This window comes from Candidatus Omnitrophota bacterium, assembly GCA_040755155.1.
GTDB lineage: Bacteria > Hinthialibacterota > Hinthialibacteria > Hinthialibacterales > Hinthialibacteraceae > JBFMBP01.
Window position 1 is genome coordinate 34,733 of sequence record JBFMBP010000143.1, and the last position, 57,671, is coordinate 92,403.

General features: G+C 50.3%; 46 protein-coding genes (1 of these 46 cut by a window edge). 23 read left to right on the forward strand and 23 right to left on the reverse strand.

Annotated elements, in window-relative coordinates:
- Positions 1 to 293: 293 nt before the first annotated feature.
- Positions 294 to 1,250, reverse strand: coding sequence for a hypothetical protein (locus tag AB1656_21655; GenBank protein ID MEW6238003.1), 957 nt, complete (start codon positions 1,248 to 1,250; stop codon positions 294 to 296).
- 36 nt (positions 1,251 to 1,286) lie between these two features.
- Complete coding sequence (locus tag AB1656_21660) at positions 1,287 to 1,553, reverse strand: Smr/MutS family protein (protein ID MEW6238004.1); 267 nt, start codon at positions 1,551 to 1,553, stop codon at positions 1,287 to 1,289.
- A gap of 476 nt (positions 1,554 to 2,029) precedes the next feature.
- Here AB1656_21660 and AB1656_21665 point away from each other — a divergent pair, with 476 nt between their 5' ends.
- The 9 genes from AB1656_21665 (at position 2,030) to AB1656_21705 (ending at position 15,451) form a co-directional block, all read left to right on the forward strand.
- On the forward strand, positions 2,030 to 3,031 hold the full coding sequence (locus AB1656_21665) for an aldo/keto reductase (protein ID MEW6238005.1): 1,002 nt from the start codon (positions 2,030 to 2,032) through the stop codon (positions 3,029 to 3,031).
- Between the two features lie 185 nt (positions 3,032 to 3,216).
- Positions 3,217 to 4,098 (forward strand): tetratricopeptide repeat protein, encoded by an 882-nt coding sequence (locus AB1656_21670; GenBank protein MEW6238006.1) that lies wholly within the window; start codon positions 3,217 to 3,219, stop codon positions 4,096 to 4,098.
- A gap of 366 nt (positions 4,099 to 4,464) precedes the next feature.
- Positions 4,465 to 5,712: a Glu/Leu/Phe/Val dehydrogenase gene (locus AB1656_21675; protein MEW6238007.1), complete on the forward strand. Its 1,248-nt coding sequence runs from the start codon at positions 4,465 to 4,467 to the stop codon at positions 5,710 to 5,712.
- Positions 5,713 to 5,749: 37 nt separating this feature from the next.
- On the forward strand, positions 5,750 to 8,365 hold the full coding sequence (locus tag AB1656_21680; GenBank protein MEW6238008.1) for a PEP/pyruvate-binding domain-containing protein: 2,616 nt from the start codon (positions 5,750 to 5,752) through the stop codon (positions 8,363 to 8,365).
- A 376-nt stretch (positions 8,366 to 8,741) separates the two neighbouring features.
- On the forward strand, positions 8,742 to 9,428 hold the full coding sequence (locus AB1656_21685; protein MEW6238009.1) for a protein-L-isoaspartate(D-aspartate) O-methyltransferase: 687 nt from the start codon (positions 8,742 to 8,744) through the stop codon (positions 9,426 to 9,428).
- A complete protein-coding gene (locus AB1656_21690) occupies positions 9,425 to 10,594 on the forward strand; it encodes an SAM-dependent methyltransferase (protein ID MEW6238010.1) in 1,170 nt (389 codons plus the stop codon). The genes AB1656_21685 and AB1656_21690 overlap by 4 nt, the downstream gene beginning before the upstream one ends.
- Positions 10,591 to 11,916: a DUF92 domain-containing protein gene (locus AB1656_21695; GenBank protein MEW6238011.1), complete on the forward strand. Its 1,326-nt coding sequence runs from the start codon at positions 10,591 to 10,593 to the stop codon at positions 11,914 to 11,916. Before AB1656_21690 ends, AB1656_21695 begins: the two co-directional genes overlap by 4 nt.
- A gap of 367 nt (positions 11,917 to 12,283) precedes the next feature.
- A complete protein-coding gene (locus tag AB1656_21700; GenBank protein MEW6238012.1) occupies positions 12,284 to 13,027 on the forward strand; it encodes an NAD-dependent deacylase in 744 nt (247 codons plus the stop codon).
- A gap of 9 nt (positions 13,028 to 13,036) precedes the next feature.
- On the forward strand, positions 13,037 to 15,451 hold the full coding sequence (locus tag AB1656_21705; GenBank protein MEW6238013.1) for an alkaline phosphatase family protein: 2,415 nt from the start codon (positions 13,037 to 13,039) through the stop codon (positions 15,449 to 15,451).
- A 112-nt stretch (positions 15,452 to 15,563) separates the two neighbouring features.
- Here the strand turns inward: AB1656_21705 and AB1656_21710 are convergent, their stop codons facing one another.
- Both AB1656_21710 and AB1656_21715 read right to left on the reverse strand, forming a co-directional pair.
- Complete coding sequence (locus tag AB1656_21710; protein MEW6238014.1) at positions 15,564 to 15,968, reverse strand: type II toxin-antitoxin system VapC family toxin; 405 nt, start codon at positions 15,966 to 15,968, stop codon at positions 15,564 to 15,566.
- Positions 15,965 to 16,210 carry a type II toxin-antitoxin system prevent-host-death family antitoxin gene (locus AB1656_21715; protein ID MEW6238015.1) on the reverse strand — a complete coding sequence of 82 codons (246 nt, stop codon included), beginning with the start codon at positions 16,208 to 16,210 and terminating at the stop codon, positions 15,965 to 15,967. Before AB1656_21715 ends, AB1656_21710 begins: the two co-directional genes overlap by 4 nt.
- Positions 16,211 to 16,755: 545 nt before the next feature.
- On the opposite strand from AB1656_21715, the gene AB1656_21720 reads away from it, so the two are divergent.
- Together AB1656_21720 and AB1656_21725 are read left to right on the forward strand one after the other, a co-directional pair.
- Positions 16,756 to 18,222 carry a hypothetical protein gene (locus tag AB1656_21720; GenBank protein ID MEW6238016.1) on the forward strand — a complete coding sequence of 489 codons (1,467 nt, stop codon included), beginning with the start codon at positions 16,756 to 16,758 and terminating at the stop codon, positions 18,220 to 18,222.
- Positions 18,223 to 18,468: 246 nt separating this feature from the next.
- On the forward strand, positions 18,469 to 21,771 hold the full coding sequence (locus AB1656_21725; GenBank protein ID MEW6238017.1) for a right-handed parallel beta-helix repeat-containing protein: 3,303 nt from the start codon (positions 18,469 to 18,471) through the stop codon (positions 21,769 to 21,771).
- A gap of 152 nt (positions 21,772 to 21,923) precedes the next feature.
- On the opposite strand, the gene AB1656_21730 is transcribed toward AB1656_21725, so the two are convergent.
- Positions 21,924 to 22,535, reverse strand: coding sequence for a prepilin-type N-terminal cleavage/methylation domain-containing protein (locus AB1656_21730; protein MEW6238018.1), 612 nt, complete (start codon positions 22,533 to 22,535; stop codon positions 21,924 to 21,926).
- 44 nt (positions 22,536 to 22,579) lie between these two features.
- On the reverse strand, positions 22,580 to 23,974 hold the full coding sequence (locus AB1656_21735; protein MEW6238019.1) for a sugar-binding protein: 1,395 nt from the start codon (positions 23,972 to 23,974) through the stop codon (positions 22,580 to 22,582).
- 315 nt (positions 23,975 to 24,289) lie between these two features.
- On the opposite strand from AB1656_21735, the gene AB1656_21740 reads away from it, so the two are divergent.
- From AB1656_21740 to AB1656_21755, 4 genes are all read left to right on the forward strand, one after another.
- On the forward strand, positions 24,290 to 24,832 hold the full coding sequence (locus tag AB1656_21740; protein ID MEW6238020.1) for a hypothetical protein: 543 nt from the start codon (positions 24,290 to 24,292) through the stop codon (positions 24,830 to 24,832).
- A 66-nt stretch (positions 24,833 to 24,898) separates the two neighbouring features.
- The gene (locus AB1656_21745; protein MEW6238021.1) at positions 24,899 to 25,429 is read left to right on the forward strand and encodes a sigma-70 family RNA polymerase sigma factor; all 531 of its coding nucleotides are present in this window, start codon (positions 24,899 to 24,901) and stop codon (positions 25,427 to 25,429) included.
- Positions 25,429 to 26,298, forward strand: coding sequence for a hypothetical protein (locus tag AB1656_21750; GenBank protein ID MEW6238022.1), 870 nt, complete (start codon positions 25,429 to 25,431; stop codon positions 26,296 to 26,298). The genes AB1656_21745 and AB1656_21750 overlap by 1 nt, the downstream gene beginning before the upstream one ends.
- Positions 26,299 to 26,502: 204 nt before the next feature.
- Entirely contained in the window at positions 26,503 to 30,555 is a 4,053-nt protein-coding gene (locus AB1656_21755; protein ID MEW6238023.1) for a WD40 repeat domain-containing protein, read from the forward strand.
- 48 nt (positions 30,556 to 30,603) lie between these two features.
- On the opposite strand, the gene AB1656_21760 is transcribed toward AB1656_21755, so the two are convergent.
- The 5 genes from AB1656_21760 to AB1656_21780 all read right to left on the reverse strand — a co-directional run bounded on the left by AB1656_21760 (position 30,604) and on the right by AB1656_21780 (position 35,537).
- A complete protein-coding gene (locus tag AB1656_21760; GenBank protein ID MEW6238024.1) occupies positions 30,604 to 31,230 on the reverse strand; it encodes a hypothetical protein in 627 nt (208 codons plus the stop codon).
- A gap of 182 nt (positions 31,231 to 31,412) precedes the next feature.
- On the reverse strand, positions 31,413 to 31,970 hold the full coding sequence (locus tag AB1656_21765; protein ID MEW6238025.1) for an isoprenylcysteine carboxylmethyltransferase family protein: 558 nt from the start codon (positions 31,968 to 31,970) through the stop codon (positions 31,413 to 31,415).
- 29 nt (positions 31,971 to 31,999) lie between these two features.
- Entirely contained in the window at positions 32,000 to 33,154 is a 1,155-nt protein-coding gene (locus AB1656_21770; GenBank protein ID MEW6238026.1) for a slipin family protein, read from the reverse strand.
- Positions 33,151 to 33,528, reverse strand: a complete 378-nt coding sequence (locus AB1656_21775; protein ID MEW6238027.1) for a GntR family transcriptional regulator — start codon at positions 33,526 to 33,528, stop codon at positions 33,151 to 33,153. The genes AB1656_21770 and AB1656_21775 overlap by 4 nt, the downstream gene beginning before the upstream one ends.
- A 236-nt stretch (positions 33,529 to 33,764) precedes the next feature.
- Positions 33,765 to 35,537, reverse strand: a complete 1,773-nt coding sequence (locus tag AB1656_21780) for a hypothetical protein (protein ID MEW6238028.1) — start codon at positions 35,535 to 35,537, stop codon at positions 33,765 to 33,767.
- A 339-nt stretch (positions 35,538 to 35,876) separates the two neighbouring features.
- Here AB1656_21780 and AB1656_21785 point away from each other — a divergent pair, with 339 nt between their 5' ends.
- Positions 35,877 to 36,506 (forward strand): hypothetical protein, encoded by a 630-nt coding sequence (locus AB1656_21785; protein ID MEW6238029.1) that lies wholly within the window; start codon positions 35,877 to 35,879, stop codon positions 36,504 to 36,506.
- On the opposite strand, the gene AB1656_21790 is transcribed toward AB1656_21785, so the two are convergent.
- The 11 genes from AB1656_21790 to trxB all read right to left on the reverse strand — a co-directional run bounded on the left by AB1656_21790 (position 36,493) and on the right by trxB (position 47,508).
- Complete coding sequence (locus AB1656_21790) at positions 36,493 to 36,843, reverse strand: helix-hairpin-helix domain-containing protein (protein ID MEW6238030.1); 351 nt, start codon at positions 36,841 to 36,843, stop codon at positions 36,493 to 36,495. The genes AB1656_21785 and AB1656_21790 overlap by 14 nt on opposite strands.
- Complete coding sequence (locus tag AB1656_21795; protein MEW6238031.1) at positions 36,785 to 37,807, reverse strand: hypothetical protein; 1,023 nt, start codon at positions 37,805 to 37,807, stop codon at positions 36,785 to 36,787. Before AB1656_21795 ends, AB1656_21790 begins: the two co-directional genes overlap by 59 nt.
- A gap of 108 nt (positions 37,808 to 37,915) precedes the next feature.
- On the reverse strand, positions 37,916 to 38,929 hold the full coding sequence (locus AB1656_21800; protein ID MEW6238032.1) for a DHH family phosphoesterase: 1,014 nt from the start codon (positions 38,927 to 38,929) through the stop codon (positions 37,916 to 37,918).
- A gap of 51 nt (positions 38,930 to 38,980) precedes the next feature.
- Positions 38,981 to 39,631 (reverse strand): methyltransferase domain-containing protein, encoded by a 651-nt coding sequence (locus tag AB1656_21805; protein MEW6238033.1) that lies wholly within the window; start codon positions 39,629 to 39,631, stop codon positions 38,981 to 38,983.
- Positions 39,632 to 39,740: 109 nt separating this feature from the next.
- Entirely contained in the window at positions 39,741 to 40,691 is a 951-nt protein-coding gene (locus AB1656_21810) for a glycosyltransferase family 2 protein (GenBank protein ID MEW6238034.1), read from the reverse strand.
- Between the two features lie 145 nt (positions 40,692 to 40,836).
- A complete protein-coding gene (locus AB1656_21815; protein ID MEW6238035.1) occupies positions 40,837 to 41,886 on the reverse strand; it encodes a PIN domain-containing protein in 1,050 nt (349 codons plus the stop codon).
- Positions 41,887 to 41,917: 31 nt separating this feature from the next.
- Positions 41,918 to 43,297, reverse strand: a complete 1,380-nt coding sequence (radA, locus tag AB1656_21820) for a DNA repair protein RadA (GenBank protein MEW6238036.1) — start codon at positions 43,295 to 43,297, stop codon at positions 41,918 to 41,920.
- A 15-nt stretch (positions 43,298 to 43,312) separates the two neighbouring features.
- Complete coding sequence (locus AB1656_21825) at positions 43,313 to 44,857, reverse strand: MlaD family protein (protein MEW6238037.1); 1,545 nt, start codon at positions 44,855 to 44,857, stop codon at positions 43,313 to 43,315.
- A gap of 12 nt (positions 44,858 to 44,869) precedes the next feature.
- The gene (locus AB1656_21830; protein MEW6238038.1) at positions 44,870 to 45,676 is read right to left on the reverse strand and encodes an ATP-binding cassette domain-containing protein; all 807 of its coding nucleotides are present in this window, start codon (positions 45,674 to 45,676) and stop codon (positions 44,870 to 44,872) included.
- Positions 45,673 to 46,488: an ABC transporter permease gene (locus AB1656_21835; GenBank protein MEW6238039.1), complete on the reverse strand. Its 816-nt coding sequence runs from the start codon at positions 46,486 to 46,488 to the stop codon at positions 45,673 to 45,675. Before AB1656_21835 ends, AB1656_21830 begins: the two co-directional genes overlap by 4 nt.
- An 81-nt stretch (positions 46,489 to 46,569) precedes the next feature.
- On the reverse strand, positions 46,570 to 47,508 hold the full coding sequence (gene trxB / locus AB1656_21840) for a thioredoxin-disulfide reductase (GenBank protein ID MEW6238040.1): 939 nt from the start codon (positions 47,506 to 47,508) through the stop codon (positions 46,570 to 46,572).
- A 214-nt stretch (positions 47,509 to 47,722) separates the two neighbouring features.
- Between trxB and AB1656_21845 the strand changes: the two genes are divergently transcribed.
- The 4 genes from AB1656_21845 (at position 47,723) to AB1656_21860 (ending at position 52,838) form a co-directional block, all read left to right on the forward strand.
- Entirely contained in the window at positions 47,723 to 49,321 is a 1,599-nt protein-coding gene (locus tag AB1656_21845) for a hypothetical protein (protein MEW6238041.1), read from the forward strand.
- Between the two features lie 253 nt (positions 49,322 to 49,574).
- Positions 49,575 to 50,561 carry a tetratricopeptide repeat protein gene (locus AB1656_21850; GenBank protein MEW6238042.1) on the forward strand — a complete coding sequence of 329 codons (987 nt, stop codon included), beginning with the start codon at positions 49,575 to 49,577 and terminating at the stop codon, positions 50,559 to 50,561.
- The gene (locus tag AB1656_21855) at positions 50,548 to 51,678 is read left to right on the forward strand and encodes a type II and III secretion system protein (GenBank protein ID MEW6238043.1); all 1,131 of its coding nucleotides are present in this window, start codon (positions 50,548 to 50,550) and stop codon (positions 51,676 to 51,678) included. The genes AB1656_21850 and AB1656_21855 overlap by 14 nt, the downstream gene beginning before the upstream one ends.
- Complete coding sequence (locus AB1656_21860; GenBank protein MEW6238044.1) at positions 51,678 to 52,838, forward strand: type II and III secretion system protein; 1,161 nt, start codon at positions 51,678 to 51,680, stop codon at positions 52,836 to 52,838. Before AB1656_21855 ends, AB1656_21860 begins: the two co-directional genes overlap by 1 nt.
- On the opposite strand, the gene AB1656_21865 is transcribed toward AB1656_21860, so the two are convergent.
- Positions 52,835 to 54,109, reverse strand: coding sequence for an O-antigen ligase family protein (locus AB1656_21865; GenBank protein MEW6238045.1), 1,275 nt, complete (start codon positions 54,107 to 54,109; stop codon positions 52,835 to 52,837). The genes AB1656_21860 and AB1656_21865 overlap by 4 nt on opposite strands.
- Before the next feature lie 309 nt (positions 54,110 to 54,418).
- Here AB1656_21865 and groES point away from each other — a divergent pair, with 309 nt between their 5' ends.
- The 3 genes from groES to AB1656_21880 all read left to right on the forward strand — a co-directional run.
- Positions 54,419 to 54,706: a co-chaperone GroES gene (gene groES, locus AB1656_21870; GenBank protein ID MEW6238046.1), complete on the forward strand. Its 288-nt coding sequence runs from the start codon at positions 54,419 to 54,421 to the stop codon at positions 54,704 to 54,706.
- A 108-nt stretch (positions 54,707 to 54,814) separates the two neighbouring features.
- On the forward strand, positions 54,815 to 56,452 hold the full coding sequence (groL, locus tag AB1656_21875) for a chaperonin GroEL (GenBank protein ID MEW6238047.1): 1,638 nt from the start codon (positions 54,815 to 54,817) through the stop codon (positions 56,450 to 56,452).
- A gap of 257 nt (positions 56,453 to 56,709) precedes the next feature.
- A protein-coding gene (locus tag AB1656_21880) for a formate--tetrahydrofolate ligase (protein MEW6238048.1) crosses the window boundary here: on the forward strand, positions 56,710 to 57,671 show its 5' portion. Its footprint extends 709 nt past the window's final position; only the first 962 of its 1,671 coding nucleotides appear in the window; its start codon is at positions 56,710 to 56,712; its stop codon lies beyond the right edge, outside the window.

Consider the following 57,671-nt stretch of genomic DNA (forward strand, 5'->3'; position numbering starts at 1 on the left):
GGTCGAAACAGCCGTAAGTGGGAGAATCCTTGTCGCGATCCCCCAATCCTAATAGACGGCAAGCCTGAGAAAGGGCGATGCGTCCATATAATTCGCCGAATTGTATTTCTTCCATCCATGATTCTCCGATAAAAATCCCGTTGTTCATCCATGTTGTATACAAAATCAAAGCGTAGGATGGGTTTCGCCGTTTGACCCATCAATTACTCTTCAATTTAATAATGATGGGTCAAAAAACGCGACCCATCCTACTTTTCTTATTGCCGTCATTTCGGTTCTGAATTTATCATTCATCATTCATCATTATTCTGCTTCCATCCAAACCAATAACCGAATCCGAGCGGAATCAGGATCGGCGCCAGAGGGAGAAAAAGCCGTACTTCATTTACTTTGGCGACGAAAAAATGCAACAAAACGAAAATGGGAACGATAAGCAAAATGCGGCGCAGAAACTTCGGCGCCGACGCGAATCCGAGCAACGCCCATAACCAGAAAGGCCCATACAATACCGCTAGCAACAGGGTTCCCGGCGTGCGGAAATTATAGGATAGGTGGAAGGCGGCGGAATGAACATATGGCTGAGGACCGAAATACCAGCGCAATCCCGCCGCCGCGCCTATTCCGATTAAGACGTAAAGAGCGAAAAACAGCCAGAAACGGCCGGTTCGCTTGTCGGCGCAAAGAAAATACATAGATATTAGAAAAAACGCCGCTTCGAAGCGTTCCAGCGAAGCGACGGCGATGCAAAGAATCAGCCAGATCCATTGATCGTAATAGATCGAAAGCATTCCTACTATATAGATTGCTAGAATCAAAGAACTGCTAGGTTGAAAGTGATAATTGAAAAAACTCAGGGGATGGATGGCGGCTAGGAATGTCATGCCGAACAATGCAGAGGCATCGGGAAACCAAATTTTGAGATAACGATAAAAGAGCAGCAAAGACGCCGCCGTCGTGGAAAAAACAACTCCAACTTGAAAAAACAAAAAAGACTTCTCGTAAGCGAGAAAGGAAGACGACGCCCTCAGAAACGCTTCGCAGGCCAGATGAAGAAACACGCGATATTGATAAGGATAAAGCGCTTTCCCGGCGAGAAATGTCCGGTGTTGTTCGATTTTATCGCTCAACGTTGGTTCGTCGATGTATTTAAGATGAACATAAGCCAAAATCGCCGCCAAGTGAACCGCGAGCAGGATCGCGCCAAGAGGATTCATCCGGCGGCTATTTTGTTTGTCGATGGCAACCATCATGGATGTTCGCGCCGTCTTTCTCGTGTGATAAACGTCTCACATTGGCCTTTCATGCTTGAAACGGATAAATAGGCGTCCGAAATTATCGCTGTCCTTATCGATGCGATGGTAGAGTTTTTTGATATGGGGCTGCTGCAGAAAACGCAGGACGCGCTTTTTCAATTGTCCGCTGCCCTTGCCGGGAATAATTTCTATAATGGGAATGCGCTTTTGCACCGCCTCTTGAATGACTCGTTCCAATTCAACGTCAATCTTTTTTCCCTTGTTGAATATATCGTGCAAATCAAGTTTCAGTTTGGCCATCGTCTTCGATTCCTCGCCGCTTTCCCGCTTTAATCGTAAAAAGATCTCATGTTACGCAGTCTGTGGGTGCAGGAGTCCCGCCTGTACATTGATAAAACCATCCATGCGCTGCGATTGACGTTATTGAATCACGAAAACACGAAATAACACGAAATCCACGAAATTTTAGAATCGCGGATATCGCGGATTCTTTTGGATTTCACGGAAAAATCTTTCGCACAGCACGATGCCTTGCATCAATAGTTATTCTTTTTTTCGTGTTTTCTTTTTAATTTCGCGTCTTCGTGATTCGGGCGGCGATAGGTTGAGATTCCTGTATTTTCTATTGCGCATAACAAAAGTTATAGTATTCCAAAAAATCCCTCCTTAACAGTCTTAAGACCGATCAGATTCGGGCAAATTTCCTTGACAGAAAGAGAAATTCGCCGGATGCTAAAACTCAAGAGATCAATTACCAATAAGCATGAGGCGTCAAGATGAAATATCGTCCATTAGGAAAATCGGAAATTGAAGCGTCGGCAGTCGGCTTGGGAACATGGGTTACCGGGGGCGGCTCCGTCTGGGGCGGGGATGTTGACGAAGCGGAATCGATCCGCGCCATACATGCTTCCCTCGACGCGGGAGTGAACCTTATCGATACGGCGCCCGCTTATGGCTTCGGACGCAGCGAGGAGATCGTGGGCAAAGCGTTGAAAGGCAGGCGGGATCAAGCCGTCATCGCCACCAAGTGCGGACTCTGGTGGCAGGATCGACGCGGCTCGTTCTTCTGCGTCTTCGACGGACGCGATATTTATCGCTCCCTGCGCCCGGATACGATTCGGGAAGAGATCGAACAGAGCCTGAAACGGCTGGATGTGGAAACCATCGATCTCTATCAAGTCCATTGGCCCGCTATCGTTCCCGACAAAACGCCGATAGGGGAAACCATCGATTGCTTGTTGGAACTGAAGCAGCAGGGAAAAATCCGAGCCATCGGCGCATCCAACATCAGTTTGGAAGAATTGAAGGAATACGAGGAGCGCGGCCCAATCGATTCCAATCAACCTCGCTACAGTATGCTTTATCGGCAGATTGAGAAAGATATCCTTCCCTATTGCATTGAAAGGAACATATCTACGCTCGCCTACATGCCGTTGGAACAAGGATTGTTGACGGGCAAAGTGGGCATGGACCGCCGGTTCGGCGAAGGAGAATGGCGCAGCAATCTGGATTGGAATCCGTGGTTCAAGATGGAAAACCGCCCACGCATTCTCCAGATGTTGGATTCGTGGCATGACCTAACGGCGAAATACGGTTGTACGCTGGCGCAACTGACCATCGCTTGGACCTACAGCCAACCCGGCGTCACTCACGCCCTATGCGGAGCGCGCACAGCGGCGCAGGCCATCGACAACGCCAAGGCGGGCGAGATCGAACTCGATCCCGAAGACATTTCCCGCATCCGGAAAGATGTTCTGGCGCTGGGCGATCCCGCTTAAGATTAAACCATTCGCCGGTCTTATTATTGGATCGCTGAAAAAAGGGGTGAATTAGCTCTTCTTGCTAAGATCATGTTTTTTCAAATATAATAATATTAATGAAAATCAATTCGGGCGTTGGCCTTGAGAGAGCCGTCTTTCGAAGTTCCGACGCTTTGCGTAAAGCCGGGAGAGGAGTTTGGGGAATGAGTTACGCTGTGATGCTTCAACGCCAGGAAGCTGGCAAACAACGTTTCAAGGAAGGCCATTATTCGGAATCGGAACGCTGCTTCCAAACCGCCATCAAGGAAGCGGAAAAATTTCAGGCGCCCAACGAGTATCTAGCTCGGCAGATTAAAAACCTGGGAGTTTTTTATTTCGCCTTGGGCGAGTTGGAAAATGCGGAGCATTTGTTCAAGCAATCCCTGGCCATGGAAAGAGAATTGCATGGTTTGACGAGTCTGGAAGTCTGTAAAAGTCTGAATCACTTGGGCCTGTTATATCAAATCCACGAAAAATATCCCCAAGCGGAGGAAACTTACGAACAGGCGTTGAAGATTGTAGAGCAAGCCTCGTTTCAGAGGTATCCGGAAGTCGATTCGAAACTGCATTACTTGAGCCTTCATCTTCTCGCCATGGTCTATTGCGCCCAGAATAAACAAGACGCCGCCATCGAGATGTGCAACAAGGCGGCGGGAAAAATCACTCGTAACGCGGGATGGGGCGGTAAAGAGATATCGATGGACATTCACGATGTCGCCGTCAATTATTGCAACCGCGACCGGCTTCCCGAAGCGAAAAAAGCGTGCGAATGGCTGCTGCAATCTTTTTCGGAACAATTGCAAACGGAATTTCTCGGCGCCGTCTCCAAAGATCACCACCGCAAGCGGCGGGAAATGGAATTTGAAACGAACCGTATGAAATCCGTCCTTGAATTGGCGTCTGCTTACGAAGACGTTTGGCGTCCATCCGTAATCTGCCGCGATGAAGCGGTCCCTTCCAACCGGTTGGCGCCGTCCGCGCCGCCAAAGGCAGCGGCGCCGGACAATCGGCTATCCAATTACGCCGAAGAGAGTTGGCGTCCCTGAAAAGCCGCGAATTGGAATCTCTCGTCAAAGCGGTTTCTCCCGCTTCCGGCGGATAAGGAGCGAAGATAAACTCTTGCCCAAGGGTATTCTCCTCTGACGCTTTTCCTGCTGAAAGCGCGTTTGAAAACCTATTGAGAATGCCGTAATGAATAGCCGGCCGCGCATGGCTATTCCGAAAATCCGATCGGTTTTCGCCCTCGCTTTGCGGGAGGGCGATTCTTTTTGCGCATCCCATCCCGCCGCCTGGATATATCCGTCCGCATCCGGTTTTCGGAATAGCGAACGGCGGAGCGGTTCTTTGCGCCGCCGATATAGAAAATCGAAAAATTATAGGCTATCGTAGTTATACTTATGGAGGAACGTTCCATGTCAGAATTAAGCGCTTTCGCCATCACCCAGAGACAGCTGTCCGAATGCGTAGATATCTTGCAACTTGATCCTGGCGTTCATGCGATTCTACGGTCGCCGATGAGGGAAATTCATATCTCGCTGCCGGTTCGCATGGATGACGGCTCCATGAGAGTATTTCAAGGTTACCGCGTCCAATACAACAACGCCAAAGGTCCCACCAAAGGCGGGATTCGCTTCCATGCGGACAAAACGATCGATAACGTCCGCGCCCAAGCCGCCTGGATGACCTGGAAATGCTCGCTGCTCGATTTGCCGCTGGGCGGCGCGGGCGGCGGCGTGATGTGCAATCCGAAAGAGATGTCCAAGAACGAATTGGAACGCCTCAGCCGGGCGTATATCGATAAGTTATGCGAAGCGATCGGTCCAGATAAAGACATCCCTGCGCCTGATGTTTATACCGACCCCCAAATTATGGCCTGGATGATGGACGAATATTTCAAAATCACCCAACGCAGCCAATTTGGCGTCATCACCGGCAAGCCGCTGGCGATCGGCGGTTCGGTGGGACGCACGGATGCGGCGGCGCGCGGCGCTATGTACGCTCTTCGCGAAGCCGTGGAAGCCTACGGCATGGATCCGTCCAACGCCACGGCGGCCGTGCAGGGCTATGGCAACGCCGGATACTTCGCCGCATCCCTATGCTCCACGCTCTTCGGCTGCAAAGTGATCGCCGTCAGCGACTCCCAAGGAGGCATCCTCAACCGGGACGGACTGGATGCGGAAGCCATCCGCAAACATAAAGCCATGACCGGCTCCGTCGTCGGATTCGAAGGATCGCAACCTATCTCCAACGAAGATATTCTGGAACTCGACGTGGATATCCTCATCCCAGCGGCGCTGGAAAACGTCATCACGGAAAAGAACGCGCCCAATATTAAGGCGAGAATATTAGCGGAACTGGCCAATGGCCCCACGACGCCGGAAGCCGACGCCATACTTAACAAAAAGGGAATTCATCTGATCCCGGATTTTCTCTGCAACGCGGGGGGCGTTACCGTCTCCTATTTCGAAATGGTGCAAAACGCTTATATGTATTATTGGGATAAGGAGATGATCCATAAACGCTTGGATCAAAAGATGACCGCCTCCTATCATGCGGTGCTCAACGCTTCCAAGCGCTTCAACATCAATATGAGAAAAGCCGCCTACGTCGTTTCCGTGCTGCGCGTAGTAGAAGCAATGAAAATCCGCGGCTGGATATAGACGGGAGATCGATTTGGAATGAATGGGGGGAATAACGATGGAATCCAGAGTCATTCGCAGTGGAGTACCGCCTCTCGACGAGGCTCTTCAAGGCATCCGTCTGGGCGACAACGTCGTATGGCAAATCGACCGCTTGGAGGATTACAAGTATTTTGCCCGGCGTTTCGCCGTCCAGGCGATTAGCGACAAGCGCAAGTTGGTTTATCTGCGCTTCGCTTCCCATTCCCCTATTCTTGAACCTCAGCCCGGCCTAACGATCATCGAAGTCGATCCTAGTCCGGGCTTCGATTATTTCAGCGTTGAATTGCATAAAATCATCGACGAACAAGGCAGGGAATGCTTCTACGTCTTCGACAACCTTTCCGCCCTGGTCGCCGAATGGGCGACGGACGAACTGCTGGCTAACTTTTTTCAAGTAACCTGCCCCTTCCTATTCGAATTGGATACGGTTGCCTATTTTGCTTTAAAACTGGGCAAGCACGACGATAACACGGTGGCCCGCATCCGGGAAACGACGCAATTGCTGCTCAATCTTTACAACGTCAAAGGCAACCTTTGCCTTCACGCGCTCAAAGTATGGAACCGCTACTCCATGCAGATGTTTCTGCCGCACATTATTACGGAAAACGAAATCATCCCCGTGTTTCAAAGCGGAGCGGCGGCGGAAATTACGGCCATCGCGCGCAAGAATCCGCTGCGGGCGGGCGCCGATTCCATCGCGCCGTGGGAATCCGTCTATCGGAAATTGATTCAATACCACCACGATGGCGATGACTCCCTGGCGGCGAGTCCCGAAGCGGCGACGTTGAAACGCGAATTCGCGCGCATGATGTTCGGCAATCAACCGGAGTTCATGTCTCTGGCGGATACCTATCTCTCCTTGGACGATCTCTTCAATATTCGCAGCCGCATTATCGGATCGGGGCGGATCGGCGGCAAAGCGGCGGGGATGCTGCTGGCGCGATGCATCCTGACGCAGAATCAAAAAAACGTCGATTTTACCGAAGTCATGGAAGATCACGATTCCTTCTACATCGGCTCCGACGTTTTTTTTACTTTTCTTGTCAATAACGATTTATTCCGCCTTCGCCTGCAATTGACGCAGGGCGGACAGATATCGTTCGAAGAATTCGAAGAAGTGGAAAAGCGGTTTCTGCAAGGAACGTTTCCCCGCGAGATCATGGAACAATTCTGGAATATGCTGGAGTATTTCGGCCAGGCGCCGATCATCGTGCGCTCCAGCAGCCTGTTGGAAGACAGCTTCGGAAACGCCTTTGCAGGCAAGTATCGCAGCGAATTCTGCACTAACCAGGGCAATCCCGAATTGCGCATGGAGACGTTTCTGCGCGCTGTGAAATGGGTTTACGCCAGCGCTTTGAATCCCGACGCGCTTTCCTACCGTCAGAAGCGGGGGCTGGACGAACGGGACGAACAGATGGCGCTATTGGTACAGCGCGTTTCCGGCATGCCCTATAAAAAATATTTCTTCCCCAGCCTCGCCGGAGTGGCTTTCTCCCACAATCTCTACGCCTGGACTAACCGCATCGATCGGGAAAAAGGCATCATCCGTCTCGTTTTTGGACTCGGAACGCGGGCCGTGGATCGCATTGGCGGCGACTATCCGCGCATGATTCCCGTCAGCCAACCCGAACTGCGGCCTGAGATGGGGGAAAAAATCGTCAAGTATTCCCAACGGGAAATCGATCTGCTCGACCTGGAAGCGAATAATCTCGTCACTCGTTCCGCAGGAGAAATATTAAAGAATTGCGATTATCCCAACCAATACCTTTTTATTTCCACGTTTAAAAACGGCTTTCTTTCCGATCCCTCCTCAATTTTTATCGAGGAAGACGCTCAGGAATACGTTTTGACGTTCAATAACCTGATTCGCCGCACAGATATGGTTAAGATCATCGAGGAGATGCTGGACATTCTGAAAACCGCCTACGGGCGCCCCATCGATACGGAATTTACGGCGTTTGTCAATTCCAAAGGGCGCGTCCGCATCAATCTCCTGCAATGCCGTCCCATGTCGATTCCTGGTACGGAGGGACGAGCCATCGAAATGCCCCTAAACATCCCTGCGGAACGGATTCTCTTCCAATCGAACCGCATCGTCAGCGGCGGAGTGATTCCCAATATCCGCTATATCGTCTTCATCCATCCCAAGGAATACAACGCTATTCCTATGGAGATGAAGCAATCGATCGGACGCGTCGTGGGCCGGATCAACGCGCTTCCCTGCATTCAAGAAGGCAAAAATATCATGATGGGGCCGGGACGTTGGGGGACTAGCAATATCGTCCAGGGCGTCAACGTCCACTATTCCGACATCAACAACGCTTGCATTCTCGTAGAAGTAGCCAAAGAAGACGCCGGACAAGTTCCCGAAGTCTCTTACGGTACGCATTTCTTTCTCGACCTGGTGGAATCGCAGATCATTTATCTGCCCGTCTACCCCGACGATCCCAAATGCCGATTCAATTGGGATTTTTTTAACAACTCGCCCAACGTCCTGCTTCAACTCTTGCCCGACGCGAGCGAGTATGCAAACCTGATCCGCATCATCGACGCTCCTCAGGCCTCGAATGGATTGTGCTTGCAAGCCGTAGCCGATCCCCAGAGCCAAAACGCCGTTTGTTTTTTGAAATAACGTTGATAAAAAATTTAAAAAACAGAGAAATAATATTCTCTGTAAAATCTGGTTTTTTGATATCGATCGAAATCATGCGTTCAATCATCGAAGCAGCGGTTCGCGGCAAGCGTCCAGTAGTATGTAAAAAAATTCAACGAGTAATGAAACTCGCTCCACTTGCTTTTTCCGTGATAAAATTACAATAGAGCAACGTTAATAATACAAAGATATTTTTTTCGAATACATTTAACCAACGCCATTTATAGATTCGATAATGCTCATATGCACTCTCCCCTGCGATGCTTTCGATGGTGAGGCAGGCGGTAAGTATTTACAACCGGCGGATTGCCTTTTAGGATGATTGTTGGGAGTTGGCTGCGTTGCGAGAGGATGTATGAATTACGAAACATTATTGCTCAATATGCTCCAACGCCAGGTCGTGGCGCGTGGAATCCGCAATCCGCGCATTTTGGAAGCGATGCAGCGCGTTCCCCGGCATTTGTTCGTTCCCGAAGAATGCCGGGATCAGTCGTACGACGATAAACCTTTGGCGCTTCCGGAAGACCGGGCGACGATTTCGCAACCCTACATGGTTGCTTATATGACGGACGCGCTGCAATGCCAATCGACGGACCGGATCTTGGAGATTGGTACGGGATCGGGATATCAGGCGGCCGTACTTTCCTGTCTCTGCCGGGAAGTATATACCATCGAGAGGCATTACACGTTGAGCATCAACGCTCAACGTACGGCGCAAAGCATTGGGAGGGAGAATATTTTTTACCGCACCGGCGACGGTCTGCAAGGGTGGCGGGAAAAAGCGCCTTTCGATAAAATCGTCGTTACGGCGGCAGCGCGAAAAACTCCTTTAGCGTTAATCGAGCAACTGAAAGAGGACGGCGTATTGCTGATCCCGCTAGGCCCATCGGAAATGCAGATTCTTACCTCTATCCGCAAAAAAAACGGAAAGGGCGTTCCGAGCGAACTCATTTCCTGCGTTTTCGTCCCTTTGATATCGAAGAACAACGATTTAACCCAAGTCGATTTGAATGAGGAATCCTCCGAATCCTCCTCCCAATGAAATCGTCATCTTCCCAAGACCTGTTTTTGCGTTCCCTTCTCGTCAACGCTATGAAGAATCAAAGCGGCTCGCTTGTTTTTTCCCTTCTTCGCGAAGAGAAGGGCGAAATATCGATTTCATGGACGGCGGAGGATCGGGAAAGCGGTTTTTTAACGCCGCTTTCTGAAGGATCGGCGCCCGTCTTTCTCACTCGCGATGAACTGCCGGACGCCATTCTCCGCGCTTGGAGGGAAGACGATGATGCGCTTTATATCGAAGAGGGGGAGAAGGTTTTGCGCCTGCGCCGCCAAGGCGGCTCGTTGATCCGGGAAACGTTGGACCGCAAGCCGCAAGTTTTGAAAAATCCCCTATGGGCTGTGGGCAAAGCCGTCTATTTGCATCCTAACGAAGCGGCGCTGCTGCTGCAAACTATTGGTTTGATGGCGCCTTCCGGCGAAATCAAAACGTCCATGCGCAAAAAATTCAAACAGGTCAATCATTTCCTTGACCTTTTATCTCCTCTCTTGGAAAAGAATAATGATGCCAAACCGTATACGGTCGTGGACTGCGGCTGCGGAAAATCGTATCTTGGATTTGCGCTTTATTGGCATATCGTCAAGACGTTGAAAAGGAAAGCCTCTTTTTTGGGGATCGATTCTTCGGAAAAATTGATCCGCGATTGCCAGGCGAAGGCGGAGCGATTGGAAATGCCGAATATGGCTTTCCAATGCTCGCCGATCCTAAAAGCGGAGTTTCCATCTCATGTTGATCTCGTCGTCAGTCTGCACGCCTGCGATACGGCGACGGACGAGGCGTTGGCCTGCGCCGTGGTTCATGGCGCCCGGCATATCGCCGCTGCGCCTTGCTGCCAGCATGAATTGGCGGCTCAAATCGAGGGAGCGCCTATGTATCCTTTGGCGAAGCATGGCTTGTTCAAGCAGCGGTTCGCCGAATTGCTGACGGATATGGCGCGCGCGCTCTGCCTGGAAGCTCACGGTTATGCCGTCGCGGCGGGGGAATTTATCGGCGCGGAAGAGACGCCTAAAAATCTGCTATTGCGCGCCAGCCGGGGCAACCCGGCATCCGAACAGAGACGGCGGGAATACGCCGCTTTCAAGCAATTTTATCAAATATCTCCCTCGTTGGATGCGATGATTTTGGAAAGAGAGGCCGAAAAGGGAAAATGATGACGCCATCTTCAGAGAGAAAGAGGCAATGGGTTCATATTTCGTGCGCGCTTTTCGCCCTGGCGCTGCGCTATCTTTCCCCTTCCTGGGCTTTTTTGTTCGCCTTCACCGCCTTCATTCACAATATCCTTTTGCTGCCCAAATATGCGCCGCAATTGTTTCGCGAACGGGAGCATCTTTTACAGGGCGTCGCCGCTTATCCTCTCATGGTGGCGCTGCTGATCCTCTTTTTTCCCGAACGGTTGAACCTGGCAGGCGGCGCATGGGCGATTCTCGCTTTCGGCGATGGATTTTCCAATATCATTGGCCGGAAATGGCCTATCGCCAGCATTCCTTGGAATCCGAAGAAATCCTTTGGCGGTTCCGCCGCGTTCGTCGTCATGGCGAGCCTGGGAGCTTACGCGGCGATGATATGGATTGGCCCCGTTCCTTCCTGCGCCCATATCTTGTTTGTCGCCGTATGCGCTTCGGCGGCGGCGGCCTTTTTCGAGACCTTGCCATTGGCATGGGATGACAATGTCGTCGTAACGTTGATTGCGGCGGCGATCTTGCCGCTTGCCTGGGAGGTCAACCTCTCCAATTCGCCTACATCGCTTACGGCGGGCTGGTGGGCGTTAGCGCTTCTAATTAACGTCGGCGTTGCTTCTTTTGCATGGTGGTTTGGCCTGGTATCCAGCACTGGCGCGCTGGGAGGCACGGTGATCGGCACGGCGATTCTGGCGATGGGCGGCGATCTCTATATTTTATTATTGATTTTCTTCTTCCTCGCCTCCCTGGCAACGCGAGTCGGCTATTACGAGAAAGAGGCGTTGGGCATCGCCCAGGAAGAAGGCGGAAGGAGAGGCGCCAAACACGCCATCGCTAATTGCGCTTTAGCCTTGATAGCCGCCGTCCTCATCGGAGCTACCGACGGAGCGGACGCCATCCTGTATGTGTTTTATTGCGCGGCGCTAGCTACGGCTTTGGGGGATACCACTTCCAGCGAATTGGGACAGGTCTATGGCCGCAATCCTTTCCTACCCACGACGTTTCGCCGCGTTCAACCCGGTTTTTCCGGCGCTATCTCCATCGAAGGGACGCTGTGCGGGATGGGAGCGTGTTTTCTTTTCGCTTTGGTTTCGTTTGCTTTGTCCGTGATTTCCTTCCGTTGCATCCCCGCCGTGACCATCGGCGCGTGGCTGGGATTCTACGTCGAGTCGTATATCGCCGCCCTATGGTCGGAAGAGGGCGTGGAATTGGATAACGAATGGATGAATTTCCTAAATACCTTATTCGGCGGAGTCTTAGCGATAATCATTGCTGAGTTGACGATGGGATTATAATTTCTGTAATGGACTTTATAGTTTTATTAAAGAGACTCTTGCAAAATTAATGACTCATGTTATGCGCGATGGGTTATTAAAGGAAACTCATACTTTCGTCGTTTGAATCACGAAAACGCGAAATGAAAAGAAAAACACGAAAAAAAAGGTTGGCGCAAGGAATCGCGCTGTGGGAAAGATTTTTCATTGAAATCCAAAAGAATCCGCGATATCCGTGATTCGAATATTTCGTGGAATTCGAATTATTTCGTGTTTTCGCGATTCGAAAACGCAACAGAAATAAAGCCCATTCGCCGATCCTGGATGGTTCCTCCTACGTGCAGGCGGAATGCCAGCGACCATAGGCTGTATAACATGAGTTTTTAAAATGAACGAAGAATCAAAACTATCCCAAGCCCAAACTGCCCTTGAAAACGCCCGCAGCGTTTTCGTCATTACGGGCGCGGGGATATCCGCCGAAAGCGGCGTTCCTACCTTTCGCGATGCGGGCGGATTGTGGAAAAAGATCGATCCCTATAAAGTCGCAACGCCCGAAGCCTTCGCCGCCGATCCTAAATTCGTCTGGCAATGGTACGATCAACGCCGGACCCAGCTGTTGACCTGCAATCCGAATCCTGCTCATGAAGCTTTAGCGTTACTGGAACGGCGCAAGGAGCGTTATTTTCTACTCACGCAAAATGTGGACGATCTGCACGAACAAGCGGGATCGCAGCAGTTATCCCATGTACACGGAAGCATTTGGGAATTACGCTGTACGGATGAAAATGTCGTCAGCGTCGATCGCCGGGCGCCGTTGCCGGAATTGCCGCCCCGTTGCCCGAAATGCGGCGGTTTATTGCGGCCCAATGTTGTATGGTTCGGCGAATCGATCGACGCCGCCGCCGTAGATGCGACGGAGCGCTTCTTGTCGCAAGGGGAGGCGGACGTTATCTTAGTCATTGGCACGGAAGCCAGTTTCGGCTATATCGCCCATTGGGCCATGCGCGCTCGCGGCGCCAAAGGGACGATCATCGAAATCAATCTGGGGGAGACGGGTTTTTCATCGTCGGCGGATTTGGATTTGCGCGACCGCGCCGGCGAAATCCTGCCGCGCATCACGTCAACTCAATGAGAGGAATTCATGGATAACATCACCGTTAAGTCTTCGTCGGAGATAAAGACCAATCCCCGCCGAATCAGCCGCCGTTTATTTTTGTTACTATTAGTCGTAATTCTTGCCGGTTATCTCTTCTTTCACCGCAAGCCTTCCCGATTGGAGTCAAAGAAAAAATTCATTATCCTCGGCTTCGATGGCGCCGATCCCCGCTTAGTTGAGCAATGGTGGGATGAACTGCCCAATTTGAGAAAATTGTCGGAACAGGGAACTTATTCGCGTCTGCGCACCTGCACGCCGCCGGAATCGCCCGTCGCCTGGGCCTGCTTCGCCATCGGCGCCAATCCCGGCAAACACGGCGTCTACGATTTTCTCCGGCGGCCGGTCGGTTCTTACATGCCTACGGAAGAATCGTTCGTTGGCCGCGAATTTCCCAAATTCGTTTTTCATAGCATTCCCGTAAAGATGCCCAAAGCGGTTTCCCGGCGCGGAGGCGTCGCTTTTTGGGACGTACTCAGCGCCGCAGGAGCGCCAACCGCCATGCTGGAAGTTCCCACCACCTTCCCGCCGCCTAAGTTGAATTACGGCCATACGCTGTCTGGGCTGGGCGTACCCGATGCGCGGGGCGTACAGGCAACCTTTCACCGCTTTATTTATAATTCCAATGAACCGGAAAAACCTTTAGATACTACATTCGGCGGCAAGATAGAAATATTGAAAAAAGAAGGAGATGTGTTTAAGGGAAAAATTTGGGGACCCTATGATCCCATAACGGATCAAGACATTCGCGAAAAAGAAAAGAAACTGTTGGAATACGACTTGTCGTGGTGCGAATGGCAAGCCCATTTGCATACTCTTAAAGGTTTGAATCATGTCTCGGATCAGGAACGCTCTAAGCTGGCTTCCCGGTTGGGCAATTGGGTAATTCAAAGCCTGGCGCTGCATCCCTATTTGCATACCAACGGAATTGGCGAACGCATCTCCATTCTCAAAAAATCGCTCGATAACAACGAACCTTATGTTAAAGAAAAAGGGGCGGAGGCGGATATCGCCCGCGAAAATCTAGCGGAAGCTTTTAAGAGCGCAGGGGATTTACGGAATCAAATCGGAAGCATGGCGCGCCCCATCTGGGCTAATCCCGCTTTTCGCATTATCGATGATAAAACCGTGGAAATCCGCATTCGCGATCAGGTGAAAACGGCGGAGATCAACAAATGGAGCGATTGGTTCAGGTTGGAATTTCCCGTTACCAAATTTATCGTCGTCCATGCGATTTGCCGATTTTATCCGCAGCAACTTTCTCCTGATAACGTCAGCATATTTATGAGCTCGCCCGATATCGATCCTACAAATCCTGCTGTTCCTATTTCCCATCCCAGCAAATTCTCCAACCAGTTAGTCGATTGGACCGGCGGACTCTATAAAACGCGAGGCTGGGCGGCGGAAACCCACGGTCTGAAAGACGGCCATCTTTCGGAAGAGGGTTTCATGGACGACTTGCTCGATATTATGAAGAAGCGCGAAGCGAAGACGTTTTCCACCTGGTCCAAAACCGATCCTAACGTTTTCGTCTCCGTCTTTTCGGAAACGGATCGCGTTAGCCACATGTTCATTCATCACATCGATGAAAAACATCCTATGTATAATCCCGCAGAAGCGGAAAAGTACAAAAACGAAATCAAGCGCGTTTTCATCCGCATGGACGAGATCGCTGGGCGCATGATGAAAGAGATTGAAAACGATCCCGACGCCGTGCTCATGGTCATGTCCGACCACGGCTTCCAATCCTGGCGGCATCAGGTCAACATCAACAAATGGCTTGTCGATCACGGCTTTATGACCATCGTCGGCGGCCAATTGGAAAATAACGAGATGAAACTAGAAGACCTGATGAAAAAGGACCAGGACAGTTACTTCCGTTATGTGGATTGGCCCAAGACCCAAGCGTACGCTTTGGGATTGGGACAAATTTACATCAACCTGAAAGGCCGCGAGCCGCTGGGCGCCGTCGTTCCTGCCGATTACGATAAGGTTTGCGATCGAATCAAAGAAGAATTAAGCCAGTTGAAAGACGATCGGCCGGGAATGGAAGGCGAAAGCGTCGTCTCCTTCGTCGCCAAGCGCGATGAAATATGGAAGGGGAAATACGCCAACGACGCCCACGACGCGCCGGATATTCAGGTTCTTTTCAACGAACACTACCGCGTATCCTGGCAAACCTGCCTCGGCGGCATCTCTCCCGTCGTACTGGAAAGCAATATGGAGAAATGGTCTGGCTGCCATTGCAGTTTCGATCCCAAGCATGTCCCCGGCATTCTCTTCTGCAACCGCAAAATCAAGGCGAACGATCCATCCATCTTCGACTTCGCGCCGACGGTATTGCGATATTTCGATCTGAAAGTTCCTGAAGAAGTGGAAGGAAAGGATTTATTTTCAGCGTAAGTTTTTCCGATAGGTATTGATAATCTATTAACAATAGCGATAGCGGAAAAAAGAGAGATTTTATTGATAAAAAACTCAAAGATCGAGGCGGGATGAAATTAAAGGGAATGACTCAAATTGAATAGGCTAATCCTTTTTTAACTGCCGCATCATACAGTTTGCCATCCAGCGTCGCCAAAGGCGCATTTCTGCGCTCAGCCAGTTCCAGGTAGGAGGCGTCATAGAAAGAAAGTCCATACGAAAATGCCATATTCATAATAACTTCCGGTAAACCGCTTTCAACGATATTGATGGGCGCCAGAGCAAAGATCTTTAAGTAATCGGGCGCTTGCGATTTTTTCATCCGGTTTCTGCGTACTGCCGTAATGAGACTGTTGTGAATCTCGTAAAAGAAAATACCGGGGGCTATGGCGTCCTGCTCACCGCGCTCGACAGCATTGAACACCTTCAAAATAAAGGGATTTTCTTCATCGCTGAAGACATTTGCCAGAAAAAATGAACAATCGATTACGATCACGCTCTACCTTCTTCTATCCACTCTTTGATTTCCTCAGAGGTTACTTTAATGGGTGAGTGCGCTTTCAATTTTTTTAACAGGGTGAAAAACGTTTCTCTCTTATGCGCATAATCCGTCCCAGGCGATGCAATATAGGCAACATCCCTTCCATAACGGGTCAGTATGATTTCTTCACCGGCTTCCACTCGCTTTATAATGCTTGTTAGATTATGTCTTGCATTCTCGACGCCAATACGTTCCATTCTACTCGTACCTTTCTAAACTTATAGGAATCCCTTACAGGATAGCGTTAACGCGCATTTTTACAAGAGAAGTTTTCCGCCTATCCTCCGAAAAGGTTCGTTTCGGAAATGATTTTCCCCAATAAACGCCTATATTTGCGCGTTGAATATAATTTGAAATTAGGGGAAGATGAGAAAATGAAAATGGCAGGGTGGCAAGGGCAAGTTTGTTTCTGCCCTTGAGTAACTTAGAAATCCTTTCATCCAGAATAGCTAGATTCAGAGAACGGCGCCGCCTAAAAACGGCGTTAGCCGTTTTTTCTTTTCGATCTCTCCTTCTTATCTGCGCAATCCTGAAGACGCTCTATTTTGAGTTTTAGACGAAACAGGGGATATAAAAATTACGAATTCCCATTAATCGGTTCCGTAAAATATGTATAATAAATGTGATTTTATAGCCATCTTATTTTATATTTCGGAAAGGAGGCCGTATTTTCGCTAGGCGCATCTTATGTACGGACATTCTTATCGATTATTCAATTTAAAAAATAAGGAGACGATATATTATGCAAAAACTTTCTTATTCACTCATGTTCTTTATCGTAATGGGCGCGAGTATGGGTTATTCTCAAGACGTTCTACTCCCCGGTTTGCCGGAAGAAAACGGGCTTACTCCTCTATCCAAAACCATCTACATTAATGTCGGCGGACCGGATGCGCTCAACAACGGCGGCACGGAAAGCCTGGGCGTCGCTATCGCCAACAATGGAAACGTCATTGTTGGCTGGGAAGACGACGGCGATGGGCCTTTGAAGGATTTGGAAGCCGTATGGACTATGTTCGATGGCGCCGGCCAATGGATTACGCCCGAAACCACCGTGAAAGGCGAGGATCAAACCGGCCCCAGTAAATTCCTGGCCTATTTCCGGTCCGACGGGTCCGCCGTATCCGGGTATACCGCTTGGGGACCCAAGATCAAAGCGAACCTGTTCGGCGATGGCGTAGGAATGGGCGCCACGGCGTTTTCGCTCGGATTGGAAATCCCCGAGCTGGCGGACATCAACATGGACGCTGGCGGCGGCGGCGATTTTCCCGCCGTGCAGCTGTTGACCAATGACGGCAAGCCCATCTCCGTTCTCTCCGGCGTTTCCGACGAGGCGGCGGAAACCGAAGGCGACATCCGTATCGGCGATTGGGATTACCTCTCCAACGGCAATATCGTGATCGTCGGCGAAAGCCGCCAGAGTTTCGAACTCATCGACCTATATAACGGCGAAGCCGCCGGGAATCACGCCATCTACCGCATTGTCGATCCTACTGGCAAGGAGATTCGTCCCGTCGGTTTGGTGAGCGAGGTTCCTAATGCGAACGAAATCTGGCATGGCGTGGGCGTAACCAAAAACGGATTCGCCGTCCGATTCTCGTTAGGCGGCCGGGCAATAGTTCGTCTATTCGACAACGCAGGCGAACCCGTCACAGGTAATATCGACATCGGCGAATTGACGGGTGAAGAAATAACGGCTGGTGGAGGCCGCGGCGATGGAACGGGATTCCATGGCAATGGCGTGGACGCCTACGCCGTCGTCAATTCCGGCGACGGCGACGGCAATGGCGCTAAGGAAGTCCATTTAACCGTTATCAATGCAGACGGCTCTTTGCGTTATCACCGCGTAGCGACCAACGATTTCGAATTTTCCAATTCGGATCGGGTCGATTGCGCTATCGATCCCGCCGGGCGCGTAATCGTAGTGTTTTCGGACAATGACGTAACCGGATTGGGTTTCAGTCTGGCGCAAGCCCGGCTGTTCGACGCCGCCGGGGAACCGCTTAGCGGAACCTTCTTCGTGAGTGAAAACGAGACTCTCGATTTGGCTCTCGATGAAGCGCGGCGTCCCCGCGTCGCCTTACGAAACAATATGATCGCCATCGTTTGGGAAAGTAAAAGCAGCGGAGAAACGACGAATCGCGTCGTCGCCCTTCGCCTCTTCAAGATCGAAGGCGGGACCGCTATCGGCGATTATGAACTCTATTGAAAATCTCCGCAGACGAATTAATAGTTTGTACGAAAGGGCGCTCCATCGCGAGCGCCCTTTTTTTGTCATCGCAATCCGCATCTTCTCCCTATGTCAATAATATTTTGTGAAAAATATCGTTTGGAATCTGGACAAAGCAGGGAAATTGAAAATAATTATCCCCAATTGGCCTATGATTTAATACATTGTATCATTATGTGTAAAATTATATAACATTCACGGGTTGGCAACCAAAGGAGTATCTCCATGACGAAAAGCCTGTATCGCGTTTTATTCGTTTCTTTTTTCATCGTTTGCGCGTTTTGGGGGCGGATGGGATGGGCGCAGGGAATCGTTCAATACGCCCAGAACGATTACGCTTATTTGAAATGGAATACGCAGCGTCCGGATTGGGTTTATAACAATTACGGACCGACGAAGCACATAAAATACGAACTCTATCGGAACGAAAAACTTATTAGTACGCTGACGGATAATAAATACGAGTACGTTTATGAAGACAGGGATTTATCGAGCATCGATCTTTCTCAGGATGTCGCTTACAAGGTTATTGAATATTTCACTTACCGAAAATATGGATCGGACGTCGATATCGAAGACTCCTACGAACACGCAACGGGAACCATCCCTGTAATAGATCGGCCCGATGGCGAAGGCAAAATTCGCCCCACGTTCGGATCTTTGCGGGATGGATTATCGACGGCGCTTCCGGCGGGAATGACGGTGATTTCCGGATTGACGATTTATGACGGCGGCATGACGGCTGAAGGCAATGACCGTCTTGTTTACATACAAATGATGAGTATTTTGGGAGGACTTTTCGAAGCCAGTTACGGCGTGGATTTGCGTTTTATTACGAACATGGAAATCCGCGGACGATCCAGCGTCGAGATTCGAGAATGTTCGATGACGGCGAAAGTTCAATCGGCGGGAGATATGCGCCGCATTCAATGTTTGGAAGCGCAAAAGTTTTATATTATCAAATGCCAACCCCATAACCTTGATTTCAATGTCTTCAATACGGACAACGCGCAATTCCGCATGGACGATACGAATTTGGATCCAATCCAGCAGTATGCGGAAAACTGCCGGTTTGCCTTTTCCAATATCCAGCAAATGGCGTTCAGCGGCGATTTGAAGTCGTGTCAAGTTGGTTTCAACAATGTTCTTCCTTTCATAAACGAACCGGTATTTCAAGGGGGAATGTCCATTCTAGATTGCCGATTCAGCGTATCCAATAGTCCTTCCTTTCGCGGCGTCGGTGGATTTTTCACGGGATGCAATATGACGATCGATTCCGATGCGAAATTCGAGAACGCCGGTTTTTACGGACCGGGAATGACCATCAATATCGGTCCTGACAGTTATTCGGAATTCATCAAATGCCAATTCAAATCGACGCAGTGGGGAAATCCCTACGAAAGGCAGACCAACAAATCCAGTGTTTATTTGAATTGCCAAAGCGAGAATTTAAGACTGAATGGAAGTTTTTACGGGGGAACGATCGAAGCGAAGAAATTGCGGCTGGACGAAAACTCTGAATTGGACCTTCTGCAGTCCCAAATTACTGTCGACCGGTTGGAAATCGAGAATTTTCATTCCATCGCCAACGATTTTACCGTTCATCAGGAGTTGACGGGAACCAGCGGCGAGGTGGTTCGGGGCGTATGGTTCGATGCGCTGAGGACGGGGCCGGAAGAAAGCGAACCTCTATTCGGACCGGAGCCGATCGGAGGCCAATTGCAACTTCGAATGCCTGGGAATGCGGCGCTCGACGATTGCAAGTTTACTTGTTCGCAGGTCCAGGCGGAGGGTTCAGGGACATTGGATTTGTCGCTAACGAATTCTTATTTTTATCGGGGAAATGTACAAATCCAGAAAACGAATTCGGCGACATTGAAGGGGAATACCTTCGACGCCAACGATAGCAACGATGTTTCGATTTGGGATGCGAATAGCGTATTCTGCGAGAAGAATCTATTTCGATGCGTTCTTTTTCCGGGGCAGTTGATAACCGATACCATTTATGCGACCGGCTTGATTTTATCCCGGTGTCAAAACATTGCAGTGGCGGAGAATCATTTCGAGGATTTCGGCGGAGCCAGCCAAATGGCGTTCCGCCTCAGCGCTTGCGCCGGAGAGATTTTGCGCAATACGTTCAAGAATTGTCCCATCAACGGCCTGTACGCCAGTTCCGTCGATTTGAGCAGCATCGGCATTTCTTATCGATCGCCAATTTTGCAAGTTCAAAACAATCTGTTGATAAAAAGTTGTGCGCAATTGCTTGGAGTCATCGACTCCCATATAACAAGCAACTCGTTTTATGACGCAACCGAAAAAGCGATTTATGCCTATTACTGCAATGATTTACTCATCAACCGGAATTATTTTCAAAATGGAACATCGACGGATATCTACATGGAATATTGTCAAGAAGGAAAGGTGGAACTCAACGAAAGCTTCGCCGATAACGCAGGTACAGGTTTAACGATTATCAATAGTAAAACTATGCTTGCCATCGACAACTTGATTACGCGCCATAAAACGGGCGTTACTGTGCGCTTGTCGGAAGACGTCCAGATTTTCGGCAACACCATCCGCGACAATAGCCGAATGGGTATTGAAATCGGTTATAGTAACGACGATAAGACCAAGATGAAAAATGCTCTGATCTACAACAACTGGATCGCCAACGCCGCCTCAGGAGGAGTGAACGCCCAGGCTTACGGAACGAACGTGCTTTGGAATCTATCCGAGAAAAAGGAAGCCGGGAGCCGCACGGGCGGACCATATCAAGGGGGCAATTATTGGGACGATTATACGGGAGAAGATACAAACGGGGATGGCATCGGCGATACGAAAATCCCCTATACGATTCTCACAACGTCGACTAACCGCGTAGAGGATTATATGCCTTTGTTTTTATCGGCGGACTATCCCACGCCGACGCCCTTGCGCACGCCCACGCCCACGATAACGCCAATATGGTTGGAAGAAGATACCCCGACGCCATACCCCTTTGCAACAGCAACGCCGACAGCGACGCAATACGCCTTTGCAACGGCGACTCCAACCCCCGTCCCTCTTCCGACGTCTACGCCAAGCGACGTCGTTAGAAGGGTGATTGTTACGGATGACGAAACAAGCGATATCGATCTCAGCAACCAACAAGATTTCGACGCGGCGGACAACCGCGCCTTGTGCATCCGATGGCGCTTCGTTCCGCCATTCGAGGGCGTATTATTTTATAATATTTATATTTCTGTGGATGGCGGCGATTATCGAATATTGACGAGAAGTGCTGACGTAGATACTTACTATCTCTGGAAGCCGAAATCGAAGAATCTGGAACCGTATTTCCAGGATGGACCGCTAGGGCCGCAGTTCGGTAAATCCTATAAATTTTTCGTGGAAGTGATGCAGGGTAGAACCAAAACAGAAATCTTTGCCAATAAAGGCCCCGTATTGTTCCTGGAAGAGATCGATCCAACTCCCACGCCGACTCCCCCCGGCGGGACGGCCATCGACGATTGGCGAGTATTCGAATAGAAACGTAGGATGGGTCGCGTTGTTTGACCCATCAAAATAAAGTAGGGTGGGCTAAAAGCGAAGCGTAGCCCACCCTTGTGAGACTGGGGGACAGTGAGACTTTGAGACTGTGAGACTGAGTCTCCAAGTCCTAAAGTCCCCCCGTCCCCCCGTCAGAAGTTAGGCGGGAAGCTTCCGTTATAAATTTTCCCGTCCACCATCAGGTTTCTAACGACGCTGGAATCGCCGCCATACCAGAAAATATCGCCGTTGCTCGAAATGCCGTTTGAAGGCTTATAGGTATTGCCGTAACCGTTATTGCGTTGGATGCCGAAGAAAGGCGTGGCGGAATAAAGGCCGTTTTCGCTGCGGTCGGGGCCGCGGGAGAAGATATTATAGGCGATAATTTTTCTCGATTTTTCATAAACGCCCGTCTCGTAAGCGGCTTCGAATTCCTGGCCGTTTAAGCCTTTGATTCTTTCTTGGAACGGATCGTGAGGCACGCTGCTGAGATAGGACACGGGCGAAGTCAAAAAGAATAGGCCGCAGGACGAACGGACGCGCCTCCCCGTGAAAATGTCGTCTTCCGATTCGGGCGGGTAGGTGTTGTTGTCGATGTTGTACATCTCATGCGCCTGGGCGATGGTGCGGATATCGCTGAATACCCGCGAGACTTTGGCGCGTATCTGGGCGTTGAGAAAATTCGGTACGGCGATCGCCGCCAAAATTCCTATAATGGCGACGACGATTAACAGCTCAATCAACGTAAAACCTTTTCTCAACATCGTTATGACCTTTCCAAAAGCAAGCGAATGGATTCAACTCTATTTTAATCGAAAACATCCCACGGCGAAACCGGAGATTTTACGCTGAGAAGACGGATATTTCCCCAATACGTTTCGTTGCTGTACGCAAATTCGTAGCTCGCATACAACCATTCCTGAGCGCCCTGATATCCCGGCTCGTTTTCGCCGTCCGAGTCGTTGATGGAGATATCGAATCCGTAGGTTTGATCTTGTTCCAATCCGCGGGCGGCCATATCCACCTCCGCCTCCACTTGCCATCCGCTCTTGTCGGCTTTTATCTTCGAACGAATCGTCAGCCAATCCGCGTAACCATCTTGATTGCCTAGGCCGTTATCGGCGCGCAAGGAAATCTGGGGCGCGTCGCTAGTGCTGCGGCTGTTGTCATGATCGATATAAATCTCCGTGCTGTCCTCTTCCCACCAGTAAGCTCGGTCGGCGACGACCACAACGTCATCGATAACGTCGATGCTGATATATAACTTCTTTCCGTCGTTTTGCAAGTAAACGGTCGCCGTTAAATCTTCCGGCGTTGGCAGGCGCCATTGTCCGTAAAATTGCGCGTGAACGCCGGGCCGCTCCGTCGAACTTCCGTTCCATGTTACATGATTGGCTCCCGCAATTTCCGCCGGTTCGATAACCCCGTCGATGTTTACCGCGTTCGCTGTCAGCGGCGCATCGATGAATTTGAAGCCCGATTCGATGGACGACGTACATTCGATGTCGTCGATATACCACGTTTCCACGCAGCCGCCATTGATTATGGAACCGTCGCTTTTAATTCGGCCATCGGCCAGATTGAAATACCAAAGGTTGCCGCCGGACGACAATTTGAGGCTCGTTTCTTCATCGTTAATTATGATTTTGGTACTTGTTCCGTCATCGACAAAGACGAAATGATTCCAATCGTCTTCCTTAATGGCGGGGCCGTTTACTCCGGCAGGATTGCCGCTGGAGACGAGGCGGAAATTTTGGCTGTTGAATGTCATCTCGACGCCGATGTAGTTTCCCTTAACCAAATCCGAACCTGGGGAGACGGAAAGATAGATCGTATTGAGCGAGTTGCTCGCAGCCATCCCGCTGAAAAAATCGTAATATACCCAAAGACTGACCGTTCCCACTCCCCCCGGCAGGACGGTGGGATGATGCGCGCCGATATTTTCCTGAGCGGAAAGGCTGAAAGTCAGCGACCGGTTGAGTTGCTCGTCGTCTCCCGCATCCGGAGTGTGATTAAAAAATTCCCCCGCCGCAACGCTCGTCGCGAATCCGCTGGAACGTCCTTGTCCTTCCCAATCGAAGGGCGCCCATGAGACCGAATCGGGAACGCTGCCATACCAAAAGAAATACGTTTCGTCCGCCGCGCCGGCCCGAATGGCCAATAAGCTAATGAAGCCAAGAGCGAAATAATAATACCTTTTCATCGTTGACTCTCCTTTTGTTATTTTGTTTTGCGATTTATTGACAATGGCGCCTATGTTTTCCCAATTCTCGGCAAGCATTACGGTTTGAACAAATCATGAATCTTCATTCGTCTCGAACGATGCGTTTAATTTTCTTATAGAAGCGTTTTTGTTGTAAAGAAAATACGAAAAAGAATAAATCCTTTTGAAGAATGAATGTTTTCTTAAAAATATTTGTTGCGTTTTTTAATCGAAAAATTACTTTTTCAATTACACGATAACCGATGAGAGGACGTTATTGAAGTATAAATTACAATTTTTCTTGGAGGTTAAGGAATGAATTACTCGCGTTTAGGCATTGGTTGGTGGATGGTTGCGGCTTTGCTTTTATCGGCGGGGCCGGCCGCTTTGGCTCAGGATGTCGAATTGCCATTGACCTGGCAAGGCAAAGGGAAAGCCGTTCTTCTGACGGAAGACGAGATTAGCGATTTTGAAATTCATGCAACGATCAAAGTCGATTCCGACGGTTGGGTCGAGGGCGAATTTGAGGCGGAAGATGGCAAGGCGGTTATTAAGCGCTTCTATTACGAAACCGCCGTCGATGGCGCGCGCAATCTCGTCATTGTTTTGCTGGATCAAAACGAAGAGAATCCGCTCCTGATCCTCTTGAAATCGCGCATCCTTAAGGATCGTCTTCTTTACGGCGAAGTTTATGTGAAGCCGTTCGAAAAAGAGGGCGAGATCGAAAAGGGACTCAATCTTGGAGAAAATACCGCTCAAGAAATTTACAGCGATTACGTTCCTCCCAGTCTGACCAAGGCTTTGAAAACCTGCAAGCCGATTGGCGGTTTCGCCCTCAACGGATCGTATGTAAAATAATCGTCAGGCCGAAAGATCGCCCGTCCGGGTTTTTCCCGGACGGGCTTCCGTTGGAGTGAAAAGACGTTGAATGCCGCCGAGGCGATTTATCTGGATCATATCGATCCCATCAAGCAGCGCATGAAATCCTGCATCTATCGCATTGTGCAGAATCCCGACGACGCAGCCGACGCTTTTCAGGATGCGCTGTTCAAAATCTGGAACTACTTGGAGCGCATCGACCATCATCCCAATCCCCAAGCTTATATTCTCAGCATCTGCGTAACGTCGGCGCACGATCTCTTGCGCCAACGCGCGCGCCATACGCGCAACGAAGTTCCTTTGTTAGAGGGCGTTTCCGTCGCCGCGCCCGCCGGTCATAGGCCGGGTTACGCCGCCGAAATCGTCAACGCCATCCAACAGGCGATCGCTTCCATGTCTCTGCAACAGGCGCAGGCCGTTTTTCTTCGGCTTTTCGAAGATGAGTCTTATTCGGCGATTGGCGAAGTATTGGGTTGCAAGGAAGAGACGGCGCGCTCCCACGTATCCAAGGGATTGTCGCAGCTGCGCTCCATTCTCCTCGATAAAAATATTTCTCTCCGCGAGGTTTATTCCTGATGGTTCCGCAAAATCCCAATGAGGAAGAATGGAAAAAGATTCTGGACGAAACGATGAACGATCCGATTCCGGAAAAACTCGACGAGAGAATGGAAAACGCCATCCGCGCGTTTCGCGGCAATCTGTCCAACCACCCGTATATTCAATCCACAAATCGGCGAAAGGAAGAGAACCGTTGGAACATTTGGCTTCATAGCTTGAAGTTAGCGTGGCCGTTGGCGCTGATTCTGATATTCGTGATGACGCTTCATTCTTTCTTATTCGGCAACAGCAATCCATCGTGGGCCGAAGTGACGAAGCAATTTAAATCCATCCCTTTTGTTCACGCCATCGTCTATGCGAAGGAAATGACGTCCGTAAAAGCCATGCAATTTGAAATATGGATGGGCGAAGGCGGCAAAGTCCGAGTGGGATGCGGCCATCAAATCGTTTTCGCCGACAAACGGGGCATCCAAAAAACCTACGATATCCTCCAACGCCGCGAAGCCGAGGCGGACGATAGCGCCGTTCACGTCGTCAAGTTGCTCAATTCCGCCGAGACCTTTTCACTGGAAACGGTCATTCGAACCGTTACTGGCCATAAAGCCGATCTTCGCCCCGTTCCCTCCCGCGTCGAGGGCGTTTCGAACGATCTGCGCATCTTCGATCTTGCTCCCGAAAAGTCTTCCGAACGCATCCGCATCTGGACCTTGCGCGAGAGCCTTTTGCCCATTCAATTGCAGCAAAGGAATCTCGAAACGGGCGAATCCATCGACGTTTTTTTCTCCTACCTGCAACAACAACCGGATTCGTTTTTCGATCCCCGGCAATTCGAAGCCATCCTGCAAGACGCCTCCAAAGAACCCGCCGAACTAATCGGAACTTTCTAAACTGGAATCGTCTGACGCCGTCCCGTTAGCGTAAAGAATTTTTATTTAATTTATCCATTAATTGCTAAAATAATATTAATTATAAATTATGTTCGAATTTGTTGACGTTATTTCAATCTTGCGTTATTCTTGCATGATATATCCGAGACTTATCGTTAATTGAAATCTACCCTGCTATTGGTTTGGGGAAAGAGGGGTTGCATCATGATTGTCTCCCATAGAACAAGCTTATTATTGATTTTATTGGCGTCGATGAGTATCGGCTTCAACCTGAACGCATCGTTGGGAGAATCCTTCGCCGTTGTACTCGCGGAGACGCCTACCGAAACTCCAAACGAAGAGCTTACGGCTACGCAGGTACTTATCAATCCAGATGTTCCAGCGCGCGAACCCATCGCCATTATGGGGATGGGAGTGGTGAACCGAGCGGTTTATTCGCCTGATAGGCGATTCGTCGCCGTCGCCAGCAACGAGGGGGCTTTTCTCTGGAATGTGGAAAACGACCAGCCCGAACTCGTTTATCAACTCATCCATCATACGGCTAAAGTCAACGATGTCGTCTTTAGCCGCGACGGTGAAGAATTGATTACCGTCAACGCCGATAAAACCATCAAAATATGGGATGCGGTAACAGGACTCGAAAAGCAAATCCTGACCGGACATCAAGCGGAAATCATATGCGCCGCCCTCTCGCCGGATGGGAATTGGTTCCTGACCGGGAGCCTGGATAAAAGCGTGAAATTGTGGGATGCCGAGAGTAAGGATTTGATTTGTACGTTCGAGGGGCTTCCCGAAGGCATAACGAGTCTGGCCATTGCGCCGGAAGGCAACGAATTTCTAACCGGAGGCCAGGGAGGAAGCATCCAGCGCTGGAATGTTATTACCCGAAAACAAAGCGGGGAATACTTGACGGAAAGAAAGGATTATGTCCACGGTTTGGCTTATTCGCCGGATGGCGAACAAATCGCCGCTCTGATTGGGAATCAGGTGATCTATCTATTGAATCGAAAAACGGGAGCAACGATTTATTCGGAGGGTTATAATTACGGCAGTTTTTATGTTATGGCGCCCAAAAGAGGAAGCGTGGTCTTCTCTCCTGATGGACGTTATCTTTTGAATACGGATAATTCGTACGTATCGCTAGAAAAATATGGATTCTTTAAAGGAATTAATGGTCAAATAGCGTTAAGAAACAGCAAAACAGGCGAATTAATAAGTAGGGTGATTTGTCATCCTCATTTTATATACTCCGCTTCCTTTTCTCCTGACGGACGCCGCATCATTACGGGAAGCTACGATACGACATGCCGAATCATAGATGTGGAATCCTGGCAAGAAATTGGACGTCTTGGCGGACATGCGCAATTTTTCCGGACCTATGCCTATTATATAGACGCATTCAAGCCGCGAATCGATTTTTCATCGGATGGGGAAAAGATTATTTCAGCGGCCGCTGATAATTCTGTTATGGTTTGGGATGCGCAAACGGGTAAAAAGATAAAATCCTTCGATCGTCATGGCGGAACAGTTTACTGCGCTGTTTTTTCTCATGACGGAAAATATGTAGCGACGGGAGGCGCGGATTATTACTTGCGGATTTGGAATTATCTAACAGGCGAAGAAACAGTAGCGATGTGGAACGGCTATCGGGTATTTGATTGCGATTTTTCCCAACATGATGCCTGGATTGTCGCCAATAAGCGCCTTTGGGATGTGAAATGGGGGCAACTCATTCAGACATACGACGTTCCCGAAACTGTAAATATGTCAAAAATTTCGAATTCAATGCAATGGATTTTAGCAGGATATCCTAATGGATTACAAATCAATGATTTGTACTCTGGAGAAAAAATTCTTAATTTGGGAAATGGACAATGGGGAAATGGACAATGGATTAATACTCTTTACGATATCAGCCGTGACGACCGATTTCTCGTTACAAGCGCTTATCTGTCAGAAGCCGACTATGATAATTCAAAAACATACATATCAATTTGGAATTCGGAAAATGGCGAATGTTTAAAAACATGGACAAAACAAAAAAATATAAGAGTTACATCCATATCATTTTCGCCTGATGGGGATTACATTGCTATTGGCAATAATGGCGGAAGTACTTCGGCATGGGTGGAAATTTGGAATTGGAAATCCGATAGAAATTCCCCTGTTTGGAGTTTTTTGACATTATCCCAAATCACCGAAGCGATCTTTTCGCCGGATGGCAAACGATTGGCGAGTATCGATGATTATGGAAGAATATTTGTATGGTATGTTGGCGATATTCTTTTCGAACCCACTCCCCAACCGGGAGAACCTACACGCACTCAGACGCCGATTCCCACCCAAACGCCGACTCTAACTCCGACAGTCACTCCCACCTTGTCGCCCACGCCGACTGTTATACCCTCCCGTTCCCTGACTTGGACGGAATTCAGTTCCGATTCGGCGAAAGGCGCTGGTTTGGGACCTGGATCGACTCCCTATGGTCCTTTAGCGCTAGGATTGAATGGGGATGGAGGTCCAGTGGTAGGATGGAGTGAGCTATTCGATATACCTCATACCTATTTCATCCAATGGGATGGAAAAACTTGGCAAGATATGGGAACCAGTTTGAAAGAGGAAAAACATTTATATATGTACATTCGAGTCAACCGCATTACGAAGGATCCTAAAGACAATAAGGTGGTCATGTCAGCCTCTAATGGGAAAAGTCAATTGCATAAATTCGATGGTCGAAATTGGGTTGTATGGGACAATTCTGGAAGAGGAGAAAATGATGGGAATTGTTTTTTTGCCGATCTGGCGTTTTTGCCCGATCATTCGCCCCTGATATTGTTTAATCATACCTCCTATTATCCTGAATGTATTGAGAAAACGAACATCCGTCTGCGTAAATTTGACGGGCAATATTGGCCGGATTTTAATCCTGGCTCTGCCTTCAAAAGCGGTATCGCCGATTGTACGGGAGCAGCTGATTTGCCTCAGCTGCAAGTAACGCGGGATTGGCGGGTTTACGCCTTGTGGGAGCAGGTTACCGCGGATAGCCGGGCGATCTTTTTGAAAATGTGGAATACTGCCGCCTGGGTGGGTTTGGATGGTTCCGCCGAAGGACTCGGTTTGGCGGAAGAGATGGGATGCCTCTCTCCGCGCGCCCTAGCGTTGGATGGCGAAGGACAGCCGATCGTCGCCTACGTTGATGGGGGACGCATCTATTGCCAGCGATACGACAAAGCGCGTTGGCGGGGATGGGAAAATCCCGCTGCCAAGCGGGATCAACTCAGCGAATCCAATAGCTCCTCGGCAGTGATCGTCAACGTTTCCGGCGATTATCCTGTAGTGATCTGGCATGACGACGATAGCGGCGCGCTCTACGCCAAGCAGTTCGACGGACAGCGTTGGCAACCTGCGGGCAAAGGAGCCGCATCCGGAAACGGCGTCGATCTGGGCGGACAGCAAGACGCCATATTGGACGCGGATGGGAAAGTCATCGTCGTTTACGCCAACGCGCAGGGAAATATTTATCTGCGGCGGTACGCTGAGCCAATCCCTACCGTCCAGCATAAAATTATAATCAATACGCCGACGCCCACGCTGACGCCTATTCCCGGATGGTTCGTACTCGACGGCTATGGAGGAATTCACGGCAGCAACCCCGATATACGTCCGCCCGTATTGCCTTATTTAGCGCCATTCGATATTGTGCGGGACATCGAACCCGATCCACAGGGCCGGGGATGGTATATGCTGGACGGTTACGGCGGCATTCATACGTCGTCGCCCGATCTCCCCATTCCCAATAATCTGCCCTATTTTGGATTCGATATCGCCCGCAATCTGGAGATTCGAAATACGGATGAGGGATACGCCTTTTATCTATTGGATGGCTATGGATGCGTACATACAAGCGTCGAGCGCTTTGATCATAGCGAATTGCCTTGGTTCGGCTACGATATCGCCCGAGATTTGGAACCGGCGCCGGACGGCAATGGCTGGTATATCCTCGATGGTTTTGGTTTTGTTCATCCTACGTCGAAATACCTGGCGCAAATCCCCTTGGGCGCCATTTGGGAACAGACGCCTTTGTTGAGAGGCATGGCGGCGTTTCCTGGCAGCCGTTTCGTTCTCATTGACGCTTACGGCGGTAGGCATACGAATCCCTCACTGCCCGTTTCCGACGCGGCGAACGGCTTGCCGCAGGATTTCTACTTTCCGAATTTCGATATCATTTGGGATATAGAGGCTATTCAGGGAAAATAATTGCGTTCATGCGATTAGAAGCCAGCCATGAGGAAGCGATTGATTCTCTTAACGCTGGTTCGTGCGGTGGCGGCTGGATGAGCGGTCTTCTGTCTGGCCTGCTCGTTTTTCCCGGCGCAATTGGACTTTGGAGGTGTCGATTTTGTCGAAGAGAGTGGTTTCGCCCAGCCTCAAATCTCCCATCTTGAATGGCATTTGATCCGGCGGGACGGGACGGAGGTTGTGATAGTTCATCCGCAACTGCCGTTTGAGATCGTCGATATACTCCGGAATGGCGTCCGGCCCTTCGGCGGCAATCATCCGGAAGAAATCTTTCAATTCCTGTTTGAGAGAGAGTGGAATTTCAATGCGGTTAAAATTGTCGACGGATAATAATCCCCGCCCCAGGCACCAGCAAATCATCTCCTTGTTCATGGATACGTCATTGCGCCAATCGAAGGCAGTGAGGATTTGATTGGCGGGCAGGCTTTGTCCCGAATGGATGATAAAAAGATAAAGCCGCAGCAGAGTTCGGAAAAAATTGGCTTCGCACTTTTCGTATTTCGCGCCGAAGGATTTGGGGTGATAGACGGGATAGGCTTTCAACGACGGATCGTATTCTGCGCCGAAGCTGCTTCCGCAAACGACGCATTTTAAATGATGCTTGGGTGTATTCGAACTCTGCGGCGACGCCACGCGCTATGCTCCTTCGCGATCGAAACGGCTAATTCTTATCTTTCTATCATAGCCTTCCTTCCGTCAAGGTAAATGGCGGCTAGGCGAAACGTTGGCTTCCTTTGCCGGCGCCTCATGGTTTTATACGATCCAAACCGGTTCCCAGAAGCGAATCGTTATCGAATATCGCTTGATGCCAATGCCTATGAAACGCCATATTTTTTCCAAAAAATTAAAAAACGAGGGACGAGAAAGGGCGTGTTCCGTTTATACTGCAAATACTCGTCCCCAAATCGCAACGCCATCTCTTTTTCTTCTACTAGTTTGATATAGGCAGCCAGGAATATAGTGAAAAGAGAAACGCATAGCATGGAGGCGTACGATGCAGCGAGAAAGGATACGCCAAAATAGGCCAGTATCGTTCCTAAAGCCATCGGATTGCGGCAAAAGGAATACGGCTTTTCCATTAATAATAATTTCGTGGCCATGATGGGAATAGGAGTTCCGCGCGCGAAGCGAAATTGCTTCCAAGCGGTCCATAGGGCAAGAAACAAACCGGCGGCGGTTACAACCAGTCCAATAGAGGACGCCCATGCAGGCGCACTAAACCGCCAGCGATCTCCTCCCGCTTTCGAAAGCCAAAAAAGAAAGGCAGGGATGCCGAAGACGAAGATCGTCGATCCGCAAGCCATAATGAGCAGCCGCGCTGAAGCGGAATATTCTTTTTGGCTCTGCCGAACAATACGCTGTATAAGATTCATGATTTATGCCTTTCTCTTGTTGCTCTTTATTACGCATTTTCATTAGGAGACGCGCATGTAGTATCGTTTGGCTCGCTTGCTGCTTTTGGGACATCTTTCCGGCTTTGAGAAAACTCTTGGCCGAAAGCCGTCAGCCCGCCAAGCGCTCCCAATCCCATCGTCTCTACGGCGGAGGAAGGCACGATAATCATCGAACCTTTTTGTCTTAGACCTTCGTAAACCATGTTCATAGCGCGCAAGTGGAGCGCGACGGGATTATCGCGGTAATGTTCGGAGGCGCGCGCGAATTTCTCGGCGATTTCCGTCTCCGCCGTTCCTAATATGATCCGGCTTTGCCGTTCGCGTTCCGCCTGGGCTTGGCGCGACATGGCGTCCTCGAGTCCTTTGGGGATGATAATATCGCGGATTTCCACCGCCTGAGTGGTGATGCCCCAAGCGCTGGTTTTCTCGTCAAGCGTTTTCTGGATTTCCTGGCCCAGACGATCGCGTTCGGAAAGCAGCACGGACAAATCGTTTCTGCCGATGGCGTTTCGCAAAGCGGTTTGGGCCGAGAGAATGACTGCATCCTCGAAACGTTCCACTTCCAGCACCGACTTTTCCGCATCCCAAACGATCCAGAAAGCGATAGCGTCAACGCTTACGGGCACCGTATCCGATGTCAACGTGGTTTCGGCGCTGAAATCCGTAACGCGAATCCGTTGATCGACGAATTGCGCCACCTTATCGATGATCGGAGTCATAATGAACACGCCAGGTTTGCGAATCCCTTTAAATCGGCCAAAACGCAATAGAACCGCTCGCTCCCATTGGTAGACGATTTGGATGGCGGGGGCTGCCAGCGAGGCAATAAAAATCGTAGTCAAAAGCGTCTCGCTATCGGGACGCAATAGCAAATAAGTAGTCAGGCAATCCGCTGTAGAGAGAATCACGACAGCTTCCCACACTTGGCTTATCCGGAATAGAATCCCCAAGACCAGCGCCGATCCCAAGCTCAATAGCACGGCATCCACGGAAAACTCGTGAATGGAAAGATGAGTAATAAGACCGGCAAAAAAGATCGCCACCAACAAAAAAACGTTTAGTGGAGAAAAGCGGAAATCCGCTCGCAAAGTAATGGCAAATTTTTCCGGGGAAAATGACTGGCTCTCTTTGCATGGATTCGATAACTTCGATATGCCGCTCATTTTTCTTTCTCCTTTCGTTGATGCAGTTCTTCGTATAAATCCTCAAGCGTAAATCCATATGACGAGGCGCGCGCCAACATATCGGTCAAAATCTGGTCCATCATTCGCTGGCGCTCAAGCCGGTCGATATCGGGTCGGCGATCGCTGACGAAAGTCCCTGAACCTTGCTGCGTGTCGAGCATTCCTTCGATCTCCAATTCGCGGTATGCGCGAATGACGGTATTCAAATTGATCGAAAGATCGACGGCGAGTTGACGGACCGTCGGGAGCTGATCGCCCCGTTGCAAATCGCCGCGGCCAATAGCGAATTTCACTTGTTCGATGATTTGCCGGTATATGGGGACGCCACTTTTCCCATCGATAAAAAATTTCATGGCGTTTCTCCAATGACTTATTGTAATAATCAAATATAACATTAATTCAATTTGCTGTCAAGAGATTTTTAAAATATTTTTTGGGGGATTGTTTTTTATTAGACTCTACAAGGCATTAGAAAATATTCTACGATATAACTTTCTGATAATATTAAATTTAATATGATAAACCTACAATTATTCTAGGATTATTTTTGGGTAGTATAGGATGGATTATAAAAAATAATTGCGTGTTTTTAACGGCAGGAAAACGGCAATTCGCGATTAACTATAATCAATTCGAGATTTTCTCCCCTATGGCCTTGGGCTTCCATAGAGGTTAATTGAACCTTTGCTTCTCCATATTTTTGGGCGACAAAGAAGAGGCTGACTAATGCGTCTTTTTCGTCCATGCAAGCGCCAGGCAGAGCGGCGGAAATTTTTTGACGCATGAGACCCCCTTCCGCGTTGGCTTGGAAAGGAAGGCCGAATTGGGGGATTACGGATATCTCCCGGCTCCAAGCGCCGCCGATCGTCATGCCGAGAAAGGCGAGTATTTCTTTCGAAAAATGAAAATCGAAAAGAACGTTGCATAGACGTCCGCCATCCTCCACGGCGATATCGACGCGAATCGCGTCGCCTGGCTTTACGGCGTATTGCGCCGGATTTTTCTCCATTCCGTCTGCGATCCAAACCAAATTCAATTTGGGCTGAACCGGCGCCAGACGGATTAAACAAGAAGGCGCGGCGATTTTAGCTGGTTGCTGGACGGGATTGCCAGGCGAGGCGGCGCGGAAAAAGAAATTGGCTAATTCCAGTGAGGCCGTAGATGGAGATATATTTCCAGCGGGGGAGATGGAGAAACGCAGCAACTCTCCGCCGCCGCTTGGGCCTTCATAAAGGGGAAATGGCGCGCTGCTCTGCAACGTCAGACTTCCGGGAGTATCGAATGAAGCGTGCACTTGGGCGTCGTCGGCGGAATTCTGCCACCACGAGCCGTTGCGTATGCTTTCCAGGCTGATCTTGACGATCTTGGGATCGTAACGGATTTCCGCAAAGAACCACGATAAATTTTCCGCCTCGCGAATGAAGAGCGAGATGTTTTTCGGCGGGCCTTCGGGATCTAAGGAGATGAAAGGCGTTTGAAATCCGACTTCCGTATTCCAGCCTGGAGGATACCAGCGGGGAATTTTGTCGCCGGGAATCCATTCCAAATCGATCGCCGCATCGATGCCCAACGGTGCGGTCTCTACGGCGGGTGCGCCCCCGCAGGCGTGAATATCGCCGAAAACGCTAAGGATATAATACCCCTTGCCAAAGGGCGAAAGTTCCAAGTCACAAGCCAACCCTTCACCCAAATCCGGAGCATCCGGTGAAAGGACGGCTTCTTTGTTCGTTAGATAATAGACCTTGCTTTTTCTTGTCAGGACGTAAAATCCGTCTTGATAAAACTCGATATCGAGGGCGGCGTCATTCGTCAACTGCAAACGATCGAATAGCATATAGTCGCTATTCGAACAGAGAACCGCGCCGCCGTCTTCGAATAGTATGGCGAGCCGTTTCCCGCGAGCGTCGTATTTGACGCCGGATAACGTTCGTTTTTCGTCGAAAGTTGGGAAAATCAAGGCGGGGCGGTCGCCTCGGCTGACCATATGATTTTTAGAGATAAACCATCCCCCGCCGCCGTTAGGAGTAAGGGCGAATTTTTTACTCTCACCCAAAAGCGGCCAAAACGAATAGGGTAGTTTTACGTTTCCGATGGGAATTACGGCGCCGTTGACAGCCAATTGAAAGCCGCCTGCATCCAGCGTTTCCAGATCGACGATGGCGGGAAGGGAATAAGTTTCTTCCGGCGGACGCACGATTTTCGGTTCCATAGTCTTAGCGCCAGGAGTAAAAGAGACGCCAATAATTCCGCCTCCTTTGTTTTGAATAAGAAAAACGGCGGATTTTACGGGATCGGCGCCGCAAGGCTTCCCTATCGCCGCCGTCAGAAGCAGTAAAAGAAAATACAATTGACTTCGATTCATAAAATAATAGTATAAATCCATTCCCATTGGAAAGAATAGACGGCAACGATTCTACTCAAGACCTTCCGCTTATCAAACGAGAATATGGGTATCAATGTCTCCGGCGAATGACGGACTATCGCACTATACTAAAGCCATGCGGCAAACTTTGAAACCGCTATTTACGTCGCTGTTGCTAGAGGTTCTTGCAAAAATAGTATAATTTTCTTTTCAATTCTCCCCCCAAGCTTGGGGGGAGTTAGAGGGGGGTTGATTTTTTTAGACTTATCTCAATCCCCTCCTAACCTCCCCCAAGCTTGGGGGAGGAATAATATAGTTTTGCAAGAGGCTCGCTAGATAATGAAAAAAACGCTTCTCGTGTATTTTCTACTGGCATTATGGACGATAACCGGCGTCCGTCCGGCGGCGGCGGATCGATTTACGCTTTTTGCGGGAGAAATTTTCATTGGAAATTACATCCGCGAACAAGATAAACGATTCGTTATCGATCGTTACGGTTATACGGACATCATGCCCGGCTGGGAAATTAAAAAATGGGAAAAAGGGGTGGATCTTCTTTTTCCTGCAAACGGCGAAATCATCGCTTCACCGACTGGTTACATAACTTTAAACGATCGCCGCATCGCGTTCCAATCGAAGCCGCCCGCCGAAGCGGGACATTTGGAAATGGTTCCACAACTCCAACTTTTTTGGATCGAGCGGCATCGGTATATGCGAGGCTATCTCATCAACCGGACGCTGTACGGCCATCAAACGCTGCTGGTGGAATTAACGTTTTACAATGCTAAAAATCTCACCGTTTATAAACAAGAAGCCAATATGTTCGACGTATATCCCATGACGGCCAAACCGTTTATCCTCGATACGCAACAGGCGCCTTGGGATGAAATCGTCCGCATCGCCGCAAAGACCGTATCGGGCGTCATGATGAAGCCGAGAGCGCCTTACTATTACCTCAAGTACAAGTAACTTTCGCTTTTTGTGATTTTTTTGTCATTCCGGCAACGCCGTCTTTCCAGTTCCACCATTTGAGAAGTTCTGGATCGCAATCTTCATGGGAAGCGAAATTTACGGCGCAACGGAATACGTACAACAAACAACGATCCGCTTTCCTGCCCAACAATTGGCAAAATCTCTCGTAAAGCGCTTCCGGATTCTCGTCCCTCAGGCCGGCGACGGACCGTATTCCCAGATTCCATAGAACTTCGGCGATGCGTTCGCCGACGCCGGGAATAACTCTCAGTTCCTTAAGAACCGACGGCTTCGACCGATTCGCTGGAGGGGGTGTTGTTGGTTTCATCTTCATGAGTATTCTCCTGTTCTTCCATCGGCGCCGTGGACGCGGCGGCCTCTTGAGAACAGCACAATCTTCTTTGCACTTCCTGCTTGATCGCCTCAAAATCGAAAGTGATATCGGCGAACTTATTTTTCAATTCGCGGCGAATAGTCAGAATGACGGGTTTGCTGAGCAGAATTTCGTCCAAGTGGGCTTTTTCCCTGACGAGGATGTTTTCCTGCTGCATTAGCCTGCGCAGGAGTTGTTCGTCGATGGGTTTGATGACGCCTTTGCTTTTCGCCAGTTTCAACACTTCCACCACTTTGGAAATCTCGCCGTTGTCCCGGTTTTTCAACGCTTCGCGGGAGTAACACTTGGACATCAAGTTGGATAGCAATTTGGGATTGTTCATCTGGCTCGACCAGTGGGAATCGCGTTTGAGACGCTTATTGGCTTCTTCCGCAATCGCCGCCGCATCCATGAAACGGTCCACTTGGAAATAGCATTCGGCTAAAAGGGCCATGGCGGGATGGTATTCGTGGCAGTACTTGAATACGTTTTCCAAATAATGGGTGGCTTTTTCGATATAGGAGGCGTGTTCGACTTTGAGGCAGGATTCGCCGATTTCGAAGGCGATGTCGTTGCGGTCGACGGCGTCGGAACTATGTTTTTTGGCGTGGGGGATATGGTTGTCCAAAACGCCTTCGGAGAGACGGTAGGCGTTTTCCAGGCGGGCGATGGAACTATGGCGCTCGCCGCACCAAGAAAATCCCTTGCCCAGCCAATATTCCAGTTCCCAGGACGATTCGTTGGCGAAGTACTCTTGGATTTCCTTGATGGCGTTGAGAATCTCTTGAATGGTTTTGATGGGGGTTTTTTCGCCTTCGGCGTGTTCGATCACATTTTCGAAAGCGGCTTTGATCCGAATATTGCTTTTTAGAAATTGAATGGCGTCTTGTTGGTTTTGTATGGAATGTTTTTCGAGAAAACTCATTGTCTTATCCTTTCGGCGCAACGTAGCCGGTAATCGAATTTTTCGTAGAATGCAAATCCATCAAAATAAGTCGGTTGTTTTTATCGATTTCACATCGCGATTCGCCGCTTACTCCCAATCGATCTCTCCTTTCCGGCAGCGTTCTTTTATGTTATCCAGCACCAGCTGGAGTACTTCCTCGATGGAGCCTTTGATTCTGGCCCCGGCGGCGCGGGCGTGGCCGCCGCCTCCAAATAGGCGGGCGGAGACGGCGATGTCGGCGCCGTCGCGGGAACGCCAACTGACTTTGACTTTTCCCTCCGGCTCCTCGCGCAAATAAATCCCGATGCGAACCCCCTCGATGGTGCGCACCATGTCGCAGAAGCCGTCGTCTTCCCACCAGTCGGCGTTGGCGCGTTCGAACATCGACAAGGTGGTGTACATGGAACCTACCTTGCCGTCCATGTAAACCTCGATGGTTCGATAGGCTTCGGACATCAGCCGCAGGCGGGAAAATCGCGTGGTGCCGAACACCGGCTCGTGAACTTTTTCCGGATTGACTCCCAAGCGAAGACATTCGGCGGCGATGGCGTGCGCTTCTTCCGTGGTATTGTTGAGATGAAAATTCTGAGTGTCTACGATAAGGCCAAGGTAGATCGGCTCCGCGATATCCAGCGTCAATCGTTTGTTCAAATGGCGCAGAAAACGGCGCAGGAGCATTGTCGTCGAAGAGGCGCGATCGTCCACGATGGAAAGGCCTTCGAAACTGTGATAAGGCGGATGATGATCGATGCAAATTTTTTCCGTGGGCGTTTGCGCCAATTCGGCGCCCAACTTGCCTAATCTTTTCCATTCGCCCGCGTCCACGATGACGATTGCTTCCCGGCTGGAAAAATCGATTTTTTCTTTGCTGTTGATTTTCAATTCCTCCGGCGAATAGAAGGGCGTAAACATAGCGCCTGGATCCTCATCCATTACCCACCAAACGTCTTTGCCCAGACGCTTGAGAATGCGGACTAAGGCGAGAGAAGAACCTACCGCGTCTCCGTCGGGCCGGATATGGCTGGCGACGGCGAAACGGGACGTCCTCTCGATGACGCCGTTCAGTTTATCCCATAAAGGAGCAAGTTCGTCTTGACGCAACGGCAAACACCTCGATCGGCGATAACGCCGAAAATAATAAAACGGAAATCCTTAAGTTGCAGGCGGCTTTTGAGCGAATAGGATAAGCAAAGAACCGCGATCGAAAAAGCCTTGTATTTTGTCTATCCATTTCTTAAGAATAAACGGCTGGCCGCCGCTATTCGCTTTATAGGGCGCCCAAACGGGATCGCCCATTTCCGGCGCGATGACGCCGCCCGGTTCGAAACCCGACTGGGCTATTATAGCGGAGAAGGATTCTCGGTTGAACGTGCGCTTAACGGCGCAGGAGGCGGGAAGGACGGGCCATCCGCTTCCATTCCATATTTCCGCGATCAAGTATCCCGTCGGCGCGGCGGCGGCGAAGGCGGCCTGCAAGGTTTTTTCAGGATGCTCGTCATAAGACAAAAGGCCGCGAATGCGAATCAAGTCGTAAGACGAGCGCGGGATGCCTGCCTCCGCTGGATGGCCGGTTATCATGAGGACTTGATATTCGTCGAACGCTGCCTTGGCGCAATCGGGATCGTCCGCAACGCCCAAACATTCCCAACCGCGGCTTTGAAAATAGGCCAGATAAGCGCCGTCCCCGCAGCCGAATTCGAGCATACGCCCTTGGCCCAATCCTGTGATGCGGGCAATTTCGACGAGCTGGCGCTCCGCCGCCAATCGATGATCGATCCAATCGTAGAAAGGCGAATGACTCATATTAATCCATCCATCGTCGTGAAGGCGTAAAAATCGAATAAAGGAATCATAAAAAGAGAATAGCGTGAAGAGAGGAATAGGCGCAACAAGAAAAGAGGGAAAAGAAGGATTATTTCGTCGTTTTTCGGGGCAGCCAAAAGCGGCGGCGGATGAACCCAATGGTCCAGAAATAAGGCGCTTTTATCGCCTGCGTAGAATAAGCCCGCAACAAGGGGATGAATTGTTTCAAAAAGCCGCAGCGCTTGATCCATTGATATTCGGCGGGGAGAAAAACGAAGAGAAAATAGCGCAGGCCGAAATGTTTGAAGATGAAGCGAAGGCGTCCCCGGTGGTATTTGTAATAATATTTTTGGCTTTGCTTCTTAGTGCCGAAAGTTTCGTAGTGCAGGACGACGGAACTGGGTTGATAGAGAATCCGATAGCCCATATCGTGAATGCGGCGGCAGATATCCAAATCCTCGTAGTAAAGCGGGAAGCCTTCGTCCAATCCTCCCGCCCGTTCCAGAAGATCGCGCCGGATGGCCAACGAGGCGCCGGTGATGTATTCCACTTCGCGGGGAAAATCGTATTCCCCCGTATCAGGCAATGCGTAGCCTTCGTGATACGTTAAGCCGTTGGGACGCATTCCGCCGCCAGCGAACTGGATGTTTTTCCCATCCAGAAAAAGCAGCTTCGAACCAGTAACGCCCACGCCGCCGCTTTCCTTGAAGGGGCGGATCAACTCAATCAACCAATCGCGGCGTACGGCCGTATCGACGTTGAGCAGAACGATGATCTCGCCTCGCGCTACTTTCACGCCCAGGTTGCATCCTTTGGGGAAGCCGTAGTTTTTGGGATTTTCGACGATGGTGATGCAATCCTGCATCTGACGGGCGATATCCAGAGAATCGTCCGTCGAGGCGTTATCCACCAGGAGAATTTCCTTGGGTTCGTAAGGATCGGATAAAACGGTTTCCAGACAGCGTTTGATGAATTGTTTTCCGTTATAGTTCAAAATCACGATGGAAACGAAAGGATTTTCGTTTTGAGGGATTCGATTTTCGGGATGGGGTCCATTCATTGCATTCAATTTATAAAAACATGGAAGTCCAACAAACTACTAATTCGTCCCGCTTACGATGGAATGCGAGATTCCATCTTCAAAGGATGGAATATGAGAATAAGAAAGCTATTTACGTTAATGGAATTTATGGAAAAGTAAATCCCTAGGCGGTTTTGCTTTGCGGCATATCCTCGATCGGTTTGGCGAAAATCATCCGCCCCGCTGAGGTTTGCAGAACGGACGCGGCGCTGACGTCCACGGTTTTTCCCATATATTTTCTTCCATTTTCCACAACAACCATGGTTCCATCGTCAAGATAGCCGACGCCCTGATTGGCTTCTTTGCCTTCGCGGATGATATGAATTTGAATTTCTTCGCCGGGGAGGACTGCGGTTTTCAGAGATTGGGCGAGCTGGTTGATATTCATGACCTGGATTCCCTCAATCTGCGCCACCTTGCTGAGGTTGAAATCCATGGTGATCAGCGTTCCCTCGTACTTTTTGGAAAGGGCGAGCAATTTTTTATCCACGCCGGCCAGATTGGGAAAATCCTCTTCCAATATCTCCACTTCGCAGCCGACGGAATTTTGCAGACGTTTGGAGATGTCCAGCCCCCTCCGTCCCTTGGATCGCTTGAAATAATCCTCGGAATCGGAAAGCGTCTGGAGTTCGTTGACGACGAAGGAGGGGATGACGATCAATCCTTCCAAAAATCCCGCTTCGGAAATTTCGGTAATGCGTCCGTCGATAAGGACGCTGGTATCGAGAATTTTGGCGCCGTACAACCGGTCTTCGGTATGGGCGAGGAGAGATTTGAAATTAAGACGGTGAGCGTTGCGCAATCCGATGGTAATGCCGAAATAGCCTAGAAAAAGATGCAGAGAAAAGCGCGTCATATCCGTATTGTAATGAGGTTGATTTTCCGGAATGACGTATTGAATCAAAACGGAGGTGGAAAGGCCGCATACCAGGCCGAAGAGGCCGATCAACAATTCCTGGGGGTAGGCGTGACGGATCTGGCTTTCGATGATGACGATGATAATGGCGGCCATGGCGCCGCAGCAAACGTAAATATAACGGTCGAAATCGCGGATGTAGGGATGATGCAGCGCCCATTGATGAACCATGAAGGTTACAATGATGATGAACATCAAGCGGACAACCCGCAAGAAGGGAGTATCGTTTTCAGGACGGTCGACGTATCGCGGTTTCATGTTAGACGGCCATTGGCGATCATAAGCGGCTCTATAAAGAAGGAAAGAAGGCTTCTTTCGCCTGTTCCACGGCTTTAACTTGGCGAATTCCTTCCAACGCGATTCCTTGCCGCGTCAGCTCGCGCCCGTTGCCTTCGGGAATCATTCCGTAATTATACCCCAATTGCCGGGCTTCGAGAATCCGCTGCCAGGCGCCGCGAACGGGGCGCAATTCGCCGGATAAGCCAATCTCTCCATATAGAATGTATTGCGAAGGAAGGGAAATGTCAAAAAAACTCGAAAGAATCGCTATGGCGATGCCCAGATCGCCCGCCGGTTCGTCAATGGTGATGCCGCCGGTTACGTTTACGAAAATGTCCCTTTGCCCCAGCGGGATTTGCAAGCGTTTTTCCAGAACGGCGAGGATCATGGCCAGGCGGTTGGCATCGACGCCGCTCACGGCGCGGCGGGGAAAGCCGTAGCCATGATAAGGCGCCGCAAGGGCTTGGACTTCGATAAGCAGCGGACGGGCGCCTTCCATAGCGACAGTAACGGCCGAACCCGGCGGCCGCTCCCCGCTCGCCCCCGCGAAAGCGCCGGCGGGATTGACGACTTCGATCAAGCCCGATCCGGTCATCTCAAAGACGCCGATTTCGTGGGTGGCGCCGAAGCGGTTCTTGGCGCCGCGCAACAGGCGGTAATGATGATGGCGGTCGCCCTCGAAATAAAGGACGACATCCACCAAATGCTCCATCATTCGCGGTCCGGCGATATTTCCTTCCTTCGTCACATGTCCGACTAGAATAATAGCCGTGTTCGTCTCTTTAGCCAATTGTACGAGAAGAGCGGTGCAATCGCGTACCTGGCCGACGCTGCCGGGCGCGGAAGATAGTTCCGACCACATTGTGGTTTGTATGGAATCCACGATGGCCAAAAACGGGCGCATCGATCTTATATCCGCTATCATCTCCTCCACGCGGTTTTCCGATTTGACGTACAATTCGGGGGGCAGGGAAGCGATACGCTCGGCGCGCAGTTTGATTTGAGAGGGGGATTCTTCGCCGCTGATGTAAAGTACGCCGCCGTATTCGGAAGCGATGCGGTCGGCGATTTGCAATAGGAGAGTAGACTTGCCGATGCCCGGTTCGCCGCCGAGAAGAATGGCCGATCCGGGAAGAACTCCGCCGCCTAACACGCGATTCGCCTCGGCGAAGCCGGAACTGTACCTCTGGCTTTCGGTGGATGATACGTCGCGCAAAACTTGGGGTTTGCTGGAGGTTTTTTCCTTGCCCAGGGTTTCCTCGCGGAGAGTGGGCGGGCGGGATAGCTCTTCCGCGGCGGTATTCCATTCGCCGCAGAGAGGACAGCGGCCGAACCATTTGCTTTGGCTGCCTCCGCAGGCGGAGCATACGTAAATGGATTTGTTTTTCATGGCCGCCTTGGAGTATTAAAACCGCATAATCATACCCACATTGGGATATCGCTCGTCCGTAACGTCCTGCAAACCGCCGACGAGGGAAATTCCATCCCAGATTTCGATTTCGGAATAAGCGTCCAGCCGTTCTTTATGGTTATGAGTGAGACCGACGCCCTCCAAACCTAATGTGAGCCAATCCAGAATGCGGACGTCGATGCCCGCCCCGACTTCCGATTCGATCATGCCGCCATGGAACGCGAAGACGCCCCAGCGATAACCAAATTGGGCTTCCAAATCGTTCGACGATCCCAGATTGTTTCCACCGGCGTATAGATAGAAAGCTTCGGAGGCGTCGTATTGAATGCCGAAGTCGGCGCGGACGTTATTATCGTCCTCGTCGAAACGCGGGCTGTCGGGATAGTAGCGCAGGTCTGTTACGAAGGAAAACTTCTTGGGAAAATCGGAAACGCCGGAAAGAAGGCCGGAAGCGCCGTTTACTGTATCTTTCGTGTTCTTGGCCAATTCTTTATCGTAAATAAGATTGTGAACTAAGCCTTCCCCTTCTTGAAATTCCCGCAGAATTTCATCGACGCGCCCAGATGCTTTTTTCGCCTGATCCGTTATTTCCCGTACATTTGTCATGGTCTTGTTGATTTCAGGTCGATTCTCTTCGATGATAGCGTCCATCTTGGCGAGAACATGAGTGGCTTTCTGGCCGGATTCGTTCAGGCTGACGGAGAAAGCTTTCAACTGATTCGACATTTCTTTCAGATCAGCGGCTAAATTCGTATTCAATTCGTCCGAAAGTAAAGCCGTGTTTTGAAAAGTTTTATTGGCGCTGGAGATCAGCTGATCGATCTCTTTTTTGTTGCTTGATATCAAGGAGTTGCCGTCAGCGATAAAAATTTCCGCCGTGGCGAGAAGTGTATGCGCTTGAGCCGTGGCGATTTCGATGTTTTCCAGGATTTTTTCAATGCGTTTTTGTTCGCCGCCGATCATGTCGTTAAGACTTTTTGAAAAACCCTCAAGATTGGCGATCAGTTGGATGATATTTTTCTGAAGCGACTCGTCGCCGAAAATAGCATTAAGCGATTTCACCGTTTCGCGGACATCGTCGGAAAGGGCGGCGGCGCTTTCGATAACTTTATCCAGCTCTTGCGGTCCTTGGCCCGTCAACCGCGTGGGCGGCGGACCGTCCTTGATGAGGGGAATTGCTGGATCCCCTCCCCCAAAGCCGATCTCCACATATTTTTCTCCCATCATCCCTAAGGTTTGAATGGTGGCGATGGAGTCCATAGAAATGATGGCGTTATCCGATACGCTGATCTCGACGACGATATAGTATTCCGGCGTAGGTTTTTTGACGGTTGCGCGGGCGATGCGTCCCACTTCGCCGATATCGAATCCCGCCTGTTTGACCGGGGCGCCTTTTTCCAAGGTGCCGATATTGCGAAAATAAACAGTATAGTTGGTATAGGAACGAGTAAAGAAAAGAGCGCCCATATTGACAGTGAAAAAGAAAAATGCCAATAAGACGATCACGACGAACAATCCGAGTTTGGCTTCCTTATCCATGAGAATCTCTTTCTACATATTGGAAAGCGGGCCTTCCGATTTGCCTTGAATGAACTGCTGCAGAAGAGCGTCGCCGGAGGCTTTGATCTCCTCCGGCGTTCCGTCGAATATGATTTTGCCTTCGAAAAGCATAGCCATCTTGGTGGCAATCTTGAAAGCGCTGACCATGTCATGGGTGATGACGATGGAGGTAACTTTCAATTCGTCTGACAATTTGATGATGAGATCGTTGATGGCGTCCGCCGTAACGGGATCGAGTCCCGTCGTCGGTTCGTCGTAGAGGATGATTTTGGGATGTTGGATGATGGCGCGAGCAAGCCCGACGCGTTTTCTCATGCCGCCGGAGAGTTCGGACGGCATCTTTTCCAGTATGTCGCCTAATCGAACCATGCGCAGCACATCGATGACCCGGTCGCGGATATCGTTTTCGCTATGGGCGCCTTCTTCATAAAGCGAGAAACCGACGTTGTGAAGAATATCGAGCGAATCGAAAAGCGCCGCATTCTGAAAAAGAACGCCGATTTTTTTTCTTACGGGAAGCAACTGTTTTTCGTTGTACGTTGAGATTTCCTCGCCGTCCACGTAAACTAAGCCTTCATCGGGTTGGAAAAGGCCGCAGATATGTTTGAAAAGGACGCTTTTGCCCTCGCCGCTGCGGCCCATGACTACGCGGGTTTCGCCCGATGCGATTGATAACGAAGCGCCGCCAAGAATTTTTCTTCCCCCCAGCCGTTTATGCACATTGACCAACCGCACCATCTCGCCATTGCCGGAGGGTTGCGAAGAAGACGCCGTGCGGACTTCGGCGGAAGCCTTCATGAGGGTAGCAGTTGAATAATCCATGATGTCAATAGGAAATTAGCGATCAATATGAGTATGGACGCCATAACCACCGATTCCGTGGTGGCGCGGCCTACGCCTTCCGCGCCGAATCCGGTTTGAAATCCTTTATAGCAGCCAACGATGGCCACAATCATTCCAAAAAATATTGTTTTGATTAATCCGCCGATATAGTCGGGAAGCGTTAGAAATTTCCACGTGTTAGTCAAATACAAACCGGGAGTAATTTGCAAAACCAGCACGCCTACCACGAAGCCCCCGGCGATTCCGACGGTGATGGCGAGAACAGTCAGGGCGGGAAACATGAGCGTCGCCGCGATGAAGCGCGGGACGACGAGATAACTGATGGGATTCGTTCCCAGCGTTTTGAGGGCGTCGATCTGTTCCGTTACTTTCATCGTGCCGATCTCCGCCGCGATGCCCGCCGCCACACGGCCCGCCAACACGACGGAAGTGAGCACCGGTCCGATCTCGCGGGTAAAACTCTTGGCGGAGATGCCGCTGGAATAAATCTTCATGCCCAATGGCTTCAACTGAACGCCGGTCTGTAAAACCAGCACCATCCCCGTAAAGGCGGCGGTGAGCAGGGCGATAGGAACCGACATGACGCCGATGGCAACCATTTGTTCCACGGTGAGACGAATCCGCCACGGCGGCTGCACGCTCAAGGCGACGGTTTGCAGGAAAAGATGAGTCAATTCGCCGGCGCGCTCGAAAATCAGCCGCGTATTTCGTCCTATATTCGATAAAAATCGAAAGGAGGCGTTTTGTTTTTGCGTAATGGCATTCATTGGAGAACCGAATTTTCGTTTACGGCCCAACTGCTTTCCAGCGCCGATACCTAGCCGTATGCGTTGCGGATGATAGTCTTGCTATCCCCTCGCCTTCAATTCATCTACGTATTTCGTCGCCGCAATAGCGGCGGTAACGCCGTCTCCCGCCGAACTCGCCAATTGCTTGGCCGCCTCGATGCGGCAATCCCCGCATGCGAAAACGCCGGGAAGGGATGTTCTCATCCATAGATCAACTTTAATTAAGCCGTGATCGTCCATATCTACAAGGTTTTCCACCAATTTCGTGTTGGGGATGTGACCTACGAAGATGAAGACGCCATCGATGGGATGAAGACGAGTTTCTTCCGTCTTGACGTTTTTCAACGTCACGCCGGTTACTTTATTTTTATCGCTATGAATTTCAATCACTGCCGAATCCCAAACGAATTTCATCTTCTCATGGGAAAGAGCGCGTTCCTGGAGAATTTTACTCGCCCGCAGCTGATCTCGGCGATGGACGATGGTAACGCTGGAAGCGAAGCGGGTAAGGAAAATCCCCTCTTCCACCGCCGCGTCTCCGCCCCCTACGACGATAACGTCCTTATTGCGGAAAAAAGCCCCGTCGCAGGTGGCGCAATAGGATACGCCCGTCCCGATGTTTTTGTTTTCACCGGGAACGTTCAACTTGCGGGGATCGGCCCCCATGGCGCAGATCACCGATAAGGCTTCATATTCTTTATTGTCGGCGGCGACGATAAAACCTTTCATTATAGGACGGATTTCCCGCACCGTTGCGTTGATCAATTCGGCGCCGAAATGTTCCGCTTGTTTCTGAAAGAGCTCGGCGAGTTGCAGACCGGGGACGCTTTGCGGGAAGCCGGGATAATTCTCTACGGCTTCCGTTAAAGATATCTGGCCGCCGGTCGCGCCTTTTTCTACGATCAGAGTGCGAAGCCGTCCGCGGGCGGCGTAAATGGCGGCGGCAAGCCCCGCCGGACCTCCGCCGATGATAAGGCAGTCGTAAATCGCATCAGGCATTCGTTTTTCCTTTTTCTTTTTTATATATTAAACTGGGCAATAGAGAATTTATAAAGGATAGTCGATCGTATTAAACTGGCAAGATTGAATTTCATGGCGAATTCACGAGATTTTGTCCATAAGGAGATGGGTTGATTCTCGCTTCGATTGCAGGCAGTATGAGAAAGCTGTTTCGGCGAGACTGGACGATCGAAATAAAAGAAAGGCTCGAAGGATGAATAAACGAATATTACTACTATTGGCAGCGGCGAATATTTCGTTTCTCTCGGCCGGTTACGCCGCTGAAAGTCCGGCGGAATGCTTTCTCCAAGCGGAGAAGAATGGATGGCAGGCGCAGAGCGCTTTCCGCCATTGCATGAATTTCGTTTACGGCTGGCTGGGGCATCGAGACCCGGCTACGGGATTGATTCCGCGCAACTTGTCGCAATCCTTTTTCTGGAATGCGCAGGATTCGGCGGCGGATAATTATCCCTTCATGGTTTTGACCTGCGCCATGTTGAACCGCGAGTTGTTCGAAACCACCATGAAGCGCATGTTGGAAACGGAAATCCGTTTGACGAACCGATTGGACAACCTTCCCGACGATTACGATTTCGCCAAACAAGGCTTCCGGATGCCGGAAATCGACCTGGCTCGTTTGATCTTCGGCGGATCGGAATACGTCAAAGACGGCCTCATCCCTCTGACGGAATGGTTGGGAGAAAGCCCTTGGACCGAACGAATGCAGGGCATCGAAGATTCGATATGGAAACACGCCCCTCTAGATACGCCTTTCGGAAAGATTCCTTCCGACAGCCATGAGATAAACGGCGAGCAGCTTCAAGTGTTATGCCGCCTCTATTGGATGCACAAAATGGAAAAGTACCGCGAATGGGCGTTTCGTTTGGCCGATTATTATTTTTTGGAACATTTGCCCACGGATAGCGAAGATTTGAGGTTGGACGATCATGGCTGCGAGGTGGTGGATGGTCTTGCGGGGGCGTATTATCTCGCCGTACATACCGATCCGCAAAGACGCGAGCGTTACCGCGAGCCGATGCATCGCATGATCGACCGCATTCTTGAAGTTGGAATCAACGAAGATGGCCTGGTTTATGAAGCTATTAACCCTAAGACCGGAGAAATCAAAAGGAAAGCCCTTTCGGATAATTGGGGATACAATTATAACGCCATCTTGAACGCAGCGCAGTTGGATGGAGTGGAACGTTACCGCCAGGCCGTGGAGCATTTATTAAAACAAATATGGAAAAACCGCGATTATCCATGGGAAGGCGGCGGCTCCGACGGCTACGCCGACGCCATCGAAGGCGGCTTGAACCTGCTGAACTGGATCCCCTTGGAAAGCGGATTTCAATGGGTGGACTATAGTATTGAAATCATGTTGAACAAGCAACGGCCAGACGGCGTCATCGAAGGCTGGCACGGCGACGGAAATTACGCTCGCACCGCCCTGATGTACGCGCTCTGGAAAACGCAAGGCGTCTATGTCAATCCTTGGCGAGCCGATCTTTGTTTCGGAAGCGTCGAACGCGACGGCGTTTTGTATCTCGTTCTGCGCGGGGATTGGAATTGGTCGGGGGAAGTTATTTTCGATCCGCCGAGACACAAGGAATTTTTCAACCTTCCCAGCGATTATCCCCGCATTAACCAGTTTCCGGAATGGTTCACAGTAGCCGCTGCTTCGGAATATAATGTTCAAATCGACAGCGAGGAAGTTATGCGGAAAAAGGGAAGCGAATTGCAAAAAGGTTTGCGGATAAAGATTGACGCTAAAAAGCCATGTTATATAAATCTAAGAAATATAGAACAATAAAATAGAATTTTTTGATGCAATATCATAGCGTTTTCTATTGGGTTTTTACATTGGAAAGAAAAAATAACTTTTTATGTACTGGTTCTAGTTATCCATAATGAAATTTCGATTATAATTCAAAAGAATGAACCTGACCAATAAGGCGGGCGACAAGGGCAAGATTTCTTCGCCCTTAAGATAACCTGGATTTTTTTGTTCCTGATAATCTTGAAAATCCTGGCTATCTTGATTCTGGCAAAATTTGGTATGGATTATGTTGATTTGGCGTAGCGCTCCCCGTCTTTCGATTTTTAAGGGCTTTGTTTTTATCATCGTCCTAGGATTATTGGCGATGGTTTGCGGAGCGTGCGCGACCGGCGGCTCCAGCCGGGATGAGGATTTCACTTCAAGCCGATCGTTGAAAGATGCGGACCAGTTTTTCAATCAGGAAGAATACCAAACCGCTTTGGCGCAATATTCGGCCTATCTCTATTCCCCTTTTCTTAACAAAAAAGAACTGCCCTACGCCCGATATAAAGTAGGTCTATGTCATTATATGATCGGCCAATATGACGATGCGCTGCAAACCTTGGAAATCCTGTTAAAGGATAATCCCGGCGTTTCTTTCACGCCCCAGGCCCGCGAGTTAATGCAAAAATGCCAAAATCGGATCGATCAAAGAAATCGGCAACTCGCCGGAGAACAAAAGGACTTGGAACAGAAGATCGCTCAATACGAAGAATTCGTTAAAACGAATCCGGTAAATGCGGAATATCACTTTATGCTGGGCGGTTATTATTGGAACTATGGGCGTTACCAGGACGCCGTAGCCGAATATGGCAGGGCTTCGCAGCTCAATCCGGCTTATTTGGAGCAGGATGTCGTACGGCAAAGAGTGCGCATTACCGATTCAGGCGAATTCGTGGTGCGGAATCCCCTGCTGGAATTCAATAAGATGGATCCGGTGCAGGTTCAGGCGAAAATGGAGCGGGTGGAACGCTCCAATTGGCTGGGAACAACCGAGTCCCTGCGCGTGAGCGGTGTAGTGGAAAATACTGGTTTGCGCGACGTCCATAATCTGAATATTGAAGTCAGCATCTACGATTTCAACGATACGGTGCAAGATACGAAAATGGTCAATATCGGAAAACTCATCGCGGGCGGAAAACGGGATTTCGCCGTTATGATGACGCGGTACAGCGGTTGGGGCGTGGATATTAGAAAATTCGCCGCGAAAGTATTTTACGATGAGCAAAGATAAATTGCATATAAATCACTGGCATTTGCTTGCTTTGATCGGCGGGCGGATGCGGACGATTGTCGGTTTATGGATCGTAGCGTTGGCTGTCGTTTGTTATTCCGTCTCGGCGCAATACGTCCGCGATCCGGCGACGGGAAAATTTACCGATTTCGAGAAATTATACAATGACCTCAAAGCCCAACCGGCGATGCCCATTCAGATTGTGTTCGAAGTCAACGTCTTCGAAGTGCTGTTGAAGGACTCGACGGATATTGGATTTATTTATGACGTAATCGGAGAGTTGGGCACCATCCGGGGAACGAATTTGGCGGGCGATGCGAATATTGAGAGCGATCTGAGCGTACTGGATAAAGGAAACCGCAACAGCTTGCTTCCCGCGGGAGCGAATATTACCGCCAATGTGTTTGAAGGCGACGAAGGCGAATTAAGGGCTATATTTCAAGCGTTGGCGCAAGATCAGATCGTTAGAATCCATGCGAATCCGATCATCTTGACCGTCGCCGGAGTGCCAGCGCATCTGACTTCAGGCGACGATATCCCCTTTCTTGAGCGATCCAGTCTTACCACGACGGATACTTTCGCCTCCAATTATCAAACTACAGGCGTCAACCTCGTTCTGACGCCCTCCGTGATTTATTCCGAAACGGATGTCGAGCGGAAGAATCCGATTATCAAAGTAACGCTAAACGTCGATTTATCCAGCGTAACTCGATATCGGGAGGAACAAGGTTTTGCTCAGCCCATCGTTGATTCGAGGAATTTAAATACCACCGTCTACCTTCGGTCGAACCAACCCGTCCTCATTGGAGGCTTGTTTCGGGATTCGAAAGGCGACCGCGGAAGGGAGATTCCCATTCTTCGGGATATTCCCATTTTAGGACGGTTTTTCCGCAGCACGTCCACGACCAGTACGATGTCCCAATTTTTAGTCATGATTCGTCCTTCTATCTTCGACGTGTGGGGACAAGGGATTCAGAATGACCTTATCATCCCCAAACAGAATTTCGAAAAAATCAGCGATTTGATCGAACGCAAAGCGAAGGAAAGATCCTCGGATAAGAATTATTTCGAAGAATTCCGCGAGATCTTTCTCGATAGCTCTTCCGTGAAAAAATAATGAAAAACGAAGCCATTTCTTTTCATGATCGTCCCGGAAATCGCCGCCGATTCCATATAAGCATCGGAAACGTGATGCGGCGTTGCATCCGTCTATTGTTGGCGGTTTTGCCGTTAGCGGGATTCCCCTTGACCGGTGCGGGCCAGGATGCGACGAAACTCGTCCAACAAGTGGAGATCGCCGCAACGATTTACGAATTCCGTCTGGAAAGCGAGAAGCAGTTAGGCATCTTCTACGAATACAACCGGGATACGGGAGCCGTGCAAAATAGCGAAGTTTTTCTTCAGGGAACGGAGAATTTGAAGGATTCGGCGATCGGCGCTCTCAATTTTACGGGCAGTTTCGCCAAACTCGCTTATGGCTCCATCGATTTCAACATTAAGACGGCGCTGCAAGAAGGACGGGCTATGGTGATCAGCAATCCAAGGAACTTGGTCGCAGATGGGCAGACGTCATCTCTTGGAAGCGGCGAGATGGTTCCTCTGACGAAGTTCCAGACTCTGGCGGGATATCAAACCACGTTAACGATGGAAAAGAGGAAAACGGGAATCAAGTTGAATGTTACGCCTCATATCTTGCCGGGGAATAACGTATTGATGGATTTGGAAATCGAATCGAGCGAGATTATCCGGTTGGCGATGTTCGACCGGGGTGACCGGCTGCGCTTCGAACTGCCAGTGGTTTCAACCCGCAACGTAAAAACGGTCGTCGTCGTCCCATCGCGCAAGCGTCTGTATATTGGCGGACTCTACAACAACAGCGCCAGCGATCTTACCCGAAAAATTCCCATTCTTGGCGATCTGCCGGTATTGGGTTTCTTTCTGCGCGGCTTCAACAAAAAAATGACGCGTTCGGAAACCGTCTTCCAGATTACGCCTACCATCAAGGCGCCGGGGGAAGGGATCAGCGCCGAAGGCTCTATCTTCCGTGACCTTCTCGAAACCGATTCTTTGGAAAATGCCGATAGCGCATCCCCTCTGCAATCCATGCCCGCAGGAGCCGTTCCATCTTCCACGGAAGTTCAAAGCGCTTCGGCGGAGCTTTCAGCGCCATCCGCCCTCTCTTCGGCGGCGAATGCGCCGGCGAAGAATGCCATAAATCCATTGCGCCGGAATACTTCCTCGAAAGCGGGTTTCCGCCCCAAACGCAACCGCCGCTAGTCTCTCAACTGCCCGACGATCTTGTTTTTTGTAGATGGCGATTCTGTTATCTTGCCAGAAAAGGGCGCCGCTAGTTTTTGCGGGAATTGCAATAGAATGCCGATCCAGCACCATGTGAATAAATGGGTGTGCAGGGCATTCATCAGAGAAGCGGCCGCCATAACCAACAGCGAAGCCAGCATCGCTCGATGCGCTATTCCTTCTCCGGTCTGGCGGCTGAGGCTGGAAACGGAGGCGGCCAACCGCACCGCCAGCCAGGTGAAAGCCAATCCTCCCGCCAATCCTCTTTCGGCTAAAATAATCAGAGGCGACGAAAAACCCGGCGAGACGGAAAGGGCGTAATCCGGAAAAGCCCAACGCGCATAATCGTCGAAGCCTCCTGCGCCTACTCCAAAGATGGGATGCTGGATGAAGGCCGTCAACGCAAAGTAGCCGTTGTATAGCCGTTCCTGAAAGAAGGGATTCGACAGCCAGCGGCCGGTTCTCTCCGATAGGCTGCCTCCCCACAAACCGCGCCCGAAAACGAGCACGCCCACGATAAAAACCGGCAAAAGCCAGACGGCGTATTTTTTATCCAACAAACCTGCCAGATAGGTTAAGAGCAACATAAGAAGAATCGCAGCGGCGCCGCTGCGGGATTTGGCGGTCAGCGCCAGAAAAAGAAGAGTATAGAAGACGATAATCCATCCGTTCGCTTGCCAAGTCTTCTGTTTTTGTTTCGATTCGTAAAGAAAAAAAGGCAATAAAAAAGCGGTGGCGGCGGAATAATAGTTTTCATTTGAGAATCCGCCGTTAACGGGGAAAGGATCGCTGGAAAACTTGGCTAATTGAAAAATAGCGGCAAAGGCGGCCAATATTCCAGCGGCGTAAGCGGCGCACAAGGCCCATGTCAGGCGGTTTGAATGGGAAAGAATCAAGGCGACGCCATAAGCCGCGCCAATATATCCGGCGGAACGAAACGCTTCCTGAATCGCCAATCCGGAATGAAGGCTAAAGAGGCAGGATGAGAAGCCGGATATGGCGATGAGAAGCAGAGGGAGAAAAGATTCGTCGCCTTTTTCGTTGGGACCGGCCGCTTTGCGCAGCATCGCTCCTAGAAGAAACGCCGCCAACGCCCATTCGTTGAGGGGCAGGGATAGGCCGAATCCTTCGATGTTCCATCTTTCAATCCCCGATAACCCTATGAGAACAATTACTCCCGCATAAGGAAAGGCCGCAAAAAACGCCGCCGCAAAAAGGATTATCGATAAAGATAGAATAATGTCGATCATCGTTCCTTCGTAACCATCTTCATATTGTCAACGTGGCGCACTCTGTATTCGGCTGTGTATTTCCATTCGAGCCATTTTGGCGCAACTCACGGCCAATTTAGCTTAGGCTGGACGGATTTTATACAATTTTTTCGTACGAACGCTAGAGTAAATAATAATTTAAAAATATTGATTTCAGCATCTTACGTTATTTTCTATCTTGATTTATCATAATCGTCTACCTTTGGCGCCTGACTTGCATATAATATTCCTCGGAAATTTTTATATTAAAAAAACAATCGTCGTGAATTGGAGAAAGGAGTTTTTGCAATGGCAGTAAAACCGCTCGGTGATAGAGTACTCGTGAAGAGACTTGAAGAAAAGGAAGAAAAAAAGGGAGGAATCATTATTCCCGATACGGCGAAAGAAAAACCTCAGGAAGCAGAAGTGATCGCCGTGGGACCCGGCAAGCGCGGCGAAGATGGAAAATATATCGCCCCAGAAGTCAAAAAAGGGGATAAGGTTCTCATCAGCAAATACGGCGGCACGGATGTCAAGATCGACGGCGTGGAGCATGTGATTGTTCGGGAAGACGACATCCTGGCGATTGTTTCCTAAACGCGGTCGTTAAATCTTTTTTTACAAAAAGGGGCGTTTTTTCCGGTTCGGCGGGAACAGCCCTCACTTACGGGAAAAAGAAAAAATTATTAGGAGGATAAACCGGAAATGGCTGCAAAACAGTTGGTTTTTAATGAAGAAGCGCGCGGCAAAGTATTAAAAGGAGTCGAGAAACTTGCCCGGGCGGTAAAAGTGACGTTGGGTCCGAAAGGCCGAAATGTCGTTTTGGATAAAAAATGGGGTTCCCCCACCGTAACCAAAGACGGCGTTACCGTCGCCAAAGAGATTGAATTGGAAGACAAGTATGAAAATATGGGCGCCCAGATGGTGCGCGAAGTGGCTTCCAAGACCAGCGATGTGGCCGGCGACGGCACGACGACGGCGACGGTGCTGGCGGAATCGATCTATCGCGAAGGCTTGAAATACGTTACGGCGGGCGCCAGCCCCATTTCTGTGCAACGGGGAATCATGACTGCGACGGAAGCCGTTGTGAAAAGCCTCCAGGGACTGAGCCGGAAAGTAAAAGACCGCAGCGAAATCGCCAACGTCGCCACCATTTCCGCCAACGGCGATTCCAGCATTGGCGAAATCATCGCCGACGCGATGGATAAAGTGGGCAAGGATGGCGTCATTACCGTCGAAGAAGCCAAATCTCTCGATACCACCCTCGAAGTCGTGGAAGGGATGCAATTCGATAAGGGCTACCTCTCTCCTTATTTCGCCACGGATGGCCAGACGCTCGAATGCGTTTTGGAAGACGCTTATATCCTGATTAACGAAAAGAAAATCTCCAATATGCGCGAAATGCTTCCCATCCTGGAGAAGATTGCGCAATCCGGCCGTCCGCTGCTCATTATCGCCGAGGATGTCGAAGGCGAAGCGTTGGCGACGTTGGTCGTGAATAAGATTCGCGGCACGTTGAAAGTCTGCGCCGTGAAGGCGCCCGGATTTGGCGACCGCCGCAAAGAGATGCTGAAGGATATCTCCATCCTCACCGGCGGACGTTTGATTACCGAAGATCTCGGCATCAAGTTGGAAAATATCTCCATGGACGACTTGGGAACCGCCAAGCGCATCTCCGTGGATAAAGACAATACCACCATCGTGGAAGGCGCGGGTAAGAAATCCGATATTCAAGGCCGCATCAACCAGATCCGCAACCAGATCGAAGAAACCACTTCTGATTATGATCGCGAAAAACTGCAAGAGCGGTTGGCCAAATTGGCGGGCGGCGTGGCCGTGATTAAAGTCGGCGCCGCGACCGAAACGGAAATGAAGGAAAAGAAAGCCCGCGTCGAAGACGCTCTTCACGCCACCCGCGCTGCGGTGGAAGAAGGCATCGTCCCCGGCGGCGGCGTGGCCTTGATCCGCTCGCAGAAGTGTCTTGACGACCTGAAGATCGACGACGAAGATCAACAAATGGGCGTCACGATCGTGCGCCGCGCGTTGGAAGAGCCTTTACGCCAACTCGCCTTCAATGCGGGAATGGAAGGCTCTATCGTTGTGGAAAAGGTAAAGAACGAAAAGGGCGCCAAGGGACTCAACGTCGCCACAAGCGAATACGAAGACCTGGTCGCCGCCGGCGTCATCGATCCGACCAAGGTGGCTCGCAGCGCGCTGCAGAATGCAGCCAGCATCGCCGGTCTGCTCTTGACCACCGAAGCCTTGATTTGCGAGATTCCCGAAAAGGAACCTGCACATCCGCATCCTGGCGGAGCGCCGGGCATGGGCGGCATGGATTATTAATCCAGGCTAAATCGCCATTAACAGGATATCTATTCTCAAGAAAGGCCGCTCGCAAGGGCGGCCTTTCTCTTTCTTATTGGTTTTTCATCTTGCAGATAATGTATAAATAACGCGATGAGAGAGACATCGCCATTTCTTTTCAATAACCAAACTCTTAACGGCTACCCCCTGCAACAATATTTTTCTATAATCCATTCGCCGGTCGTGGAAGCGCAGCAACGTTTTCCGGCGTATTTTTTGGGGAAGGATTATTGCGGATGTTGAGCGACATAGAGATTGCGCAGAGAGCGCGGATGCAGCCCATCGTCGATATAGCCGCCAAACTGGATTTAACCGAAGACGATATCGATCTGTATGGCAAATATAAGGCGAAAATTCATCTGAACGTCATGGATCGCCTGCGCGACAAACCGGATGGAAAATTGATTCTGATTACGGGCATGACGCCCACTCCGGCGGGCGAAGGCAAAACAGTGACGACAATCGGCTTGACGCAAGCGCTGGCCGCCTTGGGCAAAAAAAGCATCGCCTGCCTCCGCGAGCCGTCGCTTGGCCCCGTCTTCGGCATTAAGGGAGGTGCGGCGGGCGGAGGCTATGCGCAGATTCTGCCCATGGACGAAATCAACCTCCATTTTACCGGCGACATTCACGCCATCACGGCGGCGCACAATCTGCTTTCCGCCATTCTGGACAATCACATCTATCAGGGAAATGAAAAGAACATCGATCCAGGGCGGGTAGTTTGGCCCCGCGTGCTGGATATCGCCGACCGCCAATTGCGGCAGGTCGTCGTCGGTCTGGGCGGTCGTTCCAACGGCTTCCCTCGCGAAACGGAATTCGTCATCACCGTGGCTTCGGAGATTATGGCCATCCTCGCCCTATCGAAAGACCGGGAAGACCTGCGTTGCCGCATCTCCCGCATTCTTATCGCCTATACGCGCGACCGGGAGCCAGTTTTCGCCGAAGACTTGGGGATCGTCGGTTCTTTGATGGTGCTTTTGAAGGACGCCATGAAGCCCAACCTAGTGCAAACGCTGGAGGGCAATCCCGTCCTGGTTCACTGCGGCCCCTTCGCCAATATCGCCCACGGTTGCAACAGCCTTCTCGCCACTCGCATGGCTTTGAGACTGGGACGCTATTGCGTGACGGAAGCTGGATTCGGAACCGACCTGGGCGCGGAAAAATTTTTCGACATCAAATGCCGGACTGACAGCTTGCA

Coding starts and splice junctions, on each gene's coding strand:
- AB1656_21655 (MEW6238003.1), bottom strand. CDS start 1,250: ATGATGGTTGCCATCGACAAACAAAATAGCCGCCGGATGAATCCTCTT.
- AB1656_21660 (MEW6238004.1), bottom strand. CDS start 1,553: ATGGCCAAACTGAAACTTGATTTGCACGATATATTCAACAAGGGAAAA.
- AB1656_21665 (MEW6238005.1), top strand. CDS start 2,030: ATGAAATATCGTCCATTAGGAAAATCGGAAATTGAAGCGTCGGCAGTC.
- AB1656_21670 (MEW6238006.1), top strand. CDS start 3,217: ATGAGTTACGCTGTGATGCTTCAACGCCAGGAAGCTGGCAAACAACGT.
- AB1656_21675 (MEW6238007.1), top strand. CDS start 4,465: ATGTCAGAATTAAGCGCTTTCGCCATCACCCAGAGACAGCTGTCCGAA.
- AB1656_21680 (MEW6238008.1), top strand. CDS start 5,750: ATGGAATCCAGAGTCATTCGCAGTGGAGTACCGCCTCTCGACGAGGCT.
- AB1656_21685 (MEW6238009.1), top strand. CDS start 8,742: ATGAATTACGAAACATTATTGCTCAATATGCTCCAACGCCAGGTCGTG.
- AB1656_21690 (MEW6238010.1), top strand. CDS start 9,425: ATGAAATCGTCATCTTCCCAAGACCTGTTTTTGCGTTCCCTTCTCGTC.
- AB1656_21695 (MEW6238011.1), top strand. CDS start 10,591: ATGATGACGCCATCTTCAGAGAGAAAGAGGCAATGGGTTCATATTTCG.
- AB1656_21700 (MEW6238012.1), top strand. CDS start 12,284: ATGAACGAAGAATCAAAACTATCCCAAGCCCAAACTGCCCTTGAAAAC.
- AB1656_21705 (MEW6238013.1), top strand. CDS start 13,037: ATGGATAACATCACCGTTAAGTCTTCGTCGGAGATAAAGACCAATCCC.
- AB1656_21715 (MEW6238015.1), bottom strand. CDS start 16,210: ATGGAACGTATTGGCGTCGAGAATGCAAGACATAATCTAACAAGCATT.
- AB1656_21720 (MEW6238016.1), top strand. CDS start 16,756: ATGCAAAAACTTTCTTATTCACTCATGTTCTTTATCGTAATGGGCGCG.
- AB1656_21725 (MEW6238017.1), top strand. CDS start 18,469: ATGACGAAAAGCCTGTATCGCGTTTTATTCGTTTCTTTTTTCATCGTT.
- AB1656_21730 (MEW6238018.1), bottom strand. CDS start 22,535: ATGTTGAGAAAAGGTTTTACGTTGATTGAGCTGTTAATCGTCGTCGCC.
- AB1656_21735 (MEW6238019.1), bottom strand. CDS start 23,974: ATGAAAAGGTATTATTATTTCGCTCTTGGCTTCATTAGCTTATTGGCC.
- AB1656_21740 (MEW6238020.1), top strand. CDS start 24,290: ATGAATTACTCGCGTTTAGGCATTGGTTGGTGGATGGTTGCGGCTTTG.
- AB1656_21750 (MEW6238022.1), top strand. CDS start 25,429: ATGGTTCCGCAAAATCCCAATGAGGAAGAATGGAAAAAGATTCTGGAC.
- AB1656_21755 (MEW6238023.1), top strand. CDS start 26,503: ATGATTGTCTCCCATAGAACAAGCTTATTATTGATTTTATTGGCGTCG.
- AB1656_21765 (MEW6238025.1), bottom strand. CDS start 31,970: ATGAATCTTATACAGCGTATTGTTCGGCAGAGCCAAAAAGAATATTCC.
- AB1656_21770 (MEW6238026.1), bottom strand. CDS start 33,154: ATGAGCGGCATATCGAAGTTATCGAATCCATGCAAAGAGAGCCAGTCA.
- AB1656_21775 (MEW6238027.1), bottom strand. CDS start 33,528: ATGAAATTTTTTATCGATGGGAAAAGTGGCGTCCCCATATACCGGCAA.
- AB1656_21780 (MEW6238028.1), bottom strand. CDS start 35,537: ATGAATCGAAGTCAATTGTATTTTCTTTTACTGCTTCTGACGGCGGCG.
- AB1656_21785 (MEW6238029.1), top strand. CDS start 35,877: ATGAAAAAAACGCTTCTCGTGTATTTTCTACTGGCATTATGGACGATA.
- AB1656_21790 (MEW6238030.1), bottom strand. CDS start 36,843: ATGAAGATGAAACCAACAACACCCCCTCCAGCGAATCGGTCGAAGCCG.
- AB1656_21795 (MEW6238031.1), bottom strand. CDS start 37,807: ATGAGTTTTCTCGAAAAACATTCCATACAAAACCAACAAGACGCCATT.
- AB1656_21805 (MEW6238033.1), bottom strand. CDS start 39,631: ATGAGTCATTCGCCTTTCTACGATTGGATCGATCATCGATTGGCGGCG.
- AB1656_21810 (MEW6238034.1), bottom strand. CDS start 40,691: ATGAATGGACCCCATCCCGAAAATCGAATCCCTCAAAACGAAAATCCT.
- AB1656_21815 (MEW6238035.1), bottom strand. CDS start 41,886: ATGAAACCGCGATACGTCGACCGTCCTGAAAACGATACTCCCTTCTTG.
- radA (MEW6238036.1), bottom strand. CDS start 43,297: ATGAAAAACAAATCCATTTACGTATGCTCCGCCTGCGGAGGCAGCCAA.
- AB1656_21825 (MEW6238037.1), bottom strand. CDS start 44,857: ATGGATAAGGAAGCCAAACTCGGATTGTTCGTCGTGATCGTCTTATTG.
- AB1656_21830 (MEW6238038.1), bottom strand. CDS start 45,676: ATGAAGGCTTCCGCCGAAGTCCGCACGGCGTCTTCTTCGCAACCCTCC.
- AB1656_21835 (MEW6238039.1), bottom strand. CDS start 46,488: ATGAATGCCATTACGCAAAAACAAAACGCCTCCTTTCGATTTTTATCG.
- trxB (MEW6238040.1), bottom strand. CDS start 47,508: ATGCCTGATGCGATTTACGACTGCCTTATCATCGGCGGAGGTCCGGCG.
- AB1656_21845 (MEW6238041.1), top strand. CDS start 47,723: ATGAATAAACGAATATTACTACTATTGGCAGCGGCGAATATTTCGTTT.
- AB1656_21850 (MEW6238042.1), top strand. CDS start 49,575: ATGTTGATTTGGCGTAGCGCTCCCCGTCTTTCGATTTTTAAGGGCTTT.
- AB1656_21855 (MEW6238043.1), top strand. CDS start 50,548: ATGAGCAAAGATAAATTGCATATAAATCACTGGCATTTGCTTGCTTTG.
- AB1656_21860 (MEW6238044.1), top strand. CDS start 51,678: ATGAAAAACGAAGCCATTTCTTTTCATGATCGTCCCGGAAATCGCCGC.
- AB1656_21865 (MEW6238045.1), bottom strand. CDS start 54,109: ATGATCGACATTATTCTATCTTTATCGATAATCCTTTTTGCGGCGGCG.
- groES (MEW6238046.1), top strand. CDS start 54,419: ATGGCAGTAAAACCGCTCGGTGATAGAGTACTCGTGAAGAGACTTGAA.
- groL (MEW6238047.1), top strand. CDS start 54,815: ATGGCTGCAAAACAGTTGGTTTTTAATGAAGAAGCGCGCGGCAAAGTA.